The organism is Geodermatophilus sp. SYSU D00708 (assembly GCF_054050115.1).
Genome location: NZ_JBJGYS010000037.1, coordinates 1 through 43,326 on the forward strand (window position 1 = coordinate 1; position 43,326 = coordinate 43,326).

47 protein-coding genes are annotated in these 43,326 nt (G+C 75.2%); 25 read left to right on the forward strand and 22 right to left on the reverse strand.

Going from position 1 to position 43,326, the window contains the following annotated elements:
* Positions 1–203: 203 nt before the first annotated feature.
* The 4 genes from ACI79D_RS22140 to ACI79D_RS22155 form a co-directional block, all read right to left on the reverse strand.
* Positions 204–1,868, reverse strand: coding sequence for a multicopper oxidase family protein (locus ACI79D_RS22140; RefSeq protein ID WP_456920664.1), 1,665 nt, complete (start codon positions 1,866–1,868; stop codon positions 204–206).
* Positions 1,869–2,051: 183 nt separating this feature from the next.
* Positions 2,052–3,254 (reverse strand): cysteine desulfurase-like protein, encoded by a 1,203-nt coding sequence (locus tag ACI79D_RS22145; protein WP_456920665.1) that lies wholly within the window; start codon positions 3,252–3,254, stop codon positions 2,052–2,054.
* A 125-nt stretch (positions 3,255–3,379) separates the two neighbouring features.
* The gene (locus tag ACI79D_RS22150) at positions 3,380–3,907 is read right to left on the reverse strand and encodes a hypothetical protein (RefSeq protein ID WP_456920666.1); all 528 of its coding nucleotides are present in this window, start codon (positions 3,905–3,907) and stop codon (positions 3,380–3,382) included.
* A 63-nt stretch (positions 3,908–3,970) separates the two neighbouring features.
* Positions 3,971–5,413 (reverse strand): bifunctional 3-(3-hydroxy-phenyl)propionate/3-hydroxycinnamic acid hydroxylase, encoded by a 1,443-nt coding sequence (locus ACI79D_RS22155; RefSeq protein WP_456920667.1) that lies wholly within the window; start codon positions 5,411–5,413, stop codon positions 3,971–3,973.
* A gap of 157 nt (positions 5,414–5,570) precedes the next feature.
* Here ACI79D_RS22155 and ACI79D_RS22160 point away from each other — a divergent pair, with 157 nt between their 5' ends.
* From ACI79D_RS22160 to ACI79D_RS22170, 3 genes are all read left to right on the forward strand, one after another.
* Positions 5,571–6,692: an NDMA-dependent alcohol dehydrogenase gene (locus ACI79D_RS22160; protein WP_456920668.1), complete on the forward strand. Its 1,122-nt coding sequence runs from the start codon at positions 5,571–5,573 to the stop codon at positions 6,690–6,692.
* Positions 6,693–6,818: 126 nt separating this feature from the next.
* Positions 6,819–7,712 (forward strand): AAA family ATPase, encoded by an 894-nt coding sequence (locus ACI79D_RS22165; protein WP_456920669.1) that lies wholly within the window; start codon positions 6,819–6,821, stop codon positions 7,710–7,712.
* Between the two features lie 143 nt (positions 7,713–7,855).
* Positions 7,856–8,791: a vWA domain-containing protein gene (locus ACI79D_RS22170; RefSeq protein WP_456920670.1), complete on the forward strand. Its 936-nt coding sequence runs from the start codon at positions 7,856–7,858 to the stop codon at positions 8,789–8,791.
* Here the strand turns inward: ACI79D_RS22170 and ACI79D_RS22175 are convergent.
* The 7 genes from ACI79D_RS22175 to ACI79D_RS22205 form a co-directional block, all read right to left on the reverse strand.
* Positions 8,745–9,335: an MOSC domain-containing protein gene (locus tag ACI79D_RS22175; protein WP_456920671.1), complete on the reverse strand. Its 591-nt coding sequence runs from the start codon at positions 9,333–9,335 to the stop codon at positions 8,745–8,747. The two genes, ACI79D_RS22170 and ACI79D_RS22175, sit on opposite strands and share 47 nt — an antisense overlap.
* A 53-nt stretch (positions 9,336–9,388) precedes the next feature.
* Positions 9,389–10,081, reverse strand: coding sequence for an ATP-dependent Clp protease proteolytic subunit (locus ACI79D_RS22180; RefSeq protein ID WP_456920672.1), 693 nt, complete (start codon positions 10,079–10,081; stop codon positions 9,389–9,391).
* Positions 10,078–10,344, reverse strand: coding sequence for a helix-turn-helix domain-containing protein (locus ACI79D_RS22185; protein WP_456920673.1), 267 nt, complete (start codon positions 10,342–10,344; stop codon positions 10,078–10,080). Before ACI79D_RS22185 ends, ACI79D_RS22180 begins: the two co-directional genes overlap by 4 nt.
* Before the next feature lie 218 nt (positions 10,345–10,562).
* Positions 10,563–11,684, reverse strand: a complete 1,122-nt coding sequence (locus ACI79D_RS22190; RefSeq protein ID WP_456920674.1) for an XdhC family protein — start codon at positions 11,682–11,684, stop codon at positions 10,563–10,565.
* Positions 11,685–11,752: 68 nt separating this feature from the next.
* Positions 11,753–12,799 carry a vWA domain-containing protein gene (locus ACI79D_RS22195; RefSeq protein WP_456920675.1) on the reverse strand — a complete coding sequence of 349 codons (1,047 nt, stop codon included), beginning with the start codon at positions 12,797–12,799 and terminating at the stop codon, positions 11,753–11,755.
* Between the two features lie 184 nt (positions 12,800–12,983).
* On the reverse strand, positions 12,984–13,898 hold the full coding sequence (locus tag ACI79D_RS22200) for an AAA family ATPase (RefSeq protein WP_456920676.1): 915 nt from the start codon (positions 13,896–13,898) through the stop codon (positions 12,984–12,986).
* A 114-nt stretch (positions 13,899–14,012) separates the two neighbouring features.
* Positions 14,013–15,008 (reverse strand): DUF2382 domain-containing protein, encoded by a 996-nt coding sequence (locus tag ACI79D_RS22205; RefSeq protein ID WP_456920677.1) that lies wholly within the window; start codon positions 15,006–15,008, stop codon positions 14,013–14,015.
* 318 nt (positions 15,009–15,326) lie between these two features.
* Between ACI79D_RS22205 and ACI79D_RS22210 the strand changes: the two genes are divergently transcribed.
* The 3 genes from ACI79D_RS22210 to ACI79D_RS22220 all read left to right on the forward strand — a co-directional run bounded on the left by ACI79D_RS22210 (position 15,327) and on the right by ACI79D_RS22220 (position 17,460).
* Positions 15,327–16,136, forward strand: coding sequence for a DUF3097 domain-containing protein (locus ACI79D_RS22210; protein ID WP_456920678.1), 810 nt, complete (start codon positions 15,327–15,329; stop codon positions 16,134–16,136).
* A gap of 71 nt (positions 16,137–16,207) precedes the next feature.
* A complete protein-coding gene (locus ACI79D_RS22215) occupies positions 16,208–17,080 on the forward strand; it encodes a hypothetical protein (RefSeq protein WP_456920680.1) in 873 nt (290 codons plus the stop codon).
* Positions 17,081–17,085: 5 nt separating this feature from the next.
* Complete coding sequence (locus ACI79D_RS22220; protein ID WP_456920681.1) at positions 17,086–17,460, forward strand: GntR family transcriptional regulator; 375 nt, start codon at positions 17,086–17,088, stop codon at positions 17,458–17,460.
* A 52-nt stretch (positions 17,461–17,512) separates the two neighbouring features.
* On the opposite strand, the gene ACI79D_RS22225 is transcribed toward ACI79D_RS22220, so the two are convergent.
* A complete protein-coding gene (locus ACI79D_RS22225) occupies positions 17,513–18,340 on the reverse strand; it encodes an aldo/keto reductase (RefSeq protein ID WP_456920682.1) in 828 nt (275 codons plus the stop codon).
* 74 nt (positions 18,341–18,414) lie between these two features.
* Positions 18,415–19,674: an MFS transporter gene (locus tag ACI79D_RS22230; protein WP_456920683.1), complete on the reverse strand. Its 1,260-nt coding sequence runs from the start codon at positions 19,672–19,674 to the stop codon at positions 18,415–18,417.
* Positions 19,675–19,844: 170 nt separating this feature from the next.
* Here ACI79D_RS22230 and moaA point away from each other — a divergent pair, with 170 nt between their 5' ends.
* The 8 genes from moaA (at position 19,845) to ACI79D_RS22270 (ending at position 25,954) form a co-directional block, all read left to right on the forward strand.
* Positions 19,845–20,897 carry a GTP 3',8-cyclase MoaA gene (gene moaA, locus ACI79D_RS22235; RefSeq protein WP_456920684.1) on the forward strand — a complete coding sequence of 351 codons (1,053 nt, stop codon included), beginning with the start codon at positions 19,845–19,847 and terminating at the stop codon, positions 20,895–20,897.
* An 8-nt stretch (positions 20,898–20,905) separates the two neighbouring features.
* Positions 20,906–21,145, forward strand: coding sequence for a MoaD/ThiS family protein (locus ACI79D_RS22240; protein ID WP_456920685.1), 240 nt, complete (start codon positions 20,906–20,908; stop codon positions 21,143–21,145).
* Positions 21,146–21,223: 78 nt separating this feature from the next.
* On the forward strand, positions 21,224–22,597 hold the full coding sequence (locus ACI79D_RS22245; RefSeq protein WP_456920686.1) for a hemolysin family protein: 1,374 nt from the start codon (positions 21,224–21,226) through the stop codon (positions 22,595–22,597).
* A complete protein-coding gene (locus tag ACI79D_RS22250) occupies positions 22,590–23,615 on the forward strand; it encodes a hemolysin family protein (protein WP_456920687.1) in 1,026 nt (341 codons plus the stop codon). The genes ACI79D_RS22245 and ACI79D_RS22250 overlap by 8 nt, the downstream gene beginning before the upstream one ends.
* 36 nt (positions 23,616–23,651) lie before the next feature.
* Positions 23,652–23,855, forward strand: coding sequence for a hypothetical protein (locus ACI79D_RS22255; protein WP_456920688.1), 204 nt, complete (start codon positions 23,652–23,654; stop codon positions 23,853–23,855).
* A 58-nt stretch (positions 23,856–23,913) separates the two neighbouring features.
* Entirely contained in the window at positions 23,914–24,429 is a 516-nt protein-coding gene (locus tag ACI79D_RS22260; RefSeq protein ID WP_456920689.1) for a GAF domain-containing protein, read from the forward strand.
* Between the two features lie 133 nt (positions 24,430–24,562).
* The gene (locus ACI79D_RS22265) at positions 24,563–24,892 is read left to right on the forward strand and encodes a hypothetical protein (protein ID WP_456920690.1); all 330 of its coding nucleotides are present in this window, start codon (positions 24,563–24,565) and stop codon (positions 24,890–24,892) included.
* A gap of 108 nt (positions 24,893–25,000) precedes the next feature.
* On the forward strand, positions 25,001–25,954 hold the full coding sequence (locus ACI79D_RS22270; RefSeq protein WP_456920691.1) for a hypothetical protein: 954 nt from the start codon (positions 25,001–25,003) through the stop codon (positions 25,952–25,954).
* Positions 25,955–25,970: 16 nt separating this feature from the next.
* Here ACI79D_RS22270 and ACI79D_RS22275 read toward each other — a convergent pair whose 3' ends face one another.
* The 6 genes from ACI79D_RS22275 to ACI79D_RS22300 all read right to left on the reverse strand — a co-directional run bounded on the left by ACI79D_RS22275 (position 25,971) and on the right by ACI79D_RS22300 (position 30,123).
* Positions 25,971–26,381, reverse strand: coding sequence for a molybdenum cofactor biosynthesis protein MoaE (locus tag ACI79D_RS22275; protein ID WP_456920692.1), 411 nt, complete (start codon positions 26,379–26,381; stop codon positions 25,971–25,973).
* Positions 26,378–26,971 (reverse strand): nucleotidyltransferase family protein, encoded by a 594-nt coding sequence (locus ACI79D_RS22280; RefSeq protein ID WP_456920693.1) that lies wholly within the window; start codon positions 26,969–26,971, stop codon positions 26,378–26,380. Before ACI79D_RS22280 ends, ACI79D_RS22275 begins: the two co-directional genes overlap by 4 nt.
* 12 nt (positions 26,972–26,983) lie before the next feature.
* Positions 26,984–28,039, reverse strand: a complete 1,056-nt coding sequence (locus tag ACI79D_RS22285; RefSeq protein ID WP_456920694.1) for an ABC transporter ATP-binding protein — start codon at positions 28,037–28,039, stop codon at positions 26,984–26,986.
* The gene (locus ACI79D_RS22290) at positions 28,036–28,836 is read right to left on the reverse strand and encodes an ABC transporter permease (RefSeq protein WP_456920695.1); all 801 of its coding nucleotides are present in this window, start codon (positions 28,834–28,836) and stop codon (positions 28,036–28,038) included. The genes ACI79D_RS22285 and ACI79D_RS22290 overlap by 4 nt, the downstream gene beginning before the upstream one ends.
* Positions 28,833–29,621: a molybdate ABC transporter substrate-binding protein gene (gene modA / locus ACI79D_RS22295; protein WP_456920696.1), complete on the reverse strand. Its 789-nt coding sequence runs from the start codon at positions 29,619–29,621 to the stop codon at positions 28,833–28,835. Before modA ends, ACI79D_RS22290 begins: the two co-directional genes overlap by 4 nt.
* Positions 29,622–29,727: 106 nt before the next feature.
* On the reverse strand, positions 29,728–30,123 hold the full coding sequence (locus ACI79D_RS22300; RefSeq protein ID WP_456920697.1) for a TOBE domain-containing protein: 396 nt from the start codon (positions 30,121–30,123) through the stop codon (positions 29,728–29,730).
* Between the two features lie 128 nt (positions 30,124–30,251).
* Between ACI79D_RS22300 and ACI79D_RS22305 the strand changes: the two genes are divergently transcribed.
* The 7 genes from ACI79D_RS22305 (at position 30,252) to ACI79D_RS22335 (ending at position 38,359) form a co-directional block, all read left to right on the forward strand.
* Positions 30,252–31,478, forward strand: a complete 1,227-nt coding sequence (locus ACI79D_RS22305) for a DUF2786 domain-containing protein (RefSeq protein WP_456920698.1) — start codon at positions 30,252–30,254, stop codon at positions 31,476–31,478.
* A gap of 155 nt (positions 31,479–31,633) precedes the next feature.
* A complete protein-coding gene (locus tag ACI79D_RS22310) occupies positions 31,634–33,271 on the forward strand; it encodes a RecQ family ATP-dependent DNA helicase (RefSeq protein WP_456920699.1) in 1,638 nt (545 codons plus the stop codon).
* 186 nt (positions 33,272–33,457) lie between these two features.
* Complete coding sequence (locus tag ACI79D_RS22315; protein WP_456920701.1) at positions 33,458–35,101, forward strand: carbamoyltransferase family protein; 1,644 nt, start codon at positions 33,458–33,460, stop codon at positions 35,099–35,101.
* 175 nt (positions 35,102–35,276) lie between these two features.
* Positions 35,277–35,726, forward strand: a complete 450-nt coding sequence (locus ACI79D_RS22320) for a DUF4383 domain-containing protein (protein ID WP_456920702.1) — start codon at positions 35,277–35,279, stop codon at positions 35,724–35,726.
* Between the two features lie 183 nt (positions 35,727–35,909).
* Positions 35,910–36,200, forward strand: coding sequence for a DUF3040 domain-containing protein (locus ACI79D_RS22325; protein ID WP_456920703.1), 291 nt, complete (start codon positions 35,910–35,912; stop codon positions 36,198–36,200).
* A gap of 28 nt (positions 36,201–36,228) precedes the next feature.
* A complete protein-coding gene (locus tag ACI79D_RS22330; RefSeq protein WP_456920704.1) occupies positions 36,229–37,440 on the forward strand; it encodes an acyl-CoA dehydrogenase family protein in 1,212 nt (403 codons plus the stop codon).
* 100 nt (positions 37,441–37,540) lie between these two features.
* Positions 37,541–38,359, forward strand: coding sequence for an SDR family oxidoreductase (locus ACI79D_RS22335; protein ID WP_456920705.1), 819 nt, complete (start codon positions 37,541–37,543; stop codon positions 38,357–38,359).
* 24 nt (positions 38,360–38,383) lie between these two features.
* On the opposite strand, the gene ACI79D_RS22340 is transcribed toward ACI79D_RS22335, so the two are convergent.
* Together ACI79D_RS22340 and ACI79D_RS22345 are read right to left on the reverse strand one after the other, a co-directional pair.
* A complete protein-coding gene (locus ACI79D_RS22340; protein WP_456920706.1) occupies positions 38,384–38,584 on the reverse strand; it encodes a hypothetical protein in 201 nt (66 codons plus the stop codon).
* Positions 38,585–38,654: 70 nt separating this feature from the next.
* Entirely contained in the window at positions 38,655–38,852 is a 198-nt protein-coding gene (locus ACI79D_RS22345; protein ID WP_456920707.1) for a hypothetical protein, read from the reverse strand.
* A 54-nt stretch (positions 38,853–38,906) separates the two neighbouring features.
* Between ACI79D_RS22345 and ACI79D_RS22350 the strand changes: the two genes are divergently transcribed.
* Both ACI79D_RS22350 and ACI79D_RS22355 read left to right on the forward strand, forming a co-directional pair.
* A complete protein-coding gene (locus ACI79D_RS22350; RefSeq protein WP_456920708.1) occupies positions 38,907–39,179 on the forward strand; it encodes an ArsR/SmtB family transcription factor in 273 nt (90 codons plus the stop codon).
* A 9-nt stretch (positions 39,180–39,188) separates the two neighbouring features.
* Entirely contained in the window at positions 39,189–39,572 is a 384-nt protein-coding gene (locus ACI79D_RS22355; protein WP_456920709.1) for a VOC family protein, read from the forward strand.
* A gap of 83 nt (positions 39,573–39,655) precedes the next feature.
* On the opposite strand, the gene ACI79D_RS22360 is transcribed toward ACI79D_RS22355, so the two are convergent.
* Positions 39,656–41,230: an LCP family glycopolymer transferase gene (locus ACI79D_RS22360; protein ID WP_456920710.1), complete on the reverse strand. Its 1,575-nt coding sequence runs from the start codon at positions 41,228–41,230 to the stop codon at positions 39,656–39,658.
* Between the two features lie 188 nt (positions 41,231–41,418).
* Between ACI79D_RS22360 and ACI79D_RS22365 the strand changes: the two genes are divergently transcribed.
* Both ACI79D_RS22365 and ACI79D_RS22370 read left to right on the forward strand, forming a co-directional pair.
* Positions 41,419–42,354 carry an acyl-ACP desaturase gene (locus ACI79D_RS22365; RefSeq protein ID WP_456920711.1) on the forward strand — a complete coding sequence of 312 codons (936 nt, stop codon included), beginning with the start codon at positions 41,419–41,421 and terminating at the stop codon, positions 42,352–42,354.
* Between the two features lie 55 nt (positions 42,355–42,409).
* On the forward strand, positions 42,410–43,201 hold the full coding sequence (locus ACI79D_RS22370) for an exodeoxyribonuclease III (protein WP_456920712.1): 792 nt from the start codon (positions 42,410–42,412) through the stop codon (positions 43,199–43,201).
* The last annotated feature ends 125 nt before the right edge of the window (positions 43,202–43,326 follow it).

Genomic DNA, 43,326 nt, shown 5'->3' on the forward strand with positions numbered 1-43,326 from the left:
CCCCCCCCCCCCCCCCCCCCCCCCCCCCCCCCCCCCCCCCCCCCCCCCCCCCCCCCCCCCCCCCCCCCCCCCCCCCCCCCCCCCCCCCCCCCGGCCCCCCCCCCCCCCCCCCCCCCCCCCCCCGCGGCTGGTGACGTCCTGGAACGGCCACCCTCCAGGGACCCGCGCCGAGCGTGCGAGGCGTGGGGGAGGGTGGTCCTTCTTCAGTCGTCCGGCTCGGCGTCCTTCGTCGCCTTCGCGGCGTTGATCGGGTCGACGTCGGCCGAGTCCTCGCCCACGCAGAACTGGGTCATCATGTCGTGGTCCTCGTGGGTGAGGTTGTGGCAGTGGACCATGTACCGCCCGCGGTCGGCCGGGTAGGCGAGCTCCTCCGGCCGACTTCCGGGGTCGTGGGAGTTCGGGTCGTTGGCGGGGTGGAACCGCATGAGGAGGTCGACCTTCTCGTTCTCCCCGACGTAGACGACGTCCTTGGGACCACGCTCGTGCGCCGGCGGCGGCGACCCGTTGCGGCTGACCACCTGAAAGTCCACGAGGTGGATGTGCAACGGGTGGAACCAGCCGCCCGACCGGTTCTCTATGGTCCACAGCTCGGTGGCCCCGGGCTGCGGGGTGGCGAACTCCAGGGTGAACCCGGAGTCCTCGATGTCCTTCCAGGTGACGCCGCTGATCTCCCACTCGCCGTTGTTTCGCTCGAGCCGCATCGTCCGCCTGACCGCGCCCTGCGTCTTGAGGCTCATCACGCCGCGGGCCGCGGTGGGGTCGAGCACGCTGGGGACGGCGTTGTCCGTCGTCGGCCCGGTGTCGTCCAGGACCTCGAACTGCATGACCTCGTCGGTGTTGTCGTAGTCCGTGGCGTTGGGCACGCCCAGGTTCTTCAGCTGGACCTTCGCGCCCTTCTTGTACTTCGCGAAGTCGATGACCACCTCGTACCGCTCGGCCATGCCGATGCGGAAGCTCGGCACCGTCTGCGGAGCCGGCATCAGGCCGCCGTCGGTGGCGATGACCGTCAACGGCGTCCCGTCGCTCAGCGCGAGCTTGAAGCCGCGGGAGACCGAGGCGTTGAGGATCCGGAACCGGTACTTGCGGCGCTTGACCTGCATGTTCGGCCAGGGGACGCCGTTGACGAGGATGACGTCACCGAACGTCGACGAGTGGCTGTTGTCGTCGAAGAGCAACGCGCCGGTGGAGGTGAACGCCTTGTCGCCGAGCACGAGCGGGACGTCGAACTCGCCCTTGGGCAGGGGGAGCGCCCGCTCGACCGGGTCGGTGCTGATGTACATGGCGGCCAGGCCCATGTAGGCGTTCTCCGCCGTGTGGTGCACGCCGTGGTCGTGGTACCAGAGCGTGCGGGCGCTCATCCGGTTCTCGTAGACGTAGTCCTTCCACTCCCCCGGCTGCGTCATGTCGCTGGCGTAGCCGTCGTACTGCGGCCGCGAGGGCGAGCCGTGCAGGTGGGTGGAGGTCCAGTCGCGGTACTTCAGGGCGGGGTGGGTCTCCGGCAGCCTGTTGGCCTGCCGGACGACGGCGGTCTGGCCCTGCTGCACGCGGATCGTCGGCCCGGGTGTGCCGCCGGCACCGCCGATGGTGTCGAAGTAGCCGAAGACCGGCGTCGTGAAGCCGGGGATGATCTCCGGGGTCAGCAGTCGCTGCTCCATCCGGTAGAACGCCGCACCCGGGTAGGCGGGGTTCGACCGCGACTGCGCCACCGGCGGGGTCGTGAACGGCAGCGTGTAGGGCTTGGGCAGCTTGCTGGGGGCCAACTGCGACACGGACTTGGCACTGAGCACGGGGATGAACGGCAGGGCCAGCGCGGTGGCGCCGAAGGCACCGACCTTCAGTGCGTCGCGGCGAGAGAGGTTGCTGGGCACGGTGTCTCCTTCCGATGTCCCCCGCGGGCGGTGTGCGGGAGGAGACTCCGCTGGTTGCATGCCGCAACGTCACCCGTGAGGTGGGGCGGGTACACCGCCCTGTCCTGGGGGGAACCGGGAGGTGCCCCGTCGCGTCCTCACGCAGCGTGATGGCCGGGTCCGGGGCGCACCCGTCGCCGCAGCTCAGGCGGCGAGCCACTCCCCCAGCCCGGCCAGCAGCCGATCGACGTCGGCGTCGTCGTTGTACGGCGCCAGCCCGACCCGCAGGCCGCCGGTGTCGCCGAGGCCGAGCCGGCGGGAGGCCTCGATCGCGTAGAAGGAGCCGGCCGGGGCGTTGACCCCACGCGCGGCCAGGAACCGGTAGGCGTCGGCGGCGTCCCGGCCGGGAAAGGTCATCAGCAACGTCGGCGTGCGCCGCGCCGCGCGGGACCAGAGCGTGACACCGGGCAGGGCGCGGACGCCGTCCTCGATGCGCTCCCGCAGCCGGTCCTCGTGCTGCTCCACCGCGGCCATCCCCGCCTCGAGCCGGACGCGCCGGTCGCCCTCGGGGCCGCCGAGCCCCGCGAGGAAGTCGACCGCCGCGGTGGTACCGGCCAGCAGTTCGTAGGGGAGGGTGCCCAGCTCGAACCGCTCAGGAACGGCGTGGGTGGAGGGCAGCAGCTTGTCGGGGTGCAGCGTCTCCAGCAGGTCGGGCCGGGCGACGACGCACCCGCAGTGCGGGCCGAGGAACTTGTACGGCGAGCAGGCGTAGAGGTCGGCGCCGAGCGCGGCGACGTCCACCGCGGCGTGCGCGGTCAGGTGTACCCCGTCGACGTAGGCGAGCGCCCCGGCCTCGTGGGCGAGGGCGGTGATCGTCGCGACGTCCGGCCGGGTGCCGAGGAGGTTGGACGCACCGGTGACCGCCACCAGCCGCGTGCGGCCGGACAGCACCGCGGCCACCGCCTCGGGGGCCAGCTCGCCGGTGGCCGGGTCGAAGTCGGCCCAGCGGACGGTCGCGCCGCGGGCCTGCGCCGCCTGCACCCAGGGCCGGACGTTGGCGTCGTGGTCCAGCCGGGTCACGACCACCTCGTCGCCCGGTCCCCAGCCGGCCGACAGCGTGCGGGAGAGGTCGTAGGTCAGCTGCGTCATGCTGCGGCCGAACACCACGCCTCCGGGGTCGCCGGCGACCAGGTCGGCGACCGCCCGGCGCGCGGCCAGGACGACGTCGTCGGCGGTGCGCTCGGCCTCGGTCACCTGCCCGCGGTTGGCGATCGGCGAGGTCAGCGTGTCGGCGACCGCCGCGGCCACCGAGTCGGGGACCTGCGAGCCCCCCGGGCCGTCGAAGTGGGCGGTCCCGGCGGCCAGGGCGGGGAATCGGGCACGGACGGCGTCGACGTCGTAGCGCACCGCGACAGCATGCCCAGGTCCCGCCGCGGGGCGCCCCGCCGGCGGCCGGCACCGTCCGCCGGTTGTGCACGCAGCGTGCGCAGAACCGCGCCGAGACCACGCTGCGTGCACACAGCGCGCGGAGGTCAGCCCTCCCCGTCGGGAGGAGCCAGCGCCGCGGCCCGCCGCTCCAGCCGGCGCGGGAGGACCAGCACCAGGGCGAGCATGGCCGCGAAGAACGCGGCGGCCAGCCAGAACCAGGGCGAGCGCGCCACCGCCATGACCACCTCGAGCACCAGGAACACCGAGAAGACGGTCACGCTGAACCGTTGCCGCCGACGGAGCTCGCCGAGCTGGGTGGTGACCAGCCGGTGGGCCAGGGCCCGCTGCTCGGGATCGGCCGGCACGGGTCCACCGCGGGCCGCCCGCCGGGCGCGCCGCAGGTCACCCGCCGAGGACGTCCCGACGCTCTCCTGGAACCGGCGGTTCTGCCGGGCCAGCAGCGGGCCCATGACGGCGCCGAAGAGCACCCCCGCCAGGACGCCGCCGACGACGGCGACCGGCCAGCTCTCCTCCTGCGTCAGCGCGCCGAACAGCGCCATGGCGACGCCGAAGAAGCCGCCGGTGACGAGGGACAGGACCCACCACGGAGCCCGCAGCAGCCAGTTGCCCACCCGGCCATGCTCGACGCTGCGTCACCATCCGGCGCGGCCGCTCACCCGGTCGGGTGCACGAGGTCAGCCGGCCGACGCGACGACCCGGTCGGGGCGGACGACGACCGTCGCGGCCCCGGCCCGGCGCAGCCATCCGGTGAGGACGCCGTCGACGTCGTCCACCCGCACCTCGGGGCCGCCCCAGGGCCGCACCGCCAGGCGGCCCGGGGCGAGCAGCCGCAGCCTGGCCGTCCCCGCGCCGAGCACGTCGTCCACCGGGCAGGTGCGCCCGCCGGCGCGGACCGGCGCGCGGGGCAGCAGCGTCCCGGCCAGCCGCCGTCCGGCGCGGCCGCGGCGGGCCACCAGCGGGCCGCGGCGCAGCGGCGGGGTGCGGCTGTCGGTGGCGAACGCCGCGACCGCCGGCAGCCGGCCGGCCAGCGCGAGCAGCCCCCGGCGGACGGCGGAACCCGAGCGCCCTCCCCCGGTCATCAGCCGGCCGACGAGCAGCGCCAGCCGGACCATCGCCCGCGCGTGCGGCTCGCGCTCGGCCTGGTAGGTGTCGAGCAGCGCCTCCCCCGCGGTCCCGGTGAGCACCCCGGCCAGCTTCCAGGTCAGCTGGTGGACGTCGCGCAACCCGAGCCCGAGCCCCTGCCCGATGAACGGCGGGGTGAGGTGTGCGGCGTCGCCGGCCAGCAGCACCCGCCGGTCGCGCCACCGGTCGGCCACCTGCCCGCGGTAGACGTACTCGGCCACGCGCACCACCTCGGCGGCGGCCGCGCCGTACGGGGCCAGCAGCGCCGGGAGCCGGGCGGCGAGCGCCTCGCGGGTCTCCCCCGGCCACAGCCGGAACTCCCAGCGGTAGCGGTCGCCGGCGACCGGCATGAACGTCGCCGGTCGGTCCGGGTCGCAGACCTGGTGCACGCCCGGCCACACCGGCAGCGGTGCGTCGGAGCAGACGTCGGCCACCAGCCAGCGGGCGGGCGGGCCGAGGTCGCGCATCCGGGCGCCGACCAGCCGGCGGACCGTGCTGTTGGCGCCGTCGCAGCCGAGCACCGCGGCGGCGGCCAGCGGCGTGGGGCCCCCGTGCCCGAGGACGGTCAGCACGACCCGGCCGTCGTCCTGGGCCAGCCCGGTGACCTCGGCCCCGAGGCGCAGCTCCACGGCGGGGGTCCGCCGGACGGCGGCCAGCAGCACCCGCTCCAGGTCGGGCTGGTGGAACATCGAGCCCTGCGGCCAGCCGTGCGCGCCGGCGGGGGCCGAGCGGCGGAACTCCGCGAGCGTGCGCCCGCGGCGGTCCAGCAGCCGCAGTCCGCTCATCGGCCGGCTCAGCGACAGGAACTCCTCGGCGACCCCGGCGTCGGCCAGGGCCCGCAGCGCCTCGTCGTCCAGGTGGACCGCCCGCGGACCCCCGTACGGCGCCGGTCGCCGCTCCAGGACGACCACGTCCAGGCCCCGGCGGGCCAGCAGCAGCGCCGCGGTCAGCCCCACCGGCCCGGCGCCGACGACGACGACCGGGTCCAGCGACACGGCGCAACTCTCCCAGCCTGCGGAAGCGGGGGTAGCGAGAACGTTGCAGCTCCCTTCCCATGTGTGTGACGCGCGCCATAACGTCCCAGCACGGTCATGCGCTCGAGCATGCAGGCGGCCCTCAGCGCTGAGGGCGACGAGGAGGTCACACGTGCCCGTGAACACGCGTGGAGCGATCATGCGCTCCGCTCCCGGCCAGTGGGAGGTCGTCGAGCTGGAGGCGGACGACCCGCGAACCGGCGAACTCCAGGTCAAGGTGGCGGCCTCCGGCCTCTGCCACTCCGACGACCACATCGCCACCGGCGACATGGCGGTCGGTCACTACCCGATGCTGGGCGGCCACGAGGGTGCGGGCGTCGTGACGGCGGTCGGCCCGAACACGCCGGGCTTCAAGGAGGGCGACCACGTCGTCTTCTCGTTCCTGCCCGGCTGCGGCCGCTGTCGCTACTGCGCGAACGGCCAGCAGTACATCTGCGACTCCGGCGCCAACCTGCTCGTCGGCTCGCGCTGGGACGACGCGGAGAGCTTCCGCTTCCAGACCTCCGACGGCACGTCGGTCGGCCAGATGTGCGGCCTGGGCACCTTCGCCGAGGTGACCACCGTCGACGTCCGCTCGACGGTGAAGATCCCCGACGACATCCCGCTGGAGGTGGCCTGCCTCGTCGGCTGCGGTGTCGGCACCGGCTGGGGCACCGCGGTGCAGGCCGGCGAGGTGCGCGCCGGCGACACGGTGATCGTCATGGGCATCGGCGGCATCGGCATCAACGCCGTCCAGGGTGCGGCGCACGCCGGGGCCAGCCACGTGATCGCCGTCGACCCGATCCCGTTCAAGCGCGAGAAGGCGCAGGAGCTCGGCGCCACCCACGCCTTCGCCAGCATCGAGGAGGCCGCCGACTTCGGCCGCAGCGTCACCAACGGGCAGGGCGCGGACAAGGCGCTGGTCACCGTCGGGGTGCTGAAGGGCGAGCACGTCGCCCAGGCGTTCGAGGCGATCGGCAAGGGCGGTCGGGTCGTCATCACCGGCCTCGGCGACCTCACCGACAAGGGCATCCCGATCAACCCCAGCATGTTCGCGCTGTTCACCAAGGAGATCCGCGGCGCGCTGTTCGGCGACCAGAACCCCAGCTCCGACATGCTGAAGATGCTGCGGCTCTACCAGGAGGGGAAGCTCAAGCTCGACGAGCTGATCACCACCCGCTACAAGCTCGACGAGATCAACCAGGGCTACGAGGACATGCACGCCGGCAAGAACATCCGCGGCGTGATCATCCACGACTGAAGAAGGACCCCGTCCTCCCACCCTGCGCAGGCTCAGGGTGGGACCCGGGACGGGGCCTCCGACCGGGCCGGGGCGCTCCCTGCGGGGGCGCCCCGGTCGCACGTCCACGCCAAGAGGAGCACCTTCGTGAGCACCGCCACCGCCGCCCGGCGGCTCGACGTGACCGGCATGGTCCGGGTCGCCCGCGAGCGGGTGGTCGCCCGCATCCGTGAGGCCGAGGTCGTCGCGGCGGCCCTGTCGGCCGGCCGCAACGTCCTGCTGGAGGGCCCGCCCGGCACCGGCAAGACGACGCTGCTGCGCTCGCTCGCCGACGGCGCCGGGGTGCCGCTGGTGCTGGTCGAGGGCAACGCCGAGCTGACCCCGACCCGGCTGGTGGGCCACCACGACGCCTCCCGGGTGCTGACCGAGGACTACCGCGCCGAGAACTTCGTGCCCGGCCCGCTCACCCGCGCCATGACCGACGGCGCGATCCTCTACGTGGAGGAGTTCAACCGGGTGCCCGAGGAGACGATGAACGTCCTCCTCGGGGTGCTCTCCGAGCGCGAGATGCACGTGCCCCGGTTCGGCCGGGTCACCGCCCGTCCCACGTTCCGGCTGGTCGCGGCGATGAACCCGTTCGACGCGGTGGGGACCGCCCGGGTGACGCCGGCGCTCTACGACCGCTCCTGCCGCGTGGCGATGGGCTACCAGGACGAGGAGGCCGAGCTCGCCGTCGTCGCCGCGGCCACCGGTGGACCGGACGAGCTGGTGGCCCGCGCGGTGCGCACCGTGCGGATCACCCGCGACCACCCCGAGCTGCGCATCGGGTCCTCGGTCCGCGGCGCCATCGACACCGTGCTCATCGCGCTGGAGCTGGCCACCGTCCGCGGGCACGAGGGCGTCGAGGACGGCACCGGGCTGGACGCCGCACTGGCCGCGCTCACCGGCAAGGTCACCCTCGCCGACGGCACCGCGCGCCCGGTGGAGGACGTCGTCGCCGACATCTGGCGCCGGGCGGGTGAGGAGCTGGGAAAAGCCTGACGCCCGAGGAGCCGGGCGAGCAGACGGAGGAGGCGGGCGGGTCCGACGGGGAGCCCGACGCGCCGGCCGAGCCGCTCCCACCCCCACCGGGGGCCGGCGGGCTGCGCGAGCCCCCGGGACGCCGTCCTCCGCAGCCGGCGCCGGTGGAGGACGCCGAGGACGTCGAGCAGCTGCTCAAGCAGCACCAGGCCCGCCGCGCCGGTCGCGACGAGCTGTCCCGGTCCCACCCGGAGTTCCAGCAGGTCTCCCCGCAGCTGGGCGAGCTCGACGAGGAGGCGATGGCCGAGCTCACCGCGCGCGACCCCGACGCTGCCAACCGGCTGCTGACGGCCATGGGGCGGGCGTTCGACCCGGCGCTGCGCGCGGCCGCCCGGGCGCTGGCCTGCCGGCTGCCGGTGGGGACGCCGCGCGCCGGCGTGCCCGACCGCCCCGGCACCCGCCGGGTGGTCACCCGCCGCGACGAGACCGGCAGCGACATCGACCTGGACGCCACCCTCGCCGCCCGCGGCGCCGAGCCGCACTGGCGGGCCGAGCACCTGCACACGCGGGGCTGGCGCTCCACCGGCCGGGCGTGCGTCCTGCTCGTGGACGCCTCCGGCTCGGTGGCCGGCGACGAGCTGGCCGTCGCCGTCCTCACCGCCTCGGCGCTGGCCCAGCGGATGCGAGCCGGTGACGAGCTGGGCGTGGTCGCGTTCTGGTCGCAGGCGGTCGTGCTGCGGCCGCTGTCCACCGACCCGCGCACCGACACCGTCATCGACCGGCTGTTCGACCTCGACGGCGGCGGCACGACCGACCTCGACCTGGGCCTGCGCACCGCGGCGGCCCAGCTGGCCCGCTCCCGCGCCGCCGCCCGCGACGTGCTGCTGCTCTCCGACGGGATGCCGACCGACAGCCCCGACCCCCTCCCGGCCGCGGCGGCGCTGGCCCGCGCCGGGGCGCACCTGCACGTGCTCTCTCTGTCCGAGGAGCCCGAGTCGGTGGCCCACTGCGCCGCGCTGGCCGCCGCCGGTGACGGCCGGGTCGCGCCGCTGCTCAGGCCGACGCAGGCCCCGGCCGCGGTGCGGGCCCTCCTGGGCTGAGCGGAGTGAGAGGGGCGCGTTCTCCGCGCCGTGGCACTCCGCTGACCGGCCGGACGGCGTCGCCCGCGCGGGCCGGGTCCAGCGGGACGGCGGAGGTCAGGACGGCGGGCCCGAGCCGCAGCACGCCGTCGGACAGCGCCGCGCAGCGCACCCCGCCGCGGCCCCGCAGCCCGCGGTGGGCCCCCGGCGCGAGGACGACGTCCATCCAGGCGCACGGGTTGGCCGGCCGCCCGCCCCGCAGCCGCACCGGGCCGGCGCCGGTGTCGAGGGCGAACTCCTGCCCGCGCAGCGCCTCCACCTCCGCGCCCCGCAGGACGACGGTGCGCCGGGTCAGCAGCGGGTCGAACGGCGGCACGCCGAGCTCGGCGGCCAGCGCCTCCAGCGCCTCGACGGCGATCACGGTGAGCTGGGCGTCGCGGTGCGCGGGCCGGCCGGCGTAGCGGTCGCCCACCACACCGATCCCGGCGCGCACCTCGATCGATCCGCGCCGGTCGCCGTCCTGGTCGGCGACCTCGGCACCCGGCCGCCCGCCGTAGCGGTGCACCGGCGAGGCGAGCAGGCCGACGACCTCGACGTCGTAGCGGTACGGCAGGGCGCTCAGAGGATCGGCCCGGCACCCGGCGGCGGGGTCGGCTCCGCCTCGTCGGCCAGCCCGTACGCGCGGGCCTCGGGGGCGTCGAGCAGCTTGCCGGCGCGCATGTCGGCGGCGACCTCCTCGACCGGGCGCCCGCAGGCGTCGGCGACCCGCTCCTGCAGCCGGTGCAGCCGGCGGGCGTACTCGGCGGCCCACGCCTCGACGTCGGACCCGGGCAGGCCGCGCGGCGCCCGCGGCTCGGCCAGGTGGACCATCGCGTGCGGGCCGACCAGCCGGCGGTCGGCCACGGCCAGCACGGCCACCGCGGGCCCGGTCAGGGTGCCCAGGCAGGTGGCGTGCACGGGGGCGCCCATGAGGTCGAGGGCGTCGACCAGGGTCAGGGCGCCGTCCAGGTCCGCGCCGACCCCGGACAGCTGCAGCCGGACCGGTCCGTCACCGGTCGCGTCGAGCAGCGCCAGCTCGGCGACGGCCTGGTTGACCGCCTCGGCGTCCAGGTGCCCACCGAGAGCCACCACCCGCCGCTCGATCAGCCGCTCGGCCAGCCAGTCCCGTCCGCCGACGACCAGGGAGGCCGACGCCGACACCGGCCCGGGCGCGGCCGGACGGGGCTCGGGGTGCCACGGGTCGTGCCGCGGGCGCGGCGGCTCCGGCGGCTGTGGCGGCAGGGGCGGGAAGGTGTTCCTGGGCACGGTCATGGGGACTCCTCCGACGGTCGGACCTGCCAGTCGACGGTGCGGCCCAGCGCGGCCGCGTAGCGCTCCAGCGTGGACAGCCGCGCGTCGAGCTCACCGCTCTCCAGCCGGGCGACGGCGGACTGCGAGGTCCCCATGCGCGCGGCGAGCTCGGTCTGGCTCAGCTCACTCTCCTGGCGGAGCCGGACGAGCTCCTCGATGAGGCCGCGCCGACGGTCGGCGAGCCCCTCGAGGCCCGGGAACCGGCTGCGGCGCTGCGGCGGCATAGCAGGAACGGTATACCTCTTCCGCTATACCGGGAACCCGCCGCGGCTGCCGCACCACGCAGCGCCCCGGCCCTCGCACCCCGCGCCGCCCCGCCTCTCGCCCCGGCTGGGGCCGGGGTGGGGCCGGGCAGCAACGTCGGGCTGGGGCCGGGCTCGGGGCGGACAGCGCCCGAGGCGGCGCCCGGGGACCGAGGCGCGGGGCCGTGGACGGCTGGCCCTCAGCGCTCCGCGGTCCGGTGGATGGGACCCTCGATGCCGGTCAGCCGCTCCCCCGAGCCGCCCCAGCGCCCCGCGATGATCTCCGCCGCGATCGAGATGGCGGTCTCCTCGGGGGTGCGGGCCCCCAGGTCCAGGCCGATCGGCGAGGACAGCCGCGCCAGCTCCTCCTTGGCCAGCCCGGCGTCGGCCAGCCGCGCGAGCCGCTCCTCGTGCGTCCGCCGCGACCCCATGGCGCCGACGTAGGCCACCGGCAGCCGCAGCGCGACCTCCAGCAGCGGGACGTCGAACTTCGGGTCGTGGGTGAGCACGCACAGCACGGTGCGCTCGTCGATGCGCCCGGCGTCCACCTCGGCCTGCAGGTACCGGTGCGGCCACTCCACGACCACCTCGTGGGCGTCCGGGAAGCGCTTGGGCGTCGCGAACACCGGGCGGGCGTCGCAGACGGTGACCCGGTACCCGAGGAACGCGCCGACCCGGGCGACCGCCGCGGCGAAGTCGATCGCGCCGAACACCACCATGCGGGCCGGCGGGGCGAAGGAGTTGACGAACAGCGTGAGGTCGTCGCCTCGCCGCTCGCCGTCGTGCCCGAAGTGCATCTGCCCGGTGCGACCGGCGGCGAGCATCCCGCGGGCGTCGGCGGCGACGGCGTCGTCCAGCCGCTGCAGGCCCAGCGTGCCCGAGCTGCGGTCGGGCCAGACGACCAGCCGCTTGCCCACGCGGTCCTCGGGGCCGGCGACGCAGGTGACCACGGCGACCGGTTCGTGCCGGTCGACCGACTCCTTGATCTCGCCCAGCTCGGGGAACGACTCGCGGGAGACCCGCTCGACGAACACGTCGAGGATCCCGCCGCAGGTCAGCCCGACGGCGAAGGCGTCGTCGTCGCTGACGCCGTACCGCTCGAGGGTCGGGACGCCGCTCTCGGCGACGTCCTTGGCCTCCTCGTAGACCGCGCCCTCGACGCAGCCGCCGGAGACGCTGCCCACGGCGGTGCCGTCGGGTCCGACGAGCATCGAGGCGCCGGCCGGGCGCGGCGCCGAACGCCAGGTGGCGACCACCGTCCCCATCCCGACGGTCTCGCCCGCCTGCCACCAGCCGACCAGGTCGTCGAGCACGTCACGCATCGCTGCCTCTTCTCCCAGCGGAGTGTGGAAGTGCAGGAAACCCGCACCGTCGTACTCCGCTCAACACCTCAGGCACGGGAGATCACTCCCGCGAGCTCCTCGAACGCCGCCATGCTGTGCCCGGCCACGAAGGCGTCGACGAACGGCAGGGCGGCCTGCATCCCGGCGGTCAACGGCTCGTAGCCCTCGCGGCCCTTGTGCGGGTTGACCCACACGACCGCGTGCGCCAGCCGGTGCAGCCGGGCCATCTGCTCGGCGAGCACGTCGGTGCCGCCGCGCTCCCACCCGTCGCTGCACAGGACGACGACCGCGCCGCGGGCCGTGCCGCGCTGCCCCCACCGGTCCAGGAACGCCTTGAGCACCTCGCCCAGCCGGGTGCCCCCGGACCAGTCGGGGATGGCGGTGCCACTGGCCGCGAGCGCCTTGTCCGGGTCGCGCAGCCGCAGCTCGCGGGTGACGCGGGTGAGCCGGGTGCCGATGGTGAACACCTCGGTGGCGGCCGGGTGCGCGCGCACCGCGGCGTGGGCGAACCGCAGGAGGGCGTCGGCGTAGGGGCTCATCGACCCCGACACGTCGACGAGCAGGACGACGCGGCGCGGGCGCGGCCGGGCCCGGCGGTGCAGCAGCCGGGTGACCTCACCGCCGTCGTGCAGCGCCCGGCGCACCGTGCGGGAGGCGTGCACCGCGCCGTGCGCGCTCGGCCGCCGGCGGCGGGAGGCCCGCATCGGGGAGGCGGGCACCAGCAGCGCGAACAACCGGCGCAGGTGCTCGCGCTCGGCCACGGTCATCTCGGCGACGTCCCGGTGTCGCAGCACCTCGTCGGCGCTGGCCCGCCCGGCCAGCTCCGGCGGCTGCTCGCCCTCCTCGCCCGCACCGGTGCCCGCCTCCAGCGGCGCGGTGGTGGCCAGCACCCGCTCCGGCTGCGCCGCCGAGCGGGTCGGCCGCGGCGCCTCGCCGCCGAAGAAGGCGGCGAAGGCGGCGTCGTAGCGGTCCAGGTCGTCGGGGCCGGCGCACAGGGTCAGCCGCCCGGCCCAGTAGACGTCGGTGGCGTCGAGGACGTCGAGCGCGCCGACCGCGGCCAGCATCGCCTCCACCCGGTCCGGACTGGCCGCCACCCCGGCGTGGCGAAGGGTGCGCGCGAAGCCCAGCACCGTGTCGACGACGTCCCGCCGGCGAGACGAGAGGGCGGCCTCGTCCAGGGACCCACCCCGAGCGTGCGAGGGGCCTGCGGCCCTGTCCAGAGGCCCGCCGCGAGCCTGCGAGCGGTGAGGGGGACAGGGTCCTTGCAGAGGTCCTCTCTCAGCCACCGAAGAGCGCCCCCCGGGCCAGGGCGTGCACCCGGTCGGTGTCCTCGCGGTACTTGAGCACCGCGCCCAACGTGCGCGCGGCGACGTCCGGGTCGAGGTCGCGGGCGCCCAGGGTGTGCAGCGCGGTCGCCCAGTCCATCGCCTCCGCGACGCCGGGCGGCTTGAGCAGGTCGAGGGTGCGCAGCTTCGCCGTCGCGCGGGCCACCTCGCGGGCGAGCTGCTCGGTCACCTGCGGCAGCCGGGTGCGCAGGATGGCGACCTCGCGGTCGAAGTCGGGGTGCTGCAGCCAGTGGTAGAGGCAGCGCCGCTTGAGCGCGTCGTGCACCTCGCGGGTGCGGTTGGACGTGAGCACCACCAGCGGCGGCGTGACCGCCCGGATGGTGCCGAGCTCCGGGATGGAGATGGTGAAGTCGGAGAGGACCTCGAGCAGGAACGCCTCGAACTCGTCGTCCGCGCGGTCGACCTCGTCGACCAGCAGCACGCTCGGGGAGTCCTCCAGCGCCTGGAGCAGCGGGCGGGCGAGCAGGAACCGGCGGTCGTAGAGGGAGGCCTCGAGGGTCTCGGTGTCGCCGGTGGCGTGCGCGGCCTCCGCGGCGCGCAGGTGCAGCAGCTGCCGGCCGAAGTCCCAGTCGTAGAGCGCCTGGCTGGCCTCCAGGCCCTCGTAGCACTGCAGCCGGTACAGCGGCCGGCCGGTCACCTGCGCCAGCGCCTGGGCCAGCGCGGTCTTCCCGACGCCGGCCTCGCCCTCGAGGAACAGCGGGCGGTGCATGGTCAGGGCCAGGTAGGCCGCGGTGGCCAGCCCCTCGTCGGGGAGGTAGCCGGTGCCCTCGAGGGCGGCGGCCAGCTCGTCCGGCCCGGCGAACCCGCCGTCCGAGGCCGACACCGGTTCCAGCGTGGTCTCACTCACGGTCCGAGCATCCCACCTGCCGTGTCCCGGCGCGGTCCCCGGCGGGGCGGGGGCCCTGCACGCGACGGCGCCCGCCCCGACGAGCCGGGCGGGCGCCGTTGCAGGGCGGTCGGGTCAGCCGATCCGGCCGTCCCGGTCGCGGTCCAGGGCGTCGCCGCGCCGGCCGGTGCCCTGCGCGTCGTCGAAGTCGATCTGCTCCTTGCGGACGTCGGCGGAGACCGTCTCGGTGTCGGTGACCGTCTCCTTGTCCAGGCGCACGCGCTCGACCGGCACGGCCTCCTTCTCCACCACCGGGCGCTCGGCGTGGAGGGTCACCTCGTGCTCCTCCTCGCTGATGGCGGGGCCGTCCAGCGCGTTGCCCACGTTGGCGTCGGTGATCGGCTCGCGCTCGACCCGGACCTCCTCGCGGGAGACCGGCACCGTCTCGGTCTGGTTCTCGGTGACGACGTACTTGCGCAGCCGGGCCCGGCCGACCTCCTCGCTGCGGGTGCCGACGTTGAGCTGCTCCTCGGAGCGGGTCATCGCGTTGTCCGTCGTCGGGCCAGAGGTGTCGTGGCCGACCGCGGCGCGGGTGTCGGTGTGCCGCCCGGTGCCGGCGTCCGCGCCGGTCAGGTCGCGGTCGCGGTCGGTCACGGCACCGCGGTCACGGTCGGTCAGGTCGCGGTCGGCGATGCCCTGGCCGGCCATCCCGGTGGTCGCCATCCCGGTGGTCGACTCGGTGCCGGTCCTCGTCCCCGCCGTCCCGGCCTGGTCGACGCGGCCGACGGTCGTGTCGGTGCGGCCCACGTTCCCCGAGCCGAAGTCCATGCCGTAGTAGCGGTAGAGCTCCTGCTCCTCCTGCGGCGACAGGTGGCCCTCGGTGTCGATCTTCGGCGCGTCCTTCACCGCGCTCTTGCTGACCGGTACCCGGAGGCCGTCGTCGGTGAGGTCGGCCTGCCGGATCGGGACGAAGGTCTCCTTGGTGCCGAACAGGCCGGTGCGGACGGTGACCCACTCCGGCTGACCGGTCTCGTCGTCCAGGTAGACCTCCGAGGCCGAGCCGATCTTGTCGCCCGACTCGTCGTAGACGTCCTTGCCGATCACGCGGCTGATGGCGTCGGTTCCGATCATCGTCGTTGTCGCTCCCAACTGAGCTGGTGACACGGTCGCGGGAGGGGTGACCAGGAGTGAGGTCACGAAACGGACACGCGCTCATCGACACGCCCGGGCGGGCCGGTCCCGGGCGCCCGCCGGCGACGACCTCGGGACCCGGGGGTGCGCGTTCGCGCAGGTCCACGAGGGCGCCACCGACGGGCAACCGGCGTTTCGGTGCCGGATGGACCGGCTGGGCACGGAGGGTCACGAATCCTCGGCCGGGCGTGTCGTCTCGCCCCGCTTCCCGGCGCGTCGCCACCGCCGACCGGCCCCCGGCTGCTCATCCTGGAGGGCGTGCCTCCCCGCTCGCCGTACGACAACCTGGTCCACCCGCGCACCGTCAAGAAGCCCACCCCGCAGGTCGAGGCCGAGCGGGACCTCGTCGTCGAGGACCCGAGCTCGGGGTTCGTGGGCGCGGTCGTGCGCTGCGAGAAGGACGTCGTCCACCTGGAGGACCGGTTCGGGAAGGTCCGCGCCTACCCGCTGGGGCCCGGGTTCTGGGTCGACGGCCGGCCGGTCGTGCTGGTGCGGCCCAAGCCCGCGGCGCCGGTGACCCCGACCCGCAGCGCGTCGGGGTCGACCTACGTCGCCGGGGCGCGGGCCCGGGTCGCCCGCGAGGGCCGCATCTACGTCGAGGGCAAGCACGACGCCGAGCTGGTCGAGAAGGTCTGGGGCCACGACCTGCGCATCGAGGGCGTCGTCGTGGAACCGCTGCACGGCGTGGACGACCTGCCGGCGATCGTCCGGGAGTTCCGCCCGGCGTCGGGGCGGCGGCTGGGCGTGCTGGTCGACCACCTGGTGAAGGGGTCCAAGGAGTCCCGGATCGCCGACCAGGTGACCGGCGAGCACGCGCTCGTCGTCGGGCACCCGTTCATCGACATCTGGCAGGCGGTCAAGCCGCAGGTGGTCGGCATCCACGCCTGGCCCACGGTGCCCAAGGGCGAGTCGTGGAAGGAGGGGGTCTGCCGCCGGCTGGGCTGGGAGGACGACACCGGCTACGTCTGGGCGCAGCGGATCCTCGCCCGTGTGCGGACCTGGACCGACCTGGAGCCGGCCCTGATCGGCCGGGTCGAGGAGCTCATCGACTTCGTCACCACCGACTGACCCCCTTGTCCCGGCCGGGCCGGGATGCCATTGTCCCAATCACTTGATTGATTGAGTGACATGGGGGCGCCGTGAGCCTGGTCCTGCTGCTGCCGATCGTCGCCGCGGTGGCGGCCCTCGTCGTTCCCGGCGTCCTGCGGAGGACCCCGCCCAGCCGGGAACGGGCCGTGGCCGCTGCCCGGCGGCACGCCGGACTGGGCTCCGCGACCGCCCTCGTCGCCGGGGCAGCCGGCGCGCTGTGGGTGGGCACCACCCGGCTGGACGACGGCGGCCCCGGCAGCCTGGGCGTCACCGCGCTGCTCGTGCCGATCACGTTCGGCGTCCTGCACACGGTCGTCCTCGGCCTGGCCGAGCTGGCCTGGCCGCGGCCGGAGGGCACGGTGCGCCGGGCCCGGCTGGAGCGCCGCGGGCTGCTGGACGCCGCGCCGCGCTGGCTGGTGCGGACGACGGTCGTCGCCGCCCTGGCCGCCGCCGCCACGATCGCGCTGGGTGCCGTGCTGGCCGCTCCCGACGGCCGCAGCCTCCTGGTCGAGGTCGGGCCGGTCCGGTCGACGGCGAGCCCCTTCCCCGGCCTTTTCTACGGCCGCCCGGCGACGCTCGGGCTGCTCCTGCTCGCGGCCCTCACGGCAGCAGCGCTGTGGATCGTCGCCACCCGGCCGGCGGTGACGACCGAGGACGAGCGCGTGGAGGCCGCCCTGCGGCGGGCCTCGGTGCACCGGGTGCTGCGCGGGGCCGCCGCGGCGACGCTCGTGGTCACCGGTGGCCTGCTCGGCGCCGCCGGCAGCTCGTTGTGGAGCGTGTCCACCGCGACCGGGCAGCAGGTGCTCGGCGCCGTCGGGGTCGGCGTGGGGGGCTGTGGGTTCGCCGCGCTGCTGGCGGGGGTGGCGGTGGCCTGCGTCCGCGCGCCCGGGGTGCCGGCCGGCGAGCCCGCCGTCCGAGCCTGACGGCGATGGCGCTCGACATCACCGTCGACGTCGGTGCCGCGGTCCCGCCGTACGAGCAGATCCGCAGCCAGATCGCCGCCTACGTGCACGCGGGCCTGCTCCCCGAGGGCGCCCGGCTGCCGGCCATGCGGGCGCTGGCCGCCGACCTCGGCGTGGCCACCGGGACCGTGGCGCGGGCCTACGCCGAGCTGGAGGCGGCCGGCCTGGTCGCCAGCCGCCGCCGCACGGGCACGGTGGTCACCGGCCGCGGTCCCGCGGCCCCGGCGGAGGAGCAGCTGCGCCGGACGGCCGGCGAGCTGGCCGTGCAGGCCCGGTCCCTGGGCGTGGACGGCGAGACGGTGCTGGCCATCGTGCGGGCGGCCCTGCTCCAGACGCGCTGAGCGGAGTGGATCCGGGCAGGTGACCCGCACAGATCCACTCCGCTCGAGACGGTCAGCCGGGGATGTAGTCGAAGCTGTCCGGGTCGGGGCCGGTGCGCTCGCCGCGGTCCAGGCCGCTGATCGCCGCCATCTGCGACTGGTCGAGCTCGAAGTCGAAGATCGCGAAGTTCTCCTCGACCCGGCTGCGGGTGACCGACTTCGGGAAGACGACGTCCCCCCGCTGGACGTGCCAGCGCAGGGTCACCTGGGCCGGGGTCTTGCCCAGGCTCTCGGCGACCTCCTTGATCGCCGGGTCGTCGTTCACCTTGCCCTTGGCGATGGGCGCCCAGGCCTCGGTGACGATCTCGTGCTCGGCGCCGAAGGTGCGCGCCTCGTCGTTGGCCAGGTAGGGGTGCACCTCGATCTGGTTGACCGCCGGCCGGACCTCCGTGGCGCCGAAGAGGTTGCGCAGGTGGTGCGGCTGGAAGTTGGAGACGCCGATCGCGCGGACCCGGCCGCCGGCGTAGATCTCCTCCATCACCTTCCAGCGGGCGACGTAGTCGCTGACCGTCGGCAGCGGCCAGTGGATGAGGAAGAGGTCGAGCTGGTCGAAGCCGAGCTGGGCCAGGCTCTCGTCGAAGGACCGGAGGATGTCGTCGCGCGTCTGCCGGTTGTTGTTCAGCTTGCTGGTGACGAACACCTCCTCGCGCGGGATGCCGGAGGTGCGGACGGCCTCGCCGACGCCCTTCTCGTTGCCGTACATCTGCGCGGTGTCGATGTGCCGGTAGCCGACCTCGAGCGCGGTGCGGGTCGCCTCGGCGGTCTGGTCCGGCGGGATCTGGAAGACGCCGAAGCCCAGCTGGGGGATCTCGACGCCGTTGTTCAGTCGGATGGTGGGCACGCTGGCCACAGGCACGGTTCCTCTCGGATCGGGGAGGGCGGCGCTCACGACGGGGGGCCGCCCGCGGGAGACGCCTACCCCTTGACGCCGTCGTCAACCCGTGCAGTGTCCGGGGGCACACCGGCCGACCGCGCCGGACGGCGCAGCAGCGGCCCGCCGGCGAGCGCGAGGAGGGCGGCGCCCGCCGCGGCCAGCGCCGGGACGGCGAACGCGGTCTCCGCGCCCCACGCGTCCACGGCCGCGCCGGCCAGCGCCGAGCCGGCGGTCACCCCGAGGGTGAGCCCGGTCGTGGTCCAGGACAGCGCCTCGGTGAGCGCGGCGCGCGGCACCCGCGACTCGGCCAGCGACGTCCCCGACACCAGGACCGGGGCGATCGTCAGGCCGGCGAGGAACCCGACGCCGACCAGGACCACGAGCGAGCCCACGCCCCACATGAGCTGGGCGGCGAGGCCGAAGGCGACCGCGGTGGCCAGGAAGCGGGTGGCCAGCGTGCCGGGCAGCCGGAGGACGCCGTAGAGCAGGCCGGCCACCAGGCTGCCGCCCGCGTAGACGGCGAGCGCCAGGCCGGCCAGCGCCGGGACGCCCTCCGCGGCGGCGAAGCCGACCACGACGACGTCCACCGCGCCGAACACGCCCCCGACCGCGACGTAGGTCGCCGAGACCACCAGCACCGTGGCGTTGAGGGCGGCCCACCTGCGGGCGGGCGAGGCGGGGTCGGGCTCGTGCACGGCCGGCTCGGTGTCGCGCTGCCCGGCCAGCCAGAAGCCGCCGACCGAGCCCAGGACGATGCCGGTGAGGAAGCCGACCGGCGGGGCGACCAGCGTGGCGAGCAGGGTGACCAGCGGCGGGCCGACGACGAAGACCACCTCGTCGACGACGGCCTCCAGGGCGAAGGCGGTCTGCCGCCCGCGGGCGTCCTCGAGCGCCGCAGCCCAGCGGGCCCGCACGAGCGAGCCGATGTTGGGCCCGCTGGCCCCGCAGACCGCGGCCAGCAGGAACCACGACCAGCGCGGGGCCCCGGCGGTCACCGCGGCGACGAAGCCCACCCCGGAGAGCAGGTAGGCCGTCATCGCCCAGCGCAGCACGACGCCCTGGCCGCGGCGGTCCATCGCGCGGGCCCACTGGGGGCTGGCGACCGAGAAGCTCAGTGCCAGGGTGCCCGAGACCGCGCCGGCCAGCCCGTAGCTGCCGGTCTTCCCGGCCACGAGGAGCACGGCACCGAGACCGAGCATGGGGATCGGCAGGCGGGCGACCCAGCCGGCGAAGGAGAACGCCACCGAGCCGGGCACGGCGAACAGACGGGCGTACGGAGCGAACACGGTGCGGGGTGACACGGACTTCTCGCGCTTCCTGGCCACAGGCGAGTGCGGGGTGAGCCCGCCGGACTCTCGGGTGGCCCGCCGACCGTAGCAACGGCGGCCGACAGCCCGCCGCCGGTTTCCGCGCGGACCGGTCCCGCGCCGGACGGCGGCGCGATGTCGGCTCCCGCCACTACATTCGGGGCGTGACCTCGACGACGCCGCTGCCCGACCCGGTGGTGCGCCGCCCGGACCCGGTCCCCGGTACCGGCGGGTTGGTGGACCGGCACGGCCGTGTCGCCACCGACCTGCGGGTCTCCCTCACCGACCGGTGCAACCTGCGCTGCAGCTACTGCATGCCCCCCGAGGGGCTGGACTGGCTGCCCAAGGTCGAGGTGCTGACCGACGACGAGATCGCCCGCCTGGTCCGCATCGGCGTCGAGCAGCTGGGCATCCGCGAGGTCCGCTTCACCGGCGGCGAGCCGCTGCTCCGGCCCGGCCTGGTCGGCATCGTGCAGGCGGCCACCGCCCTGCGGCCGCGGCCCGAGGTCAGCCTCACCACCAACGCGATCGGCCTGGCCCGCGTCGCCCCCGCGCTCGCCGCGGCCGGGCTGGACCGGATCAACGTCAGCCTCGACACCCTCGACCGCGACCGGTTCAAGCAGCTGGCGCACCGCGACCGGCTCGACGACGTGCTCGCCGGCCTGGCCGCCGCGCAGGCCGCCGGGCTCACCCCGGTCAAGGTCAACGCCGTCCTGCTGCGCGGGATCAACGAGGAAGACGCCGTCCCGCTGCTGGACTTCTGCCTGGAGCAGGGCTACCAGCTGCGGTTCATCGAGCAGATGCCGCTCGACGCCCACCACGCCTGGACGCGCGGGCAGATGGTCACCGCGGAGGACATCCTCGAGCGGCTCTCGGCCGCCCACACCCTCACCCCCGACACCGAGGAGCGGGGCTCGGCGCCGGCCGAGCGCTTGCTGGTGGACGGCGGCCCGGCCACCGTCGGCGTCATCGCCTCGGTGACCCGCTCGTTCTGCGGCACCTGCGACCGCACCCGGCTGACCGCTGACGGGCAGGTCCGCAACTGCCTGTTCGCCCGCGAGGAGTCCGACCTGCGGACGCCGATGCGCGACGGCGCCTCCGACGAGGAGCTCGCCGACCGCTGGCGGATCGCCACCCTCGGCAAGCTGCCCGGGCACGGCATCGACGACCCGAGCTTCCTGCAGCCGTCCCGGCCCATGTCGGCCATCGGGGGCTGAGCAAACCCATGGTCACCGTCCGGTACTTCGCCGGCGCCCGCGCGGCGGCCGGCGTCGACACCGAGGAACGCAGCGCCGGCACCCTGCAGGAGCTGGTCGGGCAGATCGTCGACACCCACGGCGAGAAGCTGGAGCGGGTGCTCACCGCCTGCTCGTTCCTCGTCGACGGAACGCAGACGCGGGACCGCTCGTTGGTCCTGCAGCCCGGGGCGGTCGTCGACGTGCTGCCCCCGTTCGCCGGAGGTTGATCCCCCACCCGTGCAGGCGCTGCCTCACCATCCCCCCTGCCCTGAACGCCTGCGGAGCCCGCCCGCGCGGACCCCTCGATGACCGAGTGGCTGCTCGTCGTCGTCGGCGTCCTGCTCGTCCTCGCCTGCGCCGGTTTCGTCGCCTTCGAGTTCGCCCTGGTCACCGTCGACCGGGTGACCGTGGAGCGGGCGGCCGAGGCGGGCTCCCGCCGCGCCGGCACGGCACTGTCCGCGCTGCGGACGCTCTCCACCCAGCTGTCCGGCGCCCAGCTCGGCATCACCGTCACCAACCTGGCCATCGGCTTCGTCGCCGAGCCCTCGATCGCCGCGCTGCTCGAGGGCCCGCTGGGCGACCTGGGCCTGTCCGGTGCCGCCGCGCGGTCGGTGTCGATCACCCTGGCGCTGGTCCTGGCGACCGTGCTGACCATGGTCTTCGGCGAGCTGGTGCCCAAGAACCTGGCGATCGCCCAGCCGCTCCGGGTGGCCGAGGCCGTGTCCGGCTTCCAGCGCGGCTTCACCCGCGCCACGTCGCCGGTCATCCGGGTGCTCAACGGCGCGGCCAACGGCATCCTGCGCCGGGCCTTCGGCGTCGAGCCGCAGGAGGAGCTGGCCTCCGCCCGGTCGCCGGAGGAGCTCACCTCGCTGGTCCGCCGCTCGCGCACCGTGGGCACGCTGCCGGCCGGGACGGCGACCCTGCTCGAACGCGGGCTGGCCTTCGGTGAGCTGCGGGCCAGCGACGTCTCGACGCCGCGCACCCGGATGACCACCGTGTCCGCGGGCGCCCCGGTCGCCGCCGTCCTGACCGCGGCACGGGAGTCCGGGCACTCGCGGTTCCCGGTCGTGTCCGGCTCCGGCGCGGACGACGTGCACGGGATGGTCCACGTGAAACACGCGCTCGCCGTGCCGCGGGACCAGCGGGCGACGGTGCCGGTCGAGCGGGTGATGGTGCCGCCGCTGTTCGTGCCCACCTCCCGCCCGCTCGACGACCTGCTGGTCGACCTGCGACGGGGCGGGCTGCAGATGGCCGTCGTGATCGACGAGTACGGCGGCACCGACGGCGTGGTCACCGTCGAGGACCTGGTGGAGGAGCTGGTCGGGGCCGTCTCCGACGAGCACGACGCGGCGGTCACCGCCGAGGTCGTCGAGCGGGGCGACGGCGTGTGGTCGGTGTCCGGGCTGCTGCGGCCCGACGAGGTCAGCGCGCTCACCGGGCTGCCGGTCCCCACCGACCGGCACTACGAGACCATCGGCGGCCTCGTGCTGCACCGGCTCGGCCGCATCCCCGAGCCGGGCGACCGGGTCACCGCCGCGCGGCAGCTGCCGCCGGAGCTGGCGGCCGGGGCCGAGGGGCACCCCGGCGGCGTCTGGGTCGAGGTCGAGCGCCTCGACGGCACCCGCGTCGACCGCGCGCTGGTCGGCGCGCTCGGCGCCGGGGAGGCCCTCCGTGGCTGACTGGATCGGGGTGCTGATCGCCGTCGTCCTGCTGCTGGCCAACGCGTTCTTCGTCGGCGCGGAGTTCGCCCTTGTCTCCGCGCGGCGCTCGTCGATCGAGCCGCTGGCCGAGGCCGGCTCCCGCCGCGCCCGCACCGCGCTGGCGGCCATGGAGCGGGTGTCGCTGATGATGGCCGGCGCGCAGCTGGGCATCACGGTGTGCTCGCTGGGCCTGGGCGCCATCGGCGAGCCGGCCGTCGCGCACCTGCTCGAGCCGGTGTTCGACGCGCTGCGCGTGCCCGAGGCGCTGGTGCACCCGATCGCCTTCGCGATCGCGCTGCTCGCCGTCGTCGCGCTGCACGTGGTGATCGGCGAGATGGTCCCCAAGAACCTCGCCCTGGCCGGCCCGGACCGCGCGGTGCTGGCCCTCGCGCCCGCCCTCGCCACGGTCGTGCGGGTGCTGGAGCCGGTGATCGTCGCGCTCAACGCGCTGGCCAACGCCGTGCTGCGGCTGCTGCGGGTCGAGCCCAAGGACGAGGTGACCAGCTCCTTCACGCGCGACGAGGTGGCCGGGCTGCTCGACCAGTCACGGGCCGGCGGGATGCTGGACGAGCGCGAGCACGACCTGCTGACCGGCGCCCTGACCCTCGAGGACCGCGACACCCGCTCGGTCCTCATCCCCCGAGACCGGCTGACCACCGTGCGCTGGGACGACGGCGCCCTCGCCGTCGAGCGCGCCGCCGCCCGCACCGGCTTCTCCCGGTTCCCCGTGGTCCGCGGCGCCGGGCTCGCCGGCTACGTCCACGTCAAGGACGTGCTGGTGGCCGACGGCGACCCCGACGTCCGGGTCGCCGACATCACCCGCCCCCTGCCCCGCGTGCCGGCCACCGGGGACCTGCGCTCCACGCTGCAGGCCATGCAGGCCGGCGGCGCGCACCTGGCCGCGGTCACCGAGGACGGCGTGGTGCTCGGCGTGGTCGCGCTGGAGGACATCCTCGAGGAGCTGGTCGGCGAGATCCGGGACGCCGTGCACCGCTGACCCGCCGGGAGCGCGCCGACGGTCGAGAATGGGCGCATGAGCATCTGGGGCAGGGCCAGGGCGAAGGCCGAGGAGCTCCTCGGCCGGGCCGAGGAGGTCTACGGCGAGTCGCACGGGGACGCCGCCGCGCAGGTCGCGGGCGAGGCCCGGCGCCTGGAGGGCGAGGCCGAGGAGGAGGCCGCCGAGCGCGAGGAGGCCGCACACCGGCGACCCGGTTCCGGGACCGACCAGGACCACTGAGGGACGTCGCCGGGCGCGGCCCGGTGACCGGAAGGGGTCCGGGGGGATGTCGGAGCACGTGGTTGCCGGACCGGGGATCGCCGACATGGCGCCCTGGCGCGACTTCGGCGGCGTCGCCTGCGGCGCGCTGAGGTTCCTGCACGAGCAGCTCGGGTGGGACGTCTGCGTCGTCACGCGCGTCGTCGACGGGCGGCAGGTGGTGCTGCACGCGTTCCCGACGGACGTGCTGCCGCGCGGCGCGTCCCTGCCGTGGGAGGAGAGCTTCTGCCGGCTGATGGTCTCCGGCGAGGCGCCGCGGGTGGCCACCGTGACCGCCGCCGTCCCCGAGTACGCCTCGCGCTCGCTCGGACCGGTCCAGCGGGTGGCCGCCTACCTCGGCGTCCCGCTGGTGACGGCGGACGGCGAGCTGTTCGGCACGGTGTGCGCCATCGGTTTCCGGGCCAAGCCGCGCAGCGCGGCCCGCGACCTGCCCCTGGTGGAGCTGGTCGCCCGGATGATCAGCACGCTCATGGCCACCGGGATGGTCCCGGACCCGCCACCGCCGCCGGCACCCCCGGGCTCGGTGCTCCGCTGACCGCGTGACACCGACGGACATCCGGTCCACCCTGGTGCCGACCGTGCAGCGTCGCGCCGTCGCCGGGCCCCGGGCGGACCGGGGCCGTGTCCAGGCCCTCGAGGCCGTTCCTCCGAGCATGCGGAGACCAGCGATGACCGGATCCGACGACCGCCCCACCGTCCACGTCGAGGCCGACGGCCGCGTGCTGGCCGCCGCGGAGATCGAGCCGCCCGACGACTCCGGCGTGGCGCACTCCGCGCTGCACGTGGAGTCCGGGCAGCTGCCCCCGGGCACCCGCAGCTCGCTCGTCGACGCCGTCCTCGAGCACCCGGAGGTCGACCGGGCGCAGCGCCTGGTCGCCACGATGCCGATCGGCGACACCGAGATGCTCGACCGCGTCCGGGAGCGCACCCAGGGGGTGGAGACCCGCGCCGCCGGAGCGACCAAGATCGTCGAAGCGCGGCTCGACCCCGCGGACTGACCGGGCCGCGCGGCCCTACCGCGGGGCGGCCGGCGGTGCCATCGTGAGGCGGCCGGGACCCACGTCTCGGTCCCGGCCGCTCCTCGCGGCTGCGACCAGGAGGCCCCGATGCCCAGGTCCGCGCTCCCCCGCTCCCCGACCCTCACGCTGGGCACCGTCCTCGCCCTCGTGGTCGGCACCGGCGGCCCGGCGGCCGCCTCCCCGGGAGCCGACGTCATCGTGCTGCCCGGGGCAAGTTCCGCCGAGGGGATCGCCCACTGGGGCGCCACGTTCTACGCCGGCGACCTCTTCCGCGGCGACGTCTTCCGCGGCGACCTGGAGGAGGGGACCGCCGAGCTGTTCATCGACGTCCCGGACGACGAGCAGCGGATGGCCGTCGGCATGGACGTCGACCGCCGGCACGGGCTGTTGTTCGTCGCCGGGGGCTTCACCGGCCAGGCGTACGTGTACGACGCCGGGAGCGGGGACACGCTCGCGACCCCCCAGCTCACTCCCCCGTCCCCCGCGGACGCCGCCCCGCCCACCACCGCGATCAACGACGTGACCGTCACGGACGAGGGCGCCTGGTTCACCGACAGCCGGCGCGCCGCCCTGTTCTTCGTGCCGGTCAGCCGGGACGGCGAACCGGGGGACCCGAGAACGCTCGAGCTCAGCGGCCCGGCGGCCGACACCAGCGGACAGTTCAACCTCAACGGCATCGTCGCCACCCGGGACGGGGCCACCCTGGTCGTCGCGCACTCCGGCCGGGGACAGCTGCTCACCGTGGACCCGGAGACGGGCAGCAGCGCGGTGATCGACGGGGTCGGCGTGCCGGGCGTGGACGGCATCGTGTCGAGGGGCCGGGACCTCTGGGCGGTGCAGAACAGCAACCAGGTGACCCAGGTCCGGCTCAGCCGCGACCTGACCTCCGGCACGGTCGAGGAGGTGATCACCGACGACGCCTTCCAGACCCCGTCCACGGCCGTCTGGTTCGACCACCGGCTCGCGGTCGTGAACGCCAAGTTCGACACCGGGCTCCCGCCCACCGCGGACCGGTACGAGGTCGTGCTGGTCGACTCCTGAAGGCCCCGGGCACGCCCTAGGGGCAGGCGACCCACTCCTCCTCGCCGTCGGTGAAGACCTGCCGCTTCCAGATCGGCAGCCGCTTCTTCACCTCGTCGACGAGCTCGGCACACGCGGCGAACGCCTGGCCGCGGTGCGAGGCGCTGACCGCGCAGGCCAGCGCGACGTCGCCGATGCCCAGCATCCCGACGCGGTGCGACACCGCCACGGCGTGCACCTCGGGCCGGGCGGCGAACTCCTGGGCCAGCTCGACGATGACCTCCTGCGCCGTGGGGTGGCCGACGTACTCCAGCTCGGTCACCGAGCGGCCGCCGTCGTGGTCGCGCACCACACCGGCGAAGGACACGACCGCGCCGGCGGCCTTGTCGGCCACGGCGTCCTCGTGCTCGGCGACCGACAGCGGCGTGTCCACGACCCGGGCGATCACGGCGCCGACGGTACCCCGGAGGGGTCGCTCCCCGGCGGGACGTCGAGGTCGGTGGGGTCGGCCAGGCCGGTGCAGTCCACCTCGGTCACCTCGTGGGCGGCCAGGTAGCGGCGGGCACCCTCGTCGCCGGTCGCCGTCTCCCCGACGCCGGCCCAGTGCTCCCGGCCGAGCAGCACCGGGTGCCCGCGGACGCCGTCGTAGGTGGCGACGGCGAGCGCGTCGGGCGCGGCGTGCTGCGCCATCCGGGCCAGCGCGGCCGGGGTCATGCCCGGCATGTCGACCAGCAGCACGAGGGCCGCGTCGACGCGTCCCGGCCAGCCGCGCAGCCCCTCCAGGCCGGTGCGGAGGGACGAGGCCATGCCGGTCTCCCAGTCGCGGTTGGCCAGCACCGTCGCGCCGTCGAGGTCGGCGGTCCGCCAGACGTCGACCGCGCGGGCGCCGAGGACGACGAGCACCGGGTCGCACACCTGCCGCGCCGTCCGGACCGCCCGCTCCACCAGCAGGCTGCCCTCGTACTCGGCCAGCGCCTTGGGCATCCCGTAGCGGCGGCCGCCGCCGGCGGCGAGGACGAGACCCGCGACTGCGCTCATGGGGTCAGCCTCTCAGCGGGCGTAGACGGCGACCTCGGAGGCCTTCACCGCCGCCCACACCTGCGACCCCGGCGCCAGGCCCAGCTCGGCGAAGGCGGTCGCGGTGACGTCGGCGACCAGCGGCACCTCGCCGTCGAGCTCGCAGCGCACCGTGGCCCCGTGCGGGGTCGCCGACACCAGGCGCAGGCACCAGACGTTGCGCGGGCTGCCGTGCGGGGCGCTGAGGTACAGCGCGACCGACTCGGGCCGGACGGCGACGAACACCGGCCCCGCCGCCTCCTCGGCCACCGCCACCGTGCCGCCGCCGTCCAGCCGCACCGACGTGCCCGCGCCGGTGCCCGGCAGCAGCGCCAGCCCGACCAGCCGGGCCACGTAGTCGGTGCGCGGGTGCCGGCTGACGTCGGCCGGCGTCCCGGCCTGGACCACCCGCCCCTCCTCGACGACGACCACCCGGTCGGCCAGTGCCATGGCGTCGACGGGGTCGTGGGTGACCAGGACGGTGCTGCCGCCGAAGCCGGCCAGGTGCCGGCGCAGCTCGGCGCGGACGGTGAGCCGGGTGCGGGCGTCCAGCGCCGACAGCGGCTCGTCGAGCAGCAGGACGTCGGGGTCGCCGACCAGCGCCCGGGCGAGCGCGGCCCGCTGCGCCTGACCGCCCGACAGCTGCCCGGGACGGCGGTCGCCGAGGCCCTCGAGGCCCACCCGCGCCAGCCACTCCCCCGCGGCCGCGCGCGCCGCGGCCTTGCGGACGCCCCGGGTGCGCAGGCCGAAGGCGACGTTGTCGGTGACCGTCAGGTGCGGGAAGAGCAGGTGGTCCTGGAAGACCATGCCGAGGCGGCGCTCGTGCGCGGGCACGTGCACGCCGGCGGGGACGTCGTCCCACACGTCGCGGCCGTCGACGGCCACCCGGCCGCCGTCGGGGCGGAGCAGGCCGGCGAGCACGCGCAGCAGCGTGGACTTGCCCGCCCCGTTCGGCCCGAGGACGGCGAGCACCTCCCCGTCGGCGACCTCCAGGTCGACGCCGACGGTGAGCGCGCCGCGGGCCACGGTGATCGAGGCCGCCAGGCTCACGCGGCGGCCCCGGCGCGGGACAGCCAGCGGTCACGCAGGAGCAGCAGCGTGGCCAGCGAGACCACCAGCAGCACGAGCGAGAGGACGATCGCCGCCTCCGGGTCCCGCTGCAGCGCCAGGTACACGGCCAGCGGCATGGTCTGCGTCGTCCCCGGGAAGTTGCCGGCGAAGGTGATCGTGGCGCCGAACTCGCCCAGGGCGCGGGCCCAGCACAGCACCGCGCCGGCCGCGATGCCCGGCGCCACCAGCGGGAGGGTGACCCGGCGGAACGTCGTCCAGCGGTCGGCCCCGAGGGTGGCCGCGGCGTCCTCGAAGCGCGCGTCGGCCGCGCGCAGCGCCCCCTCGACGCTGATGACGAGGAACGGCATCGCCACGAACGTCTCCGCGATGACCACCGCGGTCGTCGTGAACGGGATGGTGACGTCGAAGGCCGAGTCCAGCCACCGGCCGACGATCCCCTGCCGGCCGAGGACGAGGAACAGCGCGACGCCGCCGACCACCGGCGGCAGCACCAGCGGCACGGTGACCAGGGCGCGCAGCACCGAACGCCCCCGGGCGCGGGAGCGGGCCAGCACCCAGGCCAGCGGCACCCCGAGCACCAGCGAGACCGCGGTGGCCAGCGTCGCCGAGACCAGCGAGAGCCGCAGCGCCTCGCCGACGGCCGGCGAGGTCAGCTGCGGCCACAGCCCGCCCCACGGCGCCCGGACGACCAGACCGACCAGCGGCAGGACGAGGAAGACGACCGCCAGCAGCGCCGGGACCAGCAGCGGCAGCGGGACCCCGGCCTCCCGTCTCACGGGGTCCGGAAGCCGGCGTCGGCGAGCGCCTGCTGCCCCTCCCCGGACTGCACCAGGTCGACGAACGCGGCCGCCGCCGCGGGGTTGGGGGCGTCGGCCAGCGTCACGATCGGGTAGTCGTTGACCGCGTCCTCGGCCTCCGGGAAGTCCAGCCCCTCGACGGCGTCGCCGGCCGCGGTGACGTCGGTGGTGTAGACCAGCGCGGCGTCGACCTCGCCCAGTTCCACCTTGGTCAGGGCCGCCCGCACGTCCTCCTCCAGGGTGTCGGGCACGGCGGTGACCCCGGCGGCGGCGAGGACGTCGTCGGCGGCGGCCCCGCACGGCACCTCCGGTGCGCAGATCGCGAGGGTGAGGTCCTCCCGCCCGAAGTCGGCCAGGCCGGTCACGCCGGCGGGGTTGCCCGCGGGGACGGCGATCTGCAGGACGTTCGACGTGAACACCGTCGGGTCGGCGGCCTGCAGCCCGGCATCGGTCACCACCTGCATCTGGGTCTCGTTGGCCGAGGCGAAGACGTCGGCCGGGGCTCCCTGGGTGAGCTGCGTGGCGAGCGCGGAGCTGCCCGCGAAGTTGAACTGGACGTCGAGGTCCGGGGCGTCCTGCTCGAGCCGGTCGCTGAGCTCGGTGAAGACGTCGGTGAGCGAGGCGGCCGCAAAGACGGTGAGCGTTCCGCTGAGCCCGTCGTCCGTGGCCGGGGCGGGACCCGCCGCGCCGTCGTCCGACCCGCCGCACGCCGTGAGCACCAGCGTGGCCGCGAGCGTCAGCACCAGGGGGACGCGCGTGTTCATCGGACCTCCACGTTCCCGGACAGGCGTGTCCGCGTCTGCGGGACCGTAGCGCACTGCGATCCGCAGGTGCGCGCGATCCGGCCGCGACTCGTCCGCTACTGCCGGATCAGGGGACGTCGACGCTGACCTGGGTGGCCTTGATCGTCGCCACCGCCCGGACGCCGACGTCGAGGCCCAGCTCGTCGGCCGCCTCGCGGGACATCAGCGAGACCACCCGGAACGGCCCCGCCTGGATCTCCACCTGGGCCATGACCGTGTCCCGCAGGACGCGGGTGACGATGCCGGTGAGCCGGTTGCGGGCCGAGGAGTGCCGCGTGGTGCCGGGTTCGGGCGCCTCGTGCAGCCGGGTGGCGACCCGGGCGAGCTCGGCGCCGTCCACCTGGGCCGGGCCACCGCCGTCGCGGCGGGCGGGCAGGCGGCCGCTGTCGATCCAGCGGCGCACCGTGTCGTCGCTCACGCCGAGCAGCGCGGCTGCCTCGGCGATGCGGTAGGAGGCGGCCACGGGCCGAGCCTAGCCGCGGCTGCGGTCCTCCCCCGACGAGGAAGGCGCAGGCGCGGATCTGTGGACCGCCCGGCGTCGTCCACAGGCGCGACCGGCCTCCGGGGCGGCGGCGGGGGAGCATGCCCGGCATGGGGACGACGACTGCGGACGAGACCTGGCTGCGCGACCTGCTCCTCGCCGGCCACTGGCTCGACGACCCGCGCGACGCCGACGAGACGGCCGCCGTGCTGGCCGCGCGAGACCCCGCCGTCGACGCCGCGGGCCGGGCGACCCGGGCGTTGCTCTCCGCCCTCGCCGAGGCCTGGGAGCGGGGGTGGCAGCCGGCCGACGTCGTGCACGCGGTGCGCCGCCAGGCGGCCGGCCGAGCGGCGCGGCTGACCGTCGCGCTGCTCGCCGAGGACGCCCGGCGGACCGACGCCGCCGCGCGGGCGCCCGAGCCGTGGGTGTCCCAGCTGCGCGAGCTGGGCGCCCTCGACCCGGGCGACGGGGACGTCGTCGCCGCCTGGCACCGGGCCGAGAGCCGCCCCGCCGCCGAGGCCTGGCGCGGTGTGCTGCACGTGGCCGGCGTCCTGCGCACGCTCCCCCGGATCGACCGGCTGGTGCCGCCGCCCTCCCGGTGGGGCACGGAGACCCGCCGCGCGGAGCCCGCCCCGGCCGCCGCCGACGCACGGCTGCTGCGGCGCATCCGCAGCCTGCTGGCCAAGGCGGAGTCGACGGAGTTCCCGGAGGAGGCCGAGGCGCTCACCGCCAAGGCGCAGGAGCTGATGGCCCGGCACGCGGTCGACGCCGCGCTCCTGGACTCGGGCCGCCCCGGCTCGGCCGGGGCGGTGGTCGGCACCCGGCGGGTGCACGTCGACGACCCGTACGTGCGGGCCAAGATGCAGTTGCTCGGGGCGGTCGCGGACGCCAACGACGTGCGGCTGGTCTGGTACCGGAGCCTGGCCATCGCCAACCTGGTCGGCATCCCCTCCGACCTCGACGCGGTCGAGCTGCTGTTCACCTCCCTGCTGCTGCAGGCGGGCCCGGCCCTCGCGGCGGCCGAGCGGTCCGCGGCGCGGGGACCAGCGTCCCGCCCCTTCCGGCGGGCGTTCCTGCTGGGTTACGCGGGCCGCATCGGCGAACGACTGCGGACCAGCCGCGAGCGGGCCACGTCCAGCGCGGCGGCGGAGCACGGCGTGGACCTGCTGCCGGTCCTGCGCTCGCGGCAGCAGGCGGTGGACGAGGCCTTCACCGAGCTGTTCCCCCGGGTGCGCACCAGCCGCAGCCGGGCGTCGATGGACCCTGCGGGCTGGTACGCCGGCCGGGCCGCCGCGGACTCCGCCGACGTCGGGTCCCGCCGCTCGCGGTTGCGGTGACCGCACCAGCCCCGCAGGGACGCGGTGCGCGGCACAGCACACCGGCGTTCCGTTTGCCGACCTCGGCCCCCGGGCAGCGGGAGCCGGTGCCCCGCAACAACGAGGACCACCCCGCCGGGGCGTCCCCCTCCGTCCGCACCCGCCGCGTCCGCGCGGTGGCTCGCGACCTCCTCGGCATCGAGGAGTTCCGGCCCGGCCAGGAGGAGGCGATGAAGGCGGTGGTCGAGGGGCGCGACACCCTCGCGGTGCTGCCCTCGGGCGCCGGCAAGTCCGCGGTCTACCAGGTCGCCGGCCAGCTCGCGGACGGCCCGGTGCTGGTCGTCTCCCCGCTCATCGCCCTGCAGCGCGACCAGGTCGACCGGCTCGAGGAGCTCGACGGCCTCGACGGGCAGGCCGCGCAGCTGAACTCGGCCCTGTCGGCCGGTGACCAGCGGGCCGCCCTGGAGGGCCTGGCGGACGGAACGGTCCGCTACCTGTTCCTCGCGCCCGAGCAGCTGGCCAAGCCCGAGGTGGTGGAGGCGGTCGCCGAGGCGCAGCCGGCGCTGTTCGTGGTGGACGAGGCGCACTGCGTCTCCGCCTGGGGGCACGACTTCCGCCCCGACTACCTGCGGCTGGGCGCGGTCGTCGAGCAGCTCGGGCACCCAACCGTGCTGGCGCTCACCGCGACCGCGGCGCCGCCGGTGCGCGCGGAGATCCTCGAGCGGCTGGCCATGCGCGACCCGCGGACCGTCGTCGCCGGCTTCGACCGTCCGGAGATCCGGCTGGAGGTCGAGCAGCACGCCGACGCCCACGGCAAGCAGCAGGCGGTCCTCGACCGCGTGCTGGCCGAGGTCGGCGACGGGCGGACGCCGGGCATCGTCTACAGCGCCACCCGCAAGGGCACCGAGGAGATCGCCACCGAGCTCACCGAGCGCGGGCTGCGGGCGGCGCCCTACCACGCGGGGCTGCGCAAGGCCGACCGCGAGGAGACCCAGCGGGCGTTCATGGACGACGAGCTCGACGTCGTCGTCGCCACGACCGCCTTCGGCATGGGCATCGACAAGCCCGACACCCGCTTCGTCGTCCACGCCGAGCCGGCCGACTCCGTCGACAGCTACTACCAGGAGATCGGCCGCGCCGGCCGCGACGGGCAGCCGGCGCTGGCGGTGCTGGTGTACCGGCAGGAGGACCTCGGCGTCCGCAAGTTCTTCGCCGCCGGCATCCCGGCCGAGGAGGAGCTGCAGCAGGTGGCCGGCCTGGTCGCCGCCGCGGAGGTCGCCGGAATCGAGGACGGCGTCGACGTCGAGCAGCTGCGCGAGGAGACCGGCCGGGGCGCCACCCCGCTGGCCCGCGACCTGAACCTGCTCGAGCAGGTGTCGGCGGTGGTGCTCGACGACGAGGGCGCCGCCCACCCGGCCGAGGGAGCGCCGAGCCCCGGGGAGGCCGCCTCGGCCGCGCACGAGCTGGCCGAGCACCACGAGCGGGTCGACCAGAGCCGGGTCGAGATGATGCGCGGCTACGCCGAGACCACCGAGTGCCGGCGGCAGTTCCTGCTCGGCTACTTCGGCGAGCAGCTGGAGAAGCCGTGCGGCAACTGCGACAACTGCTCGGCCGGGCTGTCCCAGGAGCAGCCGGCCGCCGACGACGACACCCCGTTCCCGGCACAGACGCCCGTCGAGCACGCCGAGTGGGGTCCGGGCGTGGTCATGCGGGTGGAGGACGACCGGGTCGTCGTCCTCTTCGAGGAGGTCGGCTACAAGACCCTCGCCCTGGCCGCGGTCACCGAGCACGACCTGCTGCGCCGCCGCGACTGAGGAAGGACCCCGCTGCCCCCCACGCCTCGCGAGCTCGGCGCGGGTCCCTGCAGCAGGGCCGATGCCGGCCTCGCGGGGCCACGGTCGGGTGACCTGGGCCGTTCGCCATGCGGACCAAGGTCACCGGCTCGATGATCAACACAACGACGGATCGGGCGGTCCCCGCCCGGCGGGAGGAGTACACGGGTGAAGGTCCTCGGCATCAACGCGATCTACCACGACCCCGCAGCGGCGCTCGTCGTCGACGGCCGCATCGTGGCCGCCGCGGAGGAGGAGCGCTTCAGCCGTCGCAAGCACGGCAAGCGACCCCTGCCGTGGAGCGCCTGGGAGCTGCCGGAGCTGTCGGCGGCGTGGTGCCTCGCCGAGGCCGGCGTCCACCCCGAGGAGCTCGACGCCGTCGCCTACTCCTTCGACCCCGCCCTGATGGGGACGCCGGAGGAGTCCGGGCTGAACGACCCCGGCGACGTCATGCGGAAGATGTACGCGGAGAAGGCCCCCGAGTTCCTCGCCCACGCGCTGCCCGGCCTCGACCCGGCCAAGGTCCGCTTCGTCAAGCACCACGTGGCACACGCGGCCTCCGCCGGGCTGGCCGCCCCCACGCCGTCCAACGCCGTGCTCGTTCTCGACGGCCGCGGTGAGGCGCACAGCCACCTGGCCGGCCGCTACGTCGACGGGCAGCTGGAGGTCCTGGCCGGCCAGGCGCTGCCGCACTCCCTCGGTCTGATGTACGAGGAGCTCACCGACCACCTGGGCTTCCTGCGCAGCAGCGACGAGTTCAAGGTCATGGCGATGGCCTCGTACGGCAAGCCGCGGTTCCTCGGCGAGCTCACCGAGCTCATCCGGGCCACCGACGACGGCGGCTTCCGCACCGAGCGGATCGACTTCTCCGAGTTCGCGCCCCGGCTGGGCAAGGGCGACGACTGGACCCCGGACCACGCCGACCTCGCCGCCTCCGTCCAGCAGCGGCTGGAGGAGGTCATGCTCGACCTGGCCCGGTGGCTGTACGAGCAGACCGGCGAGCGCACGCTGACCCTCGCCGGCGGCACGGCGCTGAACTGCGTCGCCAACACCCGCATCTACGCCGAGACCCCCTTCGAGGACGTGTGGGTGCAGCCGGCCGCCGGTGACGCCGGCACCGCGCTCGGCAGCGCCCTGCACGTGGCCCGCGTGCTCGGCGAGCAGACCGAGCCGATGCCCGGCGCCGACCTCGGCCGCGGCTGGTCCGACGACGAGATCGAGCAGTGGCTGCGGACGGCCGCGATCGACTACGAGCGGCCGCACGACGTCGCCGACGCCGTCGCCGCCGTCCTGGCCGACAACGGGATCGTCGCCTGGTTCCAGGGCCGCAGCGAGTACGGCCCGCGCGCGCTGGGCCACCGGTCGCTACTGGCCCACCCCGGGTACGAGGCCAACCTCGAGCGGATGAACAACGTCAAGGGCCGCGAGCAGTTCCGCCCGGTCGCGCCCATGGTCCTGGCCGAGCGGGCGCCGGAGATCTTCAGCCGGGGCCCGATCCCGTCGCGCTACATGCTCTTCGTGCACGACGTCGCCCCCGAGTGGCGCGACCGCATCCCCACGGTCACCCACGTCGACGGGACGGCGCGCATCCAGACCGTGGAGCGGGCCGAGGAGCCGCTGGTCGCCCGCATGCTCGAGTGCTTCGAGCGGCGCACCGGGCTGCCGGTCGTGGTCAACACGAGCCTGAACACCGCCGGCCGGCCGATGGTCGACGACCCGCGCGACGCCCTGGAGTGCTTCGGTTCGGCCCCGGTCGACCTGCTGGCGATCGGCCCGTTCGTCGTCCGGCGCCCGAAGCCGACGCCGCGCTGAACCGGTCGGCGGGGCGGAGCGAACACCCGGGTGACGGGACCGGACCAGCAGGTCACGGTCAGGTGACGGTCGTCCCCCCGACGGGGGGCGGCCGTTAGCGACCGCGACCTGCGGGTATTTCCGGCTCCGGGCCGTCCAGAACAGGGCGGGCCGATTACACCTGGGAGGACCATCCATGTCCGCAGCACCCGGCGACGCCGGCACCGGCCGGGGGGCCATGACCTGGCCCCAGGCCCTGGCGCTGGCCTTCGGGGCGATCTACCTGATCGTCGGCATCATCGGCTTCTTCGTCACCGGCTTCGAGGGCTTCTTCGCCCACGACACCGGCAAGACCCTGCTCGGCTTCGAGATCAACGGCATGCACAACGTCGTGCACATCGTGATCGGCATCGCCGGGCTGCTCCTGGCGCGCACCCTCGCCGGGGCGCGCACCTACGGCTGGCTGCTCGCCGTCGGTTACGGCGCGGCGTTCGTCTACGGCCTGATCGCCATCGGGGAGACCTGGGACTTCCTGAGCATCAACGCCGCCGACAACGTGCTGCACCTCCTGACCGCGCTGGTCGGTCTGGTCATCGCGCTGGGTCCGGTCCGCAGCGCCGTGGGCGGTCGATCCACGCGCGTCTGAGGACGGACCACCGCGCCACGCACCCGGAGGCCGGGTCCCGAGCAGGGGCCCGGCCTCCGGCCTGTCCGGGGCACCACCCAAGGTCCCTGCGGGCACGGTGACCAGGGGCACTCGACAGTGCGACCACGCGGTCGCCTACTGGCGTGCGCACCGCCGCAGGCTCCGGCTCCCGGAGGCACCGCCGTGGACGACGACCCCGTGCTGCGGGCCCTGGGTGAGGACCTCGCCCGCGAGGACCCCGACCTGGCCGCCCTGCTGTCTGCCGGCCCCCAGCCGACCGCCGCGCCGCGCGACCACGGGCGGGTGCTGGTCTGGCTGGCTTTCACCGCCGTCCTGACCGCCGCGCTCGCGCCGGTGCTCCTGGGGCCGATGGCGTTCGGCCTCCTGGGCATCGCCGTGCTGGCCACGCCGCTGCTGGTGTGCCACTGGCTGCTGTCGCCGTCCCCACCGGAGGACGACCCACCGCCCCCGTGACCCGCGTCGGGAGCTCTACGTTGCGGGCATGGACTTCTCCCTGTCCGCCCGAGCCGAGGACGTCTGCGGCCGGATGTGGGACTTCATGCGCGAGCAGGTCTTCCCCGCCGAGCCCGTCTACGCGGCGTGGCGGGCCGCCCGCGGCCACGACGACCACGCGCACCCGCCGGTGCTCGAGGAGCTGAAGGCCGAGGCGCGCGAGCGCGGGCTGTGGAACCTGTTCTCCCCCGAGCTCGGCGGGCTGACCAACCTGGAGTACGCCTCCGTCGCCGAGATCACCGGCTGGAGCCCGACGATCGCCCCCGAGGTGACCAACTGCGGGGCGCCGGACACCGGCAACATGGAGACGCTGATGCTGTTCGGCACGCCCGAGCAGAAGGAGCGCTGGCTGCAGCCCCTGCTCGACGGCGAGATCCGCTCCGGCTTCGCGATGACCGAGCCGGACGTCGCGTCGTCCGACGCCCGCAACATCACGACCTCGATCGTCCGGGACGGCGACGAGTACGTCGTCAACGGCCGGAAGTGGTGGACCACCGGCGCCGCCGACGAGCGGTGCCAGGTCTTCATCGTGATGGGGAAGACCGATCCGCAGGGCCCGGCGCACCGCCAGCAGTCGATGGTGCTGGTGCCGCGGGAGACCCCGGGGCTGGAGATCGTGCGGCACCTGCCGGTCTTCGGGTACCAGGACCAGCACGGCCACTCGGAGCTGGTCCTCACCGACGTCCGCGTGCCGGTGGGCAACCTGCTCGCCGGCGAGGGTGACGGGTTCGCGATCGCCCAGACGCGGCTCGGCCCCGGACGCATCCACCACTGCATGCGCGCCCTCGGCATGGCCGAGCGGGCCCTGGCGCTGATGGTCGACCGGGCGCAGGGCCGGGTGGCCTTCGGGCGGGCGCTGGCCGAGCAGGGCACCGTCCGCGAGCTCGTCGCGCTCTCCCGGCTGGAGATCGACCAGGCCCGGTTGCTGGTGCTCAAGACCGCCGACCTGATCGACCGGTACGGGGCCAAGGGTGCCCGCACCGAGATCGCCGGCATCAAGGTGGTGGCGCCGCGGGTGGCCTGCGAGGTCATCGACCGGGCCATCCAGGTGCACGGCGGTGCCGGCGTCAGCGACGACACGGTGCTCGCCCGCTTCTACGCCGCCGCCCGCACGCTGCGCATCGCCGACGGGCCGGACGCCGTCCACCTGCGCTCGGTCGCCCGCGAGGAGCTGGCCCGCGACCGCCCGTTCGTGGGCTGACGGGACATCCCGGGCTGAGCGGAGTGCGGGGAGTGAGGATTCCTCGCTGTCCGCACTCCGCTGACCCGGGGTTGTCGGCGCCCCGTGCCACGGTGCGGGGATGACCGGTCCCGTCCTCGTCCTCGGCGCCACCGGGACCACCGGGCGCCGCGTGGTCCAGGCCCTCCGCGAGGCCGGGCACGCCGTGCGACCGGCGTCCCGCAGCAGCGCCACGCGCTTCGACTGGTCGTCCCCGGAGACCTGGCAACCGGCGCTGGACGGCGTCGCGGCGGTGTACCTGATGGCGCCCGACGGCGTCCCCGTCGACCCCCGGTTCGTGTCGCTGGCCGCGGAGAGTGACGTGCGCCGGATCGTGCTGCTGTCCAGCGGCGCGGTCGAGGAGATGGGCGACGCCCGGCTGCTGGACGCCGAGCGGGCGGTGCGCGACTCGGGGGCGGAGTGGACGGTGCTGCGGCCGAACTGGTTCGACCAGGACTTCGACGAGGGCTTCTTCCGCGACGCGGTGCTCGCCGGCGAGCTGGCGCTGCCCCTCGGCGACCTGCGCCAGGCCTTCGTCGACGCCGGGGACGTCGCCGCGGTCGCGGCGCTCGCGCTGACCACCGACGGTCACGGCGGCCGGACCTACGAGCTGCACGGCCCGCGGGCGCTCTCCTTCGCCGAGGCGCTGGCGGTCATCGCCGGAGCGGGCGGTCCCCCGGCGCGCTTCGCCGGCGACCCCGCCGCGTACCGCCGCGCCCAGCTGGACCTCGGCCGCGACCCCGCCGAGGTCGAGGCGGAGATGGCCGCGTTCGCCGGCCTGCGCGCCCGCGGCGACGACGAGCCGGACGACGCCGTCCGCCGCGTCACCGGTCGCCCGCCCACGCCGTTCGAGGAGTACGCGCGGTCGGCGGCCGCCGGCGGCGCCTGGCGCGGTCGGTGACGTGCGGGCGGGCGGCCGCTGCCCTCAGGGCGCCAGCGTCGAGCCGAACCCGCCGCCGGCCAGCTTCGCCATGAGCTGCGTGCGGTCCAGCCCCACGGCGGCGAGCGCCTCGCCGTCCCGGTCGGTGTCGATCTCGTCGGGCAGCTGCGCCTCGACCTCGTCCGCCGTCTCGTTGTCGCCCTCGGTGCGCAGCACCCGGAGCAGCTCCTGCTTGTCCAGCTTCACGACTGACCTCCGCTCGGTCGCCGACAGACGCGGTCCAGCGTGATGCCGGTCGTGTCGGCCCGCAACGGCGTCAGCGACGCTGCGCCCGGCGGTACAGGAACGCGGCCACGCCCGCGAGGACGACGCCGAGGAACAGCTGCGCCACGCCGACCCCGGCCTGGTCGCTGGCGAACCAGGTCGGTGAGGACACCAGCAGGACGACGGCCACGCCCGCCACCAGCAGGGCCACCTGTCGCTCGCGGCGCGCCGCCGGTCGGGGAGAGCTCATGGAGCCGACCCTAGGCCCTTGTCATGCAAGCACCTGCTTGCGTATCGTTCCGACGTGGGCGACGTGTTCAAGGCCCTCGCGGACCCGACCCGGCGCGCGATCCTCGACGAGCTCCAGGAGCGGGACGGTCAGACGCTGTTCGAGCTGTGCGCCCGGCTGGTCACCAAGCACGGGCTCACCTCGTCCCGCCAGGCCGTCTCCCAGCACCTGGACGTCCTCGAGGACGCCGGCCTGGTGCGGACCCGCCGCGAGGGCCGGTACAAGTTCCACTCCCTGGACACCGGGCCCCTCCGGACCATCACCGAGCGGTGGCGGATCGACCCCTGAGGAGAACTCGTGCGCATCAACCTCGTCAGCGTCCTCGTCGACGACCAGGAGAAGGCCCTGCGCTTCTACACGGAGGTGCTGGGCTTCGTGAAGAAGACGGAGGTGCCCCTGGGCGAGCACCGCTGGCTGACCGTCGTCTCCCCGGAGGCCCCGGACGGCGTCGAGCTCGTGCTCGAGCCCGACGGGCACCCGGCCGTCGGGCCGTTCAAGGCCGCGCTGGTCGCCGACGGCATCCCGTTCACCTCGTTCGCGGTGGACGACGTCCCGGCGGAGTACGAGCGGCTGAAGGGGCTGGGCGTCACCTTCACCCAGGAGCCGCTGACCATGGGGCCGGTGACCACCGCCGTCCTCGACGACACCTGCGGCAACCTGATCCAGCTCGCGAGCACCTGAAGGACCCCGTCCTCCCCACCCTTCGCAAGCTCAGGACGGGACCCGGGACGGGGCCACGGCGAGCCCCTGGACGAGGTCCTGTTTCAGTCGGCGCGGTTCGGCGGCTCCCCCGCGTCCCGGGCGGCCTGCGCCTGCGCGGGGTCGTAGGCGCAGGCGTCCCCGACGTCGGTCACGGCCTGCGCGTCGCCCTCCGGGGTGCCGGCCGGCGGCGGCGTCTGCTCGGCCGGCGTCGGTGCGGCGGTGCCGTCGGCGCCGTCCGTGGAGTCGTCCGGAGCCGGGGCCGGCGCCAGGGCGTCCTGCACGATCTGCCGGATCAGGTCGTAGTCGGGGTAGGCCGGGGTGATCACGCTGTCGTCGAAGACGACGCTGCGCACCTCGGCGTCCTTGACCAGGAAGCCGAGGTCGACGAAGTCGTCCAGCGCCGACCGCGGGATGTCGGTGCTCACGATGTCCTGGGTCGTCGCCGCCAGCTCCTGGTAGCGCTCCAGCAGGGTGACCGGGTCGGCGGCGTCGATGATCGCGTCGATGGTGCAGCGCTGGCGGGCCATCCGGTCGTAGTCGGTGAGCCCGTAGCGACCGCGGGCGAACTGGAGGGCCGTCCAGCCGTCCATGTGCTGGTTCGGCCCCGGCTCGATGTAGTCGTCCGGCAGCTCCTCGCCGGTGATCCCGTTGATCGGCACGTAGTAGTTGACGTTGACGGTGATCCCGCCGAGCGCGTCGACCAGCCGGCTGAACCCGTCGAGGTTGACCAGCACGAAGTAGTCGATGTGCAGGCCGAGCGCCTCGCCGACGCCGAGCTTGAGGAAGTCCGCGCCCGGGTCGTCGGTGGGGCCGAGGATGTCGGGGTGCGAGGCCGGCCCGGTGCGGTAGACCGCGTTGAGCAGACTGTCGGCCTCGTTGGCGCCCTCGAAGCCGTCGGGGTAGACCTCGGCCAGCGGGCTGTCCTCGGGGAAGGGCAGGTCCTCGAGGTTGCGCGGGAGGCTGAACAGCGTCGTGTCACCGGTGTCGGTGTCGATGCTGGCCACGATCACGGTGTCGGTGCGCACGCCCTCGCGGCCGATGCCGCCGTCCCCGCCGAGCAGCAGCACGTTGACCCGCTCCTGGTCGCCGAACGGGTCGGGGGTGTCCTCGACCGTCGCCGACCGCCGGTCGTCGGCGAAGAGGTCGTCGAGCAGCCCGCGCTGGGCGGTGGCCACCTCGGCGGCCCGGAACGACGGGTACCCGATCCCGGCCAGCAGCGCCAGGACGACCACCGCCCCGAGCGCCTTCCGGACGCCGGACGTGCGCTCCGGCAGCAGCGCCCGGTAGCCGGCGACGACAACGAGCATCCACAGCAGCGCCACGGCGACGACCCCGGCCAGCAGCCAGCCCAGCGACGCGGTGTCCAGCGCGATCCGTACCGCGGTGCGCCGTCCGGCGGTGGCCAGCCAGACCGCGCCGCCGACCAGGAGGGCGAAGAGCACCAGCGTGACGACGCCGAGCTTGCGGCGCCCGGCCGCGAGGAACGCCGTCCCCGGCACGATCGCGCCGAGGACGGTCAGGCCCAGCGCCGACCAGAAGGAGCGCCCACGGGTCTCGCGGGTGTAGACCGGTCCGTGCGGCGGTGGGAGGGGTCGTGCCGCCCCGATGGGCTGGGTCGCGTCCTCGTGCTCGCTCACGGGCACGCCTGTGCAGGACGGATCCGGGTCATTCGACCATGGTCCCACTCAGAACCCCTCCGTACCGGCTGTTCCGCGCGTCCCACCTGCGGTGCACCCGATCGGAGAGGCCCGATGCGTGACGTCGGTCCCGCCAGGGAACCCCGGCAGGGAGCCGACCGACGTCCACGGACCGACCGGAGGTCCCCATGACCCGCACGTCCCCCCACGCGGCGGTGCTCCACGAGCTCGAGCCGGTGGTCGCCCAGAACCTCGACCGCCACCTGACCGTCGCCAAGGAGTGGCACCCGCACGACTACGTCCCGTGGTCGCGGGGGCGGGACTTCGCCTTCCTCGGCGGCGAGGACTGGTCGCCGGAGCAGTCCCGGCTCGACGAGCCGGCGAAGGCGGCGATGTTCGTCAACCTGCTCACCGAGGACAACCTGCCCAGCTACCACCGTGAGATCGCCACCCGCTTCGGCCGGGACGGCGCGTGGGGTCAGTGGGTCGGCCGGTGGACGGCGGAGGAGAACCGGCACGGGGTCGCCCTGCGCGACTACCTCGTCGTCACCCGCGGCGTGGACCCGGTCGCGCTGGAGCGGGCCCGGATGGACTACATGACGCTCGGGTACGACTCCGGGGACAAGACGCCGCTGGAGGCGGTCGCCTACGTCTCCTTCCAGGAACTGGCCACCCGCGTCTCGCACCGCAACACCGGGCGGGCCACCGGTGACCCGGTCGCCGACCGGCTGCTCGCCCGCATCGCGACCGACGAGAACCTGCACATGGTCTTCTACCGGAACCTCATGGCCGCGGCGTTCGACATCGACCCCGACCTCGCCATGCAGGCGGTGACCAAGGAGGTCGTCGGCTTCGAGATGCCCGGGGCCACGATGGCCGGCTTCCGCAGGAACTCCACGCTCATCGCCAAGGCGGGGATCTACGACCTGCGGCTGCACCACGACGAGGTGGTCAGCCCGGTGCTGCGCGCGTGGCGGGTCTTCGACCGCACCGACCTCGGCCCGGCCGGCGAGAAGGCCCGGGAGGAGCTCGCGGGGTTCCTGGCCGGCCTCGACGCACAGGCCACCCGCTTCGTCGAGAGCCGCGACCGCGCCCGCGCCCGCGAAGCCGCCCGCCAGGACTGAGCGGAGTGCCAGGGCGCGGGAGATGCGCCCCTCCCACTCCGTAAGGTCGTTCCACGTGCGGCTGGCGACCTGGAACGTGAACTCCATCCGCAGCCGGGCCGACCGCGTGGTCGCCTGGCTGCAGCGCTCGGACGTCGACGTCCTCGCGCTGCAGGAGACCAAGTGCCGCGACGACCAGTTCCCCGAGTCCCGCTTCACCGACCTCGGCTACCAGGTCGCCCACGTCGGCTATTCGCAGTGGAACGGCGTGGCGATCCTGTCCCGGGTCGGCCTGGAGGACGTCGAGATCGGCTTCCCCGGCCAGCCCTGCTGGGGCGAGGACCCCGACACCGAGGCCCGCGCCCTGGGGGCCACCTGCGGCGGGGTGCGGGTGTGGAGCCTCTACGTGCCCAACGGTCGCACGCTCACCGACCCGCACTACGAGTACAAGCTGCGCTGGCTGGAGGCACTGCGGACGACGGCGTCCGGCTGGCTCGCCGCGGACCCCGCCGCCCCGGTGGCCCTCGTCGGCGACTGGAACATCGCCCCGCAGGACGACGACGTGTGGGACGTGCGCGTCTTCGCCCACTCCACGCACGTCTCCGAGCCAGAGCGGGCCGCGTTCCGGGCGATCGTCGACGCCGGGTACGCCGACGTCGTCCGGCCGCACACGCCGGGCCCCGGCGTCTACACGTACTGGGACTACACCCAGCTGCGCTTCCCCCGCCGCGAGGGCATGCGGATCGACTTCGTCCTCGGCTCCCCCGCCCTGGCCGCCCGCACCACCGGCGCGCGCATCGACCGCGAGGAGCGCAAGGGCAAGGGCGCCAGCGACCACGCGCCCGTCGTCGTCGAGCTGGCCGACTGACGAAGGCCCCCTGGGGGGGGGGGGGGGGGGGGGGGGGGGGGGGGGGGGGGGGGGGGGGGGGGGGGGGGGGGGGGGGGGGGGGGGGGGGGGGGGGGGGGGGGGGGGGGGGGGGGGGGGGGGGGGGG

What these genes read in the sequence shown, in the direction of transcription:
- ACI79D_RS22180 (WP_456920672.1), bottom strand. Translation starts at nt 10,081, where the DNA reads ATGACCGTGCCCAGGAACACCTTCCCGCCCCTGCCGCCACAGCCGCCG.
- ACI79D_RS22345 (WP_456920707.1), bottom strand. Translation starts at nt 38,852, where the DNA reads ATGAGCTCTCCCCGACCGGCGGCGCGCCGCGAGCGACAGGTGGCCCTG.
- ACI79D_RS22265 (WP_456920690.1), top strand. Translation starts at nt 24,563, where the DNA reads ATGACCGGATCCGACGACCGCCCCACCGTCCACGTCGAGGCCGACGGC.
- ACI79D_RS22240 (WP_456920685.1), top strand. Translation starts at nt 20,906, where the DNA reads ATGGTCACCGTCCGGTACTTCGCCGGCGCCCGCGCGGCGGCCGGCGTC.
- ACI79D_RS22185 (WP_456920673.1), bottom strand. Translation starts at nt 10,344, where the DNA reads ATGCCGCCGCAGCGCCGCAGCCGGTTCCCGGGCCTCGAGGGGCTCGCC.
- ACI79D_RS22320 (WP_456920702.1), top strand. Translation starts at nt 35,277, where the DNA reads ATGTCCGCAGCACCCGGCGACGCCGGCACCGGCCGGGGGGCCATGACC.
- ACI79D_RS22205 (WP_456920677.1), bottom strand. Translation starts at nt 15,008, where the DNA reads ATGATCGGAACCGACGCCATCAGCCGCGTGATCGGCAAGGACGTCTAC.
- modA (WP_456920696.1), bottom strand. Translation starts at nt 29,621, where the DNA reads ATGAACACGCGCGTCCCCCTGGTGCTGACGCTCGCGGCCACGCTGGTG.
- ACI79D_RS22190 (WP_456920674.1), bottom strand. Translation starts at nt 11,684, where the DNA reads ATGCGTGACGTGCTCGACGACCTGGTCGGCTGGTGGCAGGCGGGCGAG.
- ACI79D_RS22280 (WP_456920693.1), bottom strand. Translation starts at nt 26,971, where the DNA reads ATGAGCGCAGTCGCGGGTCTCGTCCTCGCCGCCGGCGGCGGCCGCCGC.
- ACI79D_RS22365 (WP_456920711.1), top strand. Translation starts at nt 41,419, where the DNA reads ATGACCCGCACGTCCCCCCACGCGGCGGTGCTCCACGAGCTCGAGCCG.
- ACI79D_RS22330 (WP_456920704.1), top strand. Translation starts at nt 36,229, where the DNA reads ATGGACTTCTCCCTGTCCGCCCGAGCCGAGGACGTCTGCGGCCGGATG.
- ACI79D_RS22270 (WP_456920691.1), top strand. Translation starts at nt 25,001, where the DNA reads ATGCCCAGGTCCGCGCTCCCCCGCTCCCCGACCCTCACGCTGGGCACC.
- ACI79D_RS22255 (WP_456920688.1), top strand. Translation starts at nt 23,652, where the DNA reads ATGAGCATCTGGGGCAGGGCCAGGGCGAAGGCCGAGGAGCTCCTCGGC.
- ACI79D_RS22335 (WP_456920705.1), top strand. Translation starts at nt 37,541, where the DNA reads ATGACCGGTCCCGTCCTCGTCCTCGGCGCCACCGGGACCACCGGGCGC.
- ACI79D_RS22305 (WP_456920698.1), top strand. Translation starts at nt 30,252, where the DNA reads ATGGGGACGACGACTGCGGACGAGACCTGGCTGCGCGACCTGCTCCTC.
- ACI79D_RS22220 (WP_456920681.1), top strand. Translation starts at nt 17,086, where the DNA reads ATGGCGCTCGACATCACCGTCGACGTCGGTGCCGCGGTCCCGCCGTAC.
- ACI79D_RS22245 (WP_456920686.1), top strand. Translation starts at nt 21,224, where the DNA reads ATGACCGAGTGGCTGCTCGTCGTCGTCGGCGTCCTGCTCGTCCTCGCC.